At 72.6% G+C, this 56625-nt stretch carries 51 protein-coding genes (1 of these 51 only partly in view); 23 read left to right on the forward strand and 28 right to left on the reverse strand.

What is annotated here, in order from left to right; translation table 11 throughout:
* Nucleotides 1-362, reverse strand: the beginning of a protein-coding gene (locus tag AB0953_RS24940) for a peptide ligase PGM1-related protein (protein WP_366861783.1). Its footprint begins 946 nt before the window's first position; only the first 362 of its 1308 coding nucleotides appear in the window; its start codon is at nt 360-362; its stop codon lies off the left edge, out of view.
* Nucleotides 363-643: 281 nt separating this feature from the next.
* On the opposite strand from AB0953_RS24940, the gene AB0953_RS24945 reads away from it, so the two are divergent.
* The 8 genes from AB0953_RS24945 to AB0953_RS24980 all read left to right on the forward strand — a co-directional run bounded on the left by AB0953_RS24945 (nt 644) and on the right by AB0953_RS24980 (nt 10024).
* Nucleotides 644-757 (forward strand): pheganomycin family RiPP precursor, encoded by a 114-nt coding sequence (locus AB0953_RS24945; protein ID WP_360632887.1) that lies wholly within the window; start codon nt 644-646, stop codon nt 755-757.
* A gap of 107 nt (nt 758-864) precedes the next feature.
* Nucleotides 865-2838 carry a RiPP maturation radical SAM C-methyltransferase gene (locus AB0953_RS24950; protein WP_366861784.1) on the forward strand — a complete coding sequence of 658 codons (1974 nt, stop codon included), beginning with the start codon at nt 865-867 and terminating at the stop codon, nt 2836-2838.
* Nucleotides 2839-2935: 97 nt separating this feature from the next.
* Entirely contained in the window at nt 2936-4111 is a 1176-nt protein-coding gene (locus AB0953_RS24955) for a glycine amidinotransferase (RefSeq protein WP_366861786.1), read from the forward strand.
* Nucleotides 4108-5190, forward strand: a complete 1083-nt coding sequence (gene dpgA, locus AB0953_RS24960) for a 3,5-dihydroxyphenylacetyl-CoA synthase DpgA (protein ID WP_366861787.1) — start codon at nt 4108-4110, stop codon at nt 5188-5190. The genes AB0953_RS24955 and dpgA overlap by 4 nt, the downstream gene beginning before the upstream one ends.
* 53 nt (nt 5191-5243) lie before the next feature.
* The gene (dpgB, locus tag AB0953_RS24965; RefSeq protein ID WP_366861788.1) at nt 5244-6092 is read left to right on the forward strand and encodes an enoyl-CoA-hydratase DpgB; all 849 of its coding nucleotides are present in this window, start codon (nt 5244-5246) and stop codon (nt 6090-6092) included.
* A complete protein-coding gene (dpgC, locus tag AB0953_RS24970) occupies nt 6085-7440 on the forward strand; it encodes a (3,5-dihydroxyphenyl)acetyl-CoA 1,2-dioxygenase DpgC (RefSeq protein WP_366861789.1) in 1356 nt (451 codons plus the stop codon). The genes dpgB and dpgC overlap by 8 nt, the downstream gene beginning before the upstream one ends.
* The gene (locus tag AB0953_RS24975) at nt 7437-8825 is read left to right on the forward strand and encodes a PLP-dependent aminotransferase family protein (protein WP_366861790.1); all 1389 of its coding nucleotides are present in this window, start codon (nt 7437-7439) and stop codon (nt 8823-8825) included. Before dpgC ends, AB0953_RS24975 begins: the two co-directional genes overlap by 4 nt.
* Nucleotides 8822-10024: a cytochrome P450 gene (locus tag AB0953_RS24980; RefSeq protein WP_366861791.1), complete on the forward strand. Its 1203-nt coding sequence runs from the start codon at nt 8822-8824 to the stop codon at nt 10022-10024. The genes AB0953_RS24975 and AB0953_RS24980 overlap by 4 nt, the downstream gene beginning before the upstream one ends.
* 48 nt (nt 10025-10072) lie before the next feature.
* Here AB0953_RS24980 and AB0953_RS24985 read toward each other — a convergent pair whose 3' ends face one another.
* From AB0953_RS24985 to AB0953_RS25000, 4 genes are all read right to left on the reverse strand, one after another.
* A complete protein-coding gene (locus AB0953_RS24985) occupies nt 10073-11890 on the reverse strand; it encodes an ABC transporter ATP-binding protein (protein ID WP_366861792.1) in 1818 nt (605 codons plus the stop codon).
* Complete coding sequence (locus AB0953_RS24990; protein WP_366861793.1) at nt 11887-13593, reverse strand: ABC transporter ATP-binding protein; 1707 nt, start codon at nt 13591-13593, stop codon at nt 11887-11889. Before AB0953_RS24990 ends, AB0953_RS24985 begins: the two co-directional genes overlap by 4 nt.
* Nucleotides 13590-14750, reverse strand: coding sequence for a methyltransferase (locus AB0953_RS24995; RefSeq protein WP_366861794.1), 1161 nt, complete (start codon nt 14748-14750; stop codon nt 13590-13592). The genes AB0953_RS24990 and AB0953_RS24995 overlap by 4 nt, the downstream gene beginning before the upstream one ends.
* 240 nt (nt 14751-14990) lie before the next feature.
* Nucleotides 14991-15716, reverse strand: a complete 726-nt coding sequence (locus AB0953_RS25000; RefSeq protein ID WP_366861795.1) for an HD domain-containing protein — start codon at nt 15714-15716, stop codon at nt 14991-14993.
* 103 nt (nt 15717-15819) lie between these two features.
* Between AB0953_RS25000 and AB0953_RS25005 the strand changes: the two genes are divergently transcribed.
* Entirely contained in the window at nt 15820-16827 is a 1008-nt protein-coding gene (locus AB0953_RS25005; RefSeq protein WP_366861796.1) for a helix-turn-helix domain-containing protein, read from the forward strand.
* A 163-nt stretch (nt 16828-16990) separates the two neighbouring features.
* On the opposite strand, the gene AB0953_RS25010 is transcribed toward AB0953_RS25005, so the two are convergent.
* The 5 genes from AB0953_RS25010 to AB0953_RS25030 all read right to left on the reverse strand — a co-directional run bounded on the left by AB0953_RS25010 (nt 16991) and on the right by AB0953_RS25030 (nt 22415).
* A complete protein-coding gene (locus AB0953_RS25010; RefSeq protein WP_366861797.1) occupies nt 16991-17194 on the reverse strand; it encodes a cold-shock protein in 204 nt (67 codons plus the stop codon).
* A 530-nt stretch (nt 17195-17724) separates the two neighbouring features.
* On the reverse strand, nt 17725-18129 hold the full coding sequence (locus AB0953_RS25015; protein ID WP_366861798.1) for a PPOX class F420-dependent oxidoreductase: 405 nt from the start codon (nt 18127-18129) through the stop codon (nt 17725-17727).
* A gap of 397 nt (nt 18130-18526) precedes the next feature.
* On the reverse strand, nt 18527-19306 hold the full coding sequence (locus AB0953_RS25020) for a TIGR03943 family protein (RefSeq protein WP_366861799.1): 780 nt from the start codon (nt 19304-19306) through the stop codon (nt 18527-18529).
* Entirely contained in the window at nt 19303-20349 is a 1047-nt protein-coding gene (locus AB0953_RS25025; protein WP_366861800.1) for a permease, read from the reverse strand. The genes AB0953_RS25020 and AB0953_RS25025 overlap by 4 nt, the downstream gene beginning before the upstream one ends.
* 983 nt (nt 20350-21332) lie before the next feature.
* Entirely contained in the window at nt 21333-22415 is a 1083-nt protein-coding gene (locus AB0953_RS25030; RefSeq protein ID WP_366861801.1) for a saccharopine dehydrogenase NADP-binding domain-containing protein, read from the reverse strand.
* Between the two features lie 70 nt (nt 22416-22485).
* Here AB0953_RS25030 and AB0953_RS25035 point away from each other — a divergent pair, with 70 nt between their 5' ends.
* On the forward strand, nt 22486-23436 hold the full coding sequence (locus AB0953_RS25035; RefSeq protein ID WP_366861802.1) for a helix-turn-helix domain-containing protein: 951 nt from the start codon (nt 22486-22488) through the stop codon (nt 23434-23436).
* Nucleotides 23437-23683: 247 nt separating this feature from the next.
* Here the strand turns inward: AB0953_RS25035 and AB0953_RS25040 are convergent, their stop codons facing one another.
* From AB0953_RS25040 to AB0953_RS25050, 3 genes are read right to left on the reverse strand one after another with little or no spacing between them, the layout of a single operon-like run.
* Entirely contained in the window at nt 23684-24349 is a 666-nt protein-coding gene (locus tag AB0953_RS25040) for a DUF3618 domain-containing protein (RefSeq protein ID WP_366861803.1), read from the reverse strand.
* Nucleotides 24325-24759, reverse strand: coding sequence for a phage holin family protein (locus AB0953_RS25045; protein WP_366861804.1), 435 nt, complete (start codon nt 24757-24759; stop codon nt 24325-24327). Before AB0953_RS25045 ends, AB0953_RS25040 begins: the two co-directional genes overlap by 25 nt.
* A gap of 3 nt (nt 24760-24762) precedes the next feature.
* Entirely contained in the window at nt 24763-25482 is a 720-nt protein-coding gene (locus AB0953_RS25050; protein WP_366861805.1) for a hypothetical protein, read from the reverse strand.
* A gap of 1081 nt (nt 25483-26563) precedes the next feature.
* On the opposite strand from AB0953_RS25050, the gene AB0953_RS25055 reads away from it, so the two are divergent.
* The 3 genes from AB0953_RS25055 to AB0953_RS25065 all read left to right on the forward strand — a co-directional run bounded on the left by AB0953_RS25055 (nt 26564) and on the right by AB0953_RS25065 (nt 30338).
* Nucleotides 26564-27613 carry a polyprenyl synthetase family protein gene (locus tag AB0953_RS25055; RefSeq protein WP_366861806.1) on the forward strand — a complete coding sequence of 350 codons (1050 nt, stop codon included), beginning with the start codon at nt 26564-26566 and terminating at the stop codon, nt 27611-27613.
* A gap of 169 nt (nt 27614-27782) precedes the next feature.
* A complete protein-coding gene (locus AB0953_RS25060; RefSeq protein ID WP_366861807.1) occupies nt 27783-28871 on the forward strand; it encodes a hypothetical protein in 1089 nt (362 codons plus the stop codon).
* A gap of 96 nt (nt 28872-28967) precedes the next feature.
* Nucleotides 28968-30338: an FAD-dependent monooxygenase gene (locus AB0953_RS25065; protein ID WP_366861808.1), complete on the forward strand. Its 1371-nt coding sequence runs from the start codon at nt 28968-28970 to the stop codon at nt 30336-30338.
* A 130-nt stretch (nt 30339-30468) separates the two neighbouring features.
* Here the strand turns inward: AB0953_RS25065 and AB0953_RS25070 are convergent, their stop codons facing one another.
* The 5 genes from AB0953_RS25070 to AB0953_RS25090 form a co-directional block, all read right to left on the reverse strand.
* The gene (locus AB0953_RS25070; RefSeq protein WP_366861809.1) at nt 30469-31413 is read right to left on the reverse strand and encodes a DMT family transporter; all 945 of its coding nucleotides are present in this window, start codon (nt 31411-31413) and stop codon (nt 30469-30471) included.
* A gap of 92 nt (nt 31414-31505) precedes the next feature.
* Nucleotides 31506-32240, reverse strand: a complete 735-nt coding sequence (locus tag AB0953_RS25075) for a winged helix-turn-helix domain-containing protein (RefSeq protein WP_366861810.1) — start codon at nt 32238-32240, stop codon at nt 31506-31508.
* Nucleotides 32241-32257: 17 nt separating this feature from the next.
* Nucleotides 32258-32770, reverse strand: coding sequence for a hypothetical protein (locus AB0953_RS25080; protein WP_366861811.1), 513 nt, complete (start codon nt 32768-32770; stop codon nt 32258-32260).
* Nucleotides 32771-33235: 465 nt separating this feature from the next.
* A complete protein-coding gene (locus AB0953_RS25085; protein WP_366861812.1) occupies nt 33236-33883 on the reverse strand; it encodes an NAD(P)-binding domain-containing protein in 648 nt (215 codons plus the stop codon).
* A gap of 50 nt (nt 33884-33933) precedes the next feature.
* Complete coding sequence (locus tag AB0953_RS25090; protein WP_366861813.1) at nt 33934-34746, reverse strand: inositol monophosphatase; 813 nt, start codon at nt 34744-34746, stop codon at nt 33934-33936.
* 115 nt (nt 34747-34861) lie between these two features.
* Here AB0953_RS25090 and AB0953_RS25095 point away from each other — a divergent pair, with 115 nt between their 5' ends.
* The 3 genes from AB0953_RS25095 to AB0953_RS25105 all read left to right on the forward strand — a co-directional run bounded on the left by AB0953_RS25095 (nt 34862) and on the right by AB0953_RS25105 (nt 37670).
* Nucleotides 34862-35836: a LysR family transcriptional regulator gene (locus AB0953_RS25095; protein ID WP_366861814.1), complete on the forward strand. Its 975-nt coding sequence runs from the start codon at nt 34862-34864 to the stop codon at nt 35834-35836.
* A 164-nt stretch (nt 35837-36000) separates the two neighbouring features.
* Complete coding sequence (locus AB0953_RS25100; RefSeq protein ID WP_366861815.1) at nt 36001-36684, forward strand: hemerythrin domain-containing protein; 684 nt, start codon at nt 36001-36003, stop codon at nt 36682-36684.
* A gap of 74 nt (nt 36685-36758) precedes the next feature.
* Nucleotides 36759-37670: a TIGR03619 family F420-dependent LLM class oxidoreductase gene (locus tag AB0953_RS25105; protein WP_366861816.1), complete on the forward strand. Its 912-nt coding sequence runs from the start codon at nt 36759-36761 to the stop codon at nt 37668-37670.
* A gap of 10 nt (nt 37671-37680) precedes the next feature.
* Here the strand turns inward: AB0953_RS25105 and AB0953_RS25110 are convergent, their stop codons facing one another.
* From AB0953_RS25110 to AB0953_RS25120, 3 genes are all read right to left on the reverse strand, one after another.
* A complete protein-coding gene (locus tag AB0953_RS25110) occupies nt 37681-41103 on the reverse strand; it encodes a BTAD domain-containing putative transcriptional regulator (protein WP_366861817.1) in 3423 nt (1140 codons plus the stop codon).
* Nucleotides 41104-41344: 241 nt separating this feature from the next.
* The gene (locus tag AB0953_RS25115) at nt 41345-42283 is read right to left on the reverse strand and encodes a pyridoxamine 5'-phosphate oxidase family protein (protein ID WP_366861818.1); all 939 of its coding nucleotides are present in this window, start codon (nt 42281-42283) and stop codon (nt 41345-41347) included.
* A 376-nt stretch (nt 42284-42659) separates the two neighbouring features.
* Nucleotides 42660-43220 carry a TetR/AcrR family transcriptional regulator gene (locus AB0953_RS25120; RefSeq protein ID WP_366861895.1) on the reverse strand — a complete coding sequence of 187 codons (561 nt, stop codon included), beginning with the start codon at nt 43218-43220 and terminating at the stop codon, nt 42660-42662.
* 94 nt (nt 43221-43314) lie between these two features.
* Between AB0953_RS25120 and AB0953_RS25125 the strand changes: the two genes are divergently transcribed.
* Nucleotides 43315-43917, forward strand: coding sequence for a DUF2867 domain-containing protein (locus AB0953_RS25125; protein WP_366861819.1), 603 nt, complete (start codon nt 43315-43317; stop codon nt 43915-43917).
* A 146-nt stretch (nt 43918-44063) separates the two neighbouring features.
* Here AB0953_RS25125 and AB0953_RS25130 read toward each other — a convergent pair whose 3' ends face one another.
* The gene (locus AB0953_RS25130; protein ID WP_361917335.1) at nt 44064-44267 is read right to left on the reverse strand and encodes an EF-hand domain-containing protein; all 204 of its coding nucleotides are present in this window, start codon (nt 44265-44267) and stop codon (nt 44064-44066) included.
* Between the two features lie 231 nt (nt 44268-44498).
* Nucleotides 44499-44867, reverse strand: coding sequence for a VOC family protein (locus tag AB0953_RS25135; protein ID WP_366861820.1), 369 nt, complete (start codon nt 44865-44867; stop codon nt 44499-44501).
* A gap of 66 nt (nt 44868-44933) precedes the next feature.
* Between AB0953_RS25135 and AB0953_RS25140 the strand changes: the two genes are divergently transcribed.
* Nucleotides 44934-45392 carry a MarR family transcriptional regulator gene (locus AB0953_RS25140; protein WP_366861821.1) on the forward strand — a complete coding sequence of 153 codons (459 nt, stop codon included), beginning with the start codon at nt 44934-44936 and terminating at the stop codon, nt 45390-45392.
* Nucleotides 45393-46476: 1084 nt separating this feature from the next.
* Here the strand turns inward: AB0953_RS25140 and AB0953_RS25145 are convergent.
* Complete coding sequence (locus AB0953_RS25145) at nt 46477-46905, reverse strand: hypothetical protein (RefSeq protein WP_366861822.1); 429 nt, start codon at nt 46903-46905, stop codon at nt 46477-46479.
* A 422-nt stretch (nt 46906-47327) separates the two neighbouring features.
* Nucleotides 47328-47777 (reverse strand): SRPBCC family protein, encoded by a 450-nt coding sequence (locus tag AB0953_RS25150; RefSeq protein WP_366861896.1) that lies wholly within the window; start codon nt 47775-47777, stop codon nt 47328-47330.
* 652 nt (nt 47778-48429) lie between these two features.
* Here AB0953_RS25150 and AB0953_RS25155 point away from each other — a divergent pair.
* Together AB0953_RS25155 and AB0953_RS25160 are read left to right on the forward strand one after the other, a co-directional pair.
* On the forward strand, nt 48430-50412 hold the full coding sequence (locus AB0953_RS25155; protein ID WP_366861823.1) for an amino acid transporter: 1983 nt from the start codon (nt 48430-48432) through the stop codon (nt 50410-50412).
* A 144-nt stretch (nt 50413-50556) separates the two neighbouring features.
* On the forward strand, nt 50557-51486 hold the full coding sequence (locus AB0953_RS25160; RefSeq protein ID WP_366861824.1) for an ATP-grasp domain-containing protein: 930 nt from the start codon (nt 50557-50559) through the stop codon (nt 51484-51486).
* Here AB0953_RS25160 and AB0953_RS25165 read toward each other — a convergent pair whose 3' ends face one another.
* Both AB0953_RS25165 and AB0953_RS25170 read right to left on the reverse strand, forming a co-directional pair.
* Nucleotides 51487-51699: a DUF4287 domain-containing protein gene (locus tag AB0953_RS25165; RefSeq protein ID WP_366861825.1), complete on the reverse strand. Its 213-nt coding sequence runs from the start codon at nt 51697-51699 to the stop codon at nt 51487-51489. It lies immediately after the preceding gene.
* 66 nt (nt 51700-51765) lie between these two features.
* Complete coding sequence (locus tag AB0953_RS25170) at nt 51766-52434, reverse strand: DUF998 domain-containing protein (RefSeq protein WP_366861826.1); 669 nt, start codon at nt 52432-52434, stop codon at nt 51766-51768.
* Nucleotides 52435-53168: 734 nt separating this feature from the next.
* Here AB0953_RS25170 and AB0953_RS25175 point away from each other — a divergent pair.
* Nucleotides 53169-53531, forward strand: coding sequence for a PRC-barrel domain-containing protein (locus AB0953_RS25175; protein WP_366861827.1), 363 nt, complete (start codon nt 53169-53171; stop codon nt 53529-53531).
* Between the two features lie 61 nt (nt 53532-53592).
* On the opposite strand, the gene AB0953_RS25180 is transcribed toward AB0953_RS25175, so the two are convergent.
* Complete coding sequence (locus AB0953_RS25180) at nt 53593-53835, reverse strand: protealysin inhibitor emfourin (RefSeq protein WP_366861828.1); 243 nt, start codon at nt 53833-53835, stop codon at nt 53593-53595.
* Nucleotides 53836-54265: 430 nt separating this feature from the next.
* On the opposite strand from AB0953_RS25180, the gene AB0953_RS25185 reads away from it, so the two are divergent.
* Both AB0953_RS25185 and AB0953_RS25190 read left to right on the forward strand, forming a co-directional pair.
* A complete protein-coding gene (locus AB0953_RS25185) occupies nt 54266-55336 on the forward strand; it encodes a hypothetical protein (RefSeq protein WP_366861829.1) in 1071 nt (356 codons plus the stop codon).
* Between the two features lie 369 nt (nt 55337-55705).
* The gene (locus tag AB0953_RS25190; protein WP_366861830.1) at nt 55706-56110 is read left to right on the forward strand and encodes a peptidoglycan-binding domain-containing protein; all 405 of its coding nucleotides are present in this window, start codon (nt 55706-55708) and stop codon (nt 56108-56110) included.
* Nucleotides 56111-56625: the final 515 nt, after the last annotated feature.

Genomic DNA, 56625 nt, shown 5'->3' on the forward strand with positions numbered 1-56625 from the left:
CAGCCCAGGGCATCGGCGGCGGCTGCGACGGCTGCGTCGGGCCAGAGGGCGAAGACCTCCTCGACGGGCCGGCCGGCGGTCCTCCCGTGCACCTCGGCGACGAAGGCGGGGTCGGTGAGCCGGTCCGCGGTGAGCGCGCCGGTGCCGGCGCGGCCGGGGGGCGGGACGACCACCTGCAGGGAGTCGCGCCGGGTGCCCGTCAGGGAGGTGACGTAGGACAGGAAGTCCTCCTCGGGCGGGACGGGCAGCACGAGGACGTCGCCGTCGCGGGCGAACCACAGCAAGCGCTGCACGGCCCAGCCGGTTCCGACCGGCTCCTCCAGCTCCTCGCTCCAATCGTTTCCGATGAGCAGTCGCACCATCCGGCAATACTCCTGGGGTCGCAGTGAAATTCCCGGCGGCCGGCGAAGGGCTGCGAAGGGCTCCTTGCCCGGCTGGACCGGCCCATTGTGAAAAGCGGCCGGAAGGGGCGTCAAGAGCGCCTCGCCCGCCTCCCGAACGGTGCAGGAATCGGCCACGGAACCCGGCTGCGGTGTTCCGATTGGCCGGATCGCCACCCTTGTTCACCACTGGAGAGCTTCCTACGATCAATGACCGTTCACCGACGGATTCTCATGCCCGGATATGAGGAAGGAGGTGAACCATGGAGCGTGAAATCGTCTGGACCGAGATCGAGGAAGCCGATGTCGCCGAGATCGTCTCGGACAGCAACGTGAAGGACATCGGCGTCGTTTCGGCCAGCAACGTCAAGGACTGAGCCAGCGAACCGACCAGCGCGTGACCCGGGTCCTTCCCCGCCCGCCGGGGAGGGGTCCGGCCTGCCGGAGCGGACGTACGGAGGAACCTGTGCCAGGCGGCGGTGAGTTGCAACTGATCGACCAGCCCCTGTTCCCGCCGGACTGCGTCCCGGTGCGGCCGTTGCGCATCGGGCTGGTGAACATGCCGTGGGCGCGCACCGACACCCCCTCCATCCAGTGCGGGCTGCTCCAGGCCGCACTGCGCTCCTTCGGACACGACGCGCGGAGCGTCTACCCGAACCTGGAGCTGTCCGCCGAACTGGGCGCGGATCTGTACGAGATCATCACCGAGGCCCCTTCCGAACGGGTCCACCTGTTCGGCGAATGGCTATTCGGGACGGCCGCCTTCGGGGTGACCGAGGACGTGGAGGATTACCGTCGGCGTTTTCCCGAGGTGGCCGAAATGTGTGCCGAGGCCGGCGTGGACTGGGACGCCGTGGCCGATTTGCGGTGCCGCCGCCTGCCCGCGTGGATCGATGAACTCGCCGCCCGCAGTATGTGGTCGGAACTCGACGTCGTCGGATTCACGTCGACGTTCATCCAGAACGTCGCCGCCCTGGCGCTGGCCCGCCGCCTGAAGGAAGCCCACCCCGATCTGATCGTCGTATTCGGCGGCGCGAACTACGACGGGGACATGGGACCGGAGTACCTCAGGAATTTCGACTTCATCGACTACGTGGTCGTCGGGGAGGGCGACGTGACGCTCCCCCGCCTGGCGGCGGCCGTGGCGCGCGGCGCCGATCCGACCCGGATCCCGGGCGTCTGCGGCCGCGGCCCCGACGGCCGGGTGAAGGCCCCCTCCCCGGGCACCCGCACGCGGGACATGGACCAGCTGCCCGTACCGGACTACGACGACTACTTCACCGCCCTGGCGGCCCTCGGCCGCGACCGGGTGATCGGCCGGAACACCCAGCGGCTGCTGGTGGAGTTCTCCCGGGGCTGCTGGTGGGGCGCGAAGCACCACTGCACCTTCTGCGGGCTGAACGCGCTGGGCATGCAGTACCGGGCCAAGTCCCCGGCGCGGGCGCTGTCCGAGCTGGAGGAGCTGATGCGCCGGCACCGGGTCCTGGCGGTCGACGCCGTCGACAACATCCTCGACATGGCCTACCTCGACACCTTCTGCGCCGGCCTGCGCGGGGCCCGGTGGGACACCGCCCTGTTCTTCGAGGTGAAGGCCAACCTGACCCGGGACCAGGTCCGCCTGCTGGCCGAGGCCGGGGTGTGGAAGATCCAGCCGGGCCTGGAGAGCCTCAGCACCCACGTCCTCGGGCTGATGCGCAAGGGCTCCTCGCGGCTCCTGAACATCCGCCTGCTGAAGTGGGCCCACTACTATGGCGTCCGCGTCGACTGGAACCTCCTCGCCGGCTTCCCCGGCGAGACCGACGAGGACTACACCGGCCAGGCCGAGCTCGTGCCCCTGCTGACCCATCTGGAGCCGCCCGCCGGCGTGGGGCGCATCTGGCTGGAGCGGTTCAGCCCCTACTTCACGGACCCCTCGTTCGGGATGGGGGAGATCACGCCGAAGAGCGCCTACCGGTTGGCGTTCCCGGTCCCCGGGCTGGACCACAGCCGGATCGCGTACTTCTTCGACTACCGGGCACCGGACGTCGCCTCCGCGGACTCCGTCGCCGAGCTCGCCAAGGCCGTGGAGGCGTGGGGACGCGCATGGGCCTCGGCGGACCGGCCCACCCTCACCTACCGGCGCGGGCCGGACTGGCTCACGCTGTTCGACACCCGGGGCGGCCTGCGCCGCAAGACCACCCTCGCCGGGTGGCGGGCGCAGGCGTACGAGCTGTGCGGCGACGCCCCGCGCAGCGCCGCCCGCATCCACCGGGAGCTGGCCGGCCGGGGCGGGGGCGGCGGGCCGGTGGAGCGGGCGGAGGTCGAGGAGTTCCTCGGCTCCTGCGTCGCGCACGGGATCTGCCTGGAGGAGGACGGCAAGTACCTCTCCCTGGCGCTGCCGCTGCGGTCCGGGCTGCCCGGGCTGCCCGGGCGTCCGGCGGAGCGGGCGGGCGGCGAGCGGGCGGGCGGCGAGCGGTGAGCGGCCTCGGATGCCGCCGCCGGCGCCGGCGCACCCGTAGGGGCCGGTCGGAGCCGGCGGACCGGTGGGGTACTTCACACGATCGAGGGAGCTCGCGATGACGCTGAACAGCTTCGACGAATGGTCCACCCTGAAGGAGGTGGTCGTCGGCTCGGCGGCCAACTACACCTCCCACGAACGGGAGCTGTCCTTCGACCTCTTCTTCCACGACAACATCGCCGGCGACAACTCCTCGCGATCCGAGTGGTACTACCCGCGGCTCACGGTCGGCGGGGCCGGGACAGCGGACGCCGGGCGCGACGGGGACCGCCGCGGCAGGGTGCCGATCAAGCAGCGCTACGTGGACGAGCTCGTCGAGGACCTCGAGGGCATCGCGGCGGCCCTGACCGGCCTCGGCGTCACGGTGCACCGGCCGATGGACCTCGATGCCGGCACCAGCGAGGTGCGCACCCCCGCATGGTCCGCCTCCGTCGTGCCCCCGCTGAACATCCGCGACAACACGCTGATCCTCGGCGACGAGATCATCGAGACCCCGCCGATGATCCGTTCCCGCTACTTCGAGACCCAGTTCCTCACGCCGGTCTTCCAGCGGTACTTCGCGCAGGGCGCCCGCTGGACGGTGATGCCCCGCCCCCTGATGACGGACGCGTCGTTCGACCTCGACTACGCCCGCGAGAGCACGATCGGCGGCCCGACGGAGCCCATCGGCACGCCGAGCCCCTCCCCCTACGACGTCGGCATCGAGATGATGTTCGACGGCGCGCAGGTCCTGCGGCTCGGCCGCGACCTCGTGGTCAACATCTCCACCGCGCACCACGCCTTGGCCTGCGACTGGCTGGAGCGCCACGTGGGCGACCGGTTCCGGATCCACCGCGTGCACCGGCTCAGCGACAGCCACATCGACAGCATGGTCCTGGCCCTGCGGCCCGGCACCCTGCTGGTGCGCTCCGAGGCCGTTGCGGAGAAGCTGCCCGAGGCGCTGCGGAAGTGGGACCGCATCGTCGCCCCCGCCCCGGAGAGCGACAACTTCCCCCGCTACGAGGACGAGGACCTGGTGCTGACCAGCCCGTACATCGATCTGAACGTGCTGTCCGCCGGCCCCGACACCGTGCTGGTCAACGAGGCCTGCCCGGAGCTCGCGCGGACCCTGGAGAAGCACCGGTTCACGGCCGTCCCGGTCCGGCACCGGCACCGGCGGCTGTTCGGCGGGGGGTTCCACTGCTTCACCCTGGACACGGTGCGCGAGGGCGGGCCGGAGGACTACCTCGGATGACGCTGCCGGACACCGGGGCCGCCGCCCGGCTCGCGGGGGTCGGCACCGCCGTCCCCGACACCAGCTACAGCCAGCGCGAGCTGCTCGACTTGCTGGCCGTCACCGATCCCCGGGTCCGCTCGCTCTTCCTGAACAGCGCCATCGAGCGGCGGGGCCTGACCCTGCCGGCCGCCGCCCCCGACGGCTCCCCGGTGGTGGAGTCGCAGGGCGAACTCCTGCGCAAGCACACCGAACAGGGGCTGCTGCTGGGGCGGCGGGCGATCGAGAACTGCCTCGCTGACGCCGGGGCGCGGCCGTCGGACGTGCGCCACCTGTGCTGCGTGACCTCCACCGGCTTCCTGACCCCCGGGTTCTCCGCCCTGCTCATCAAGGAGATGGGCCTCGACGTCTCCTGCTCGCGGCTGGACGTCGTCGGCATGGGCTGCAACGCCGGTCTCAACGCCCTGAGCGCGGTGACCGGCTGGGCCCGGGCGCACCCGGGCGAGCTGGCCCTGCTGGTGTGCGTGGAAGTGTGCTCCGCGGCGTACGTCTTCGACGGCACCATGCGCTCCTCCGTCGTCAACAGCCTCTTCGGGGACGGGGCGGCCGCGGTCGCCGTCACCGCGCCCGGCGGCGGGCAGGACGCCGGCGGGGCGCCGTCCCCGGCCCTGCTGCGCTTCTCCAGCCGCATCATCCCCGACGCGGTCGACGCCATGCGCTACGACTGGGACGAGGGGCACGGCAAGTTCAGCTTCTGGCTGGACCCGCAGATCCCCTACGTCGTCGGTGCCCATGCGCAGGGCGCGCTGGAGCGGCTGCTGCACGGCACCGGTCTGCTGGCCTCCGACGTCGACCACTGGGTGGTGCACTCCGGGGGGAAGAAGGTCGTGGACTCCGTGCGGGTCAACCTAGGGCTGACCCGGCACGACGTACGGCACACCACCGGCGTGCTGCGCGACCACGGCAACCTGTCGAGCGGCTCCTTCCTCTTCTCCTACCAGCGGCTGGCGTCCGAAGGCTCGGTACGCCCCGGCGATCTGGGAGTGCTGATGACGATGGGGCCCGGCTCGACGATCGAGATGGCGCTGGCGCGGTGGTGACCCGTACCCCGGGCCGCACTGCGGGAGGCGGCGCGACGACGAAGGGAACTGCTATGCGGACGCACGACAGGCTGCCGCTTCCCGCGGAGGGCGAACCGGCGGACGGCACGGCGAAGACCACGCACGACGGCCCAACGAGCGACAGGCCGACGAACGACGGTCCCGGGCACGACGGCCCCGGGCACGACGGCCCCGCGCACGACGGCGCTTCGGACGGGCTGTGCGTCACCCTGTACCTGGACGCCGGGCAGCCGCTGCCCGAGCTGACCGCCGCCGTCAACGGCGCCTGCCACCGGATCGAGGAGCGGGCCGACCGCTCGGTGCTCCTGCTGCGCCTGCCGGGCACCCCTTCCGGTGCCCGCTCCTGGCCGGGGCCGGTGGACATCCAGCAGATCAACCGCTGGGAGCGGGCCGTACGGAGGCTGGAGCGGCTGCCCGCGATGAGCATCGCCGTCGCCTGCGGGGCCTGCGGCGGCCCCGCCCTCGACCTGCTGCTGGTGAGCGACTACCGGATCGGCGCCCCGGACCTGCGGCTCCTCGCGCCTGTCAACGACGGCCACTTCTGGCCCGGAATGGCCGTCCACCGGATCTCCCGGCAGCTCGGGGCGGCCCGCGCCCGGCAGATCGTGCTGTGGGGCGACGACATCGACGCCGGCCGGGCCCGCGACCTGGGCCTGATCGACCAGCTCGCGCACGACACCGAGGAGGCCGCGCACACGGCGACCGTGCTGATGGGCCGGATATCCGACCGCGAGCTCGCCATCCGCCGGCAGCTGCTGCTGGAGGCGCAGAGCCTGGAGTTCGACGAGGCGCTCGGCCCCCACCTGGCGGCGTGCGACCGCGAACTGCGCCGCCTGGCCGAAGCGGAGCCGGGCCCCGCGGCGGGAGAACCGGATGAGTGAGCGCTCGGGCGACCGGGAGAAGGACCTCGCGACGGGCGCCCCCGCCTTCGCCGGCGACCTGGCCGCCGACGCCGGGCTCCTCGCCCGGTACGCCGCCGACACCGAGCGGATGCTCGCCCTTCTGCCGCCCCGCCGCGACCGCACCGGCGCCGAGGCGGAGCGGGCGGCGGGCCTCCACGAGGACTGCCGGGCGGCCCGGCACGCCTTCCTCGCCCGCTACGCCGACGCCGTCTACGACGTGCTCACCGCCGGGCGGACGCGGCGGCCCCGGCTTCCCGACCTGGCCGCGGAGGCCGCCGTACGCTTCCCCGGGCTCGTACCGGACGCCGCCCTGCTCGCCGAGGAGCGCGGCCGCCTCCAGGCGCACAAGGAGGGCCGCGAGATCGACCAGGGCATCTTCTTCGGGGCCCTGCTGCGCTCCCCCGCCGCGGGCACGCACCTGATCGAGAGCATGCTGCGGCCCGCGCCGGGTTCGGCCGACCGCCTCGCGGAGTTCCGGCGCACGGACCGGCTGGAGCTCCCCGCCGTGCTGCTCGAACGCCGCGGCGAGGCGGCCCACGTCACCTTCCGCAACGGCGACTGCCTCAACGCCGAGGACAACCGGCTCATCGCCGACCTCGAAACCGCCGTGGACGTGGCCCTCCTCGACGACCGCGTGCGCGTCGGCGTCCTGCGCGGCGGGCCCGTCACCCACCCGCGCCACGCCGGGAAGCGGATCTTCAGTGCGGGCATCAACCTCAAGGAGCTCCGCTCGGGTGGGATCTCCTTCGTGGAGTTCCTCCTCGGCCGGGAGCTCGGCTACGTCAACAAGCTGGCCCGGGGCCTGCTCCTGGACGAGCCGGCCGCCGGCGGCACCGCCACGGCGGGCAAGCCCTGGGTGGGCGTCGTCGACTCGTTCGCCATCGGCGGCGGCATGCAGCTCCTGCTCGTCCTGGACCGCGTGATCGCCGAGGAGGGCGCCTTCCTGAGCCTGCCCGCCGCCGACGAGGGCATCGTCCCGGGCCTGGGCAACCTGCGGCTCACCCGGCTCACCGGAGCCCGCACGGCCCGGCAGATCATCCTCTCCGGCCGCCGCATCCACACCGCGGACCCGGCGGCGTCCCTGCTGGTCGACGAGGTGCTGCCCGCCGCCGCGCTCGACGGGGCCGCCGAGCGCGCCGTGCGCGAGCTGGCCGGCCCGGCCGTGGCCGCCAACCGGGCCATGCTGACGCTGGCCGAGGAGCCCCTGGAGCTGCTGCGCGGCTACCTGGCGGAGTTCGCGGTCGTGCAGGCCCGCCGCATCTACAGCCCCGACGTGCTGGCCAAGGCCGAGCGCCACGGGGCGCGTTCCGGACGGGCGCCGGCATGACCTCCCTCGCCCGCGAGGTGCTGCACGCCTCGCTCCAGGACCCGGTGCTGGAGTCGATCGGCTTCCTCAACGAGATCATGGGCCGCTACCCGGACGCCCTCTCCTTCGCCCCCGGGGCCCCGCACCCGGCCCCGTACGAAGGGCTGGACACCGCCCGCTACCTCGACCGCTTCACCGCCCACGCCGCCGCGACGGGCCTCGGGCCGGACCGGGCGGCCCGGCTGCTCTACGAGTACGGGCCCGCCCGCGGACTGATCAACGCGATCGTGGCCGACGCCCTCCGCCGCGACCAGGGCATCGACGCCGACCCGGACGCGCTGGTGATCACCGTCGGCGCACAGGAGGCGATGTTCCTGGCGCTGCGCGCCCTGATCGCCTCCCCGCAGGACCTGCTGGCCGTCTCCGACCCCTGCTTCGTGGGCATCACCAGCGCCGCCAGTCTGCTGGGCGCCGGGGTGGTCCCCGTACCCGAGGACGACGACGGCCTCGATCTCGACGCGCTGGCCGGGGCGTGTCGGGCGGCCCGCCGCTGGGGCCGCCGCATCCGGGCGTGCTACGTCGCCCCCGACTACGCCAACCCCGGCGGCACCCGCATGGCGGCCGGGCGGCGTCCGCGGCTGCTGGAGCTCGCCGAGCAGGAGGACTTCCTCGTCCTGGAGGACAACGCGTACGGGTTCACGGCTCTCCCGGGCACCGAGCTGCCCGCCCTGAAGGCCCTGGACACCGGGCGGCGGGTCGTGCACATCGGCACGTTCGCCAAGGTGTGCTTCCCCGGGGCGCGCGTCGGCTACGTCGTCGCCGACCAGTGCGTCCGTACCGCCGACGGGTCCGCGGTGGCGCTCGCGGCGGAACTGGCACGGCTGAAGACCGCCGTCACGGTCAACACCTCACCGGTGTGCCAGGCGCTGATCGCCGGCATGCTGCTGGAGCACGGCGGCTCGCTCGCCGCGCTGAGCCGGAGCAGGTCCGTGCTCTACCGGCGCAACCTCGCCCACCTGCTGCGGGCACTGGACCGGGAGGGCGCCGCCGGCCTGCCGGACGGGGTGGAGTGGAACCGGCCCGGCGGCGGGTTCTTCGTGCGGATGCGGCTGCCCGTGCCGGCGGACGCCGGGCTGCTGGAGGCGTCCGCGGCCCGGTACGGGGTGCTGTGGACGCCGATGGCCCCCTTCCATCCGGGCGGCGGGGGCAGGCGCACGCTGCGGCTGTCGTGCAGCTACCTGGACCCGGACGGGATCGACGAGGGGGTGCGGCGGCTCGGGGCCTTCCTCAGGGAGTGCGCCCGCCCGCCGCGGGCCGGATCCGCCTCGCCCGGAGACGGGGCGGGAGCGGGGACGGGGACGGGGGCGGCAGCGGGTGCGGGTGCGGGTGCGGGAGGCGGGTCATGAGCGGCCGGAGCGTTCCCGCCCACCCCACCGCCCGTGACCGGGCCCGCCCGTTCGACCCTCCGCCGGAGCTCGCGTCGATGCACGCGCACGGCCCGGTCGGCCGCCTGCGCTACCCCGACGGCCACGTCGGATGGCTCGTCACCGGCTACGAGGCGGCCCGCCGGGTGCTCGCCGATCCCCGCTTCAGCGCGCGCTCGGAGCTCAAGCGGGTGCCGGTGGCGCGGCCCGGGACGGACCCGTTCTACGGCAGCCCCGCCCTGCCGGGCTGGCTGGTCGACATGGACGCGCCCCACCACTCCCGGCTGCGCAGGCACCTCATGGGCTGGTTCACCGCCCGCCGGACGCGGGCCCTGGAGCCCCGGATCGAGCAGATCGTCGGCGAACACCTGGAGGCGATGGCCGCTCTCGGGGGCCGGGCCGACCTCGTCGAGCGGTTCGCGCTGCCCGTTCCCTCCCTGGTGATCTGCGAACTGCTGGGCGTGCCCTATGCCGAGCGCGCCGGGTTCCAGCGCAGCAGCGCCACCCTCTTCCGGATCGACGCGACCGCCGCCGAGGCCGCGGCGGCCATGGCCGAACTGGACTCCTTCCTCACCGCGTTGGCCCGGCACCGGCGCCGGGCGCCGGGCGACGACCTGCTGAGCGCCCTCGCCACCGGGGGCGACCTGTCCACCGCCGAGGTCGCCGGCGTGGGCGCCCTCCTGCTGTCGGCGGGGCACGAGACGACGGCCGGCTCCCTGGGGCTCGGCACCTTCGCGCTGCTGTCCCACCCCGGCCAGGCGGCCCGGCTGGCCGCCGACCCGTCCCTGGCCGGGAACGCCGTGGAGGAGCTGCTGCGGTACCTGACCATCTTCCACTTCGGGGTGCCCCGCTGCCCGCTGGAGGACGTCGTGCTGGAGGGGCACACGCTGCGGGCCGGGGAGTCCGTGACGGTCTCGCTGTCCGCCGCGAACCGCGACCCGGTCCGCTTCGCGGACCCCGACCGCCTCGATCTCACCCGCCCCGCCTCCGGCCACCTCGCCTTCGGCCACGGTGCGCACCAGTGCATCGGCCAGCACCTGGCCCGCACGGAGATGCGGATCGCGTTCCCGGCGCTGTTCGCCCGCTTCCCCGGCCTGCGGCTGGCCGTGCCGCCGTCGGAGGTGCCGCTCGGGGAGGACATGGGCTTCTACGGGGTACACCGGCTGCCGGTGGCCTGGTGAGGGGCGCCCCGCGACGGGCCAGCCCCTCACTCGCGCGTCACCCCCGCCTCACCCGTGCCAGGACTTCCACAGCCGGGCGTACGCCCCGCCCCGGCCCACCAGTTCGTCGTGGGTGCCGGTCTCGGTGATCCGGCCGTCCTCCAGCACCACCACCCGGTCGGCGTCGTGCGCGGTGTGCAGCCGGTGGGCGATGGAGACGACCGTGCCGCCGAGCAGCGCGGACAGGGCCCGTTCGACCGTGCGCGCGGTGTGCGGGTCGAGCAGTGCGGTGGCCTCGTCGAAGACGACGACCGGCGGGTCGAGCAGCAGCAGCCGGGCCAGCGCCAGCTGCTGGGCCCGGGCCGGGGGCAGCTCGGCCGCACCGGAGCCGACCTCGTGGTCCAGGCCCAGCGCCGACGCCCAGTCCCAGGCGGCCACGGCCCGCAGGGCGCGCTCCAGGTCCGCGGGGCTCGCGTCGGGGCGGGCGATGAGCAGGTTGTCGGCCAGGGTGCCGCGGAACACGTGGTACTCCTGCGTGACGAGGATGACCCCTCGGCGCAGCTCGTCCGGCGGCAGTTCCGTCAGGGGCACCCCGCCCAGGCGGACGCTGCCCCGGCCGGGGGTGTCGATCCCGGCGAGGAGGCGTCCGAGGGTGGACTTGCCGGCGCCCGAGGGGCCCACGACCGCCAGCCGCTCCCCGGGGCGTACGTGCAGGTCGACGCCGCGCAGGCTCTCCTGCCGGTCGCGGTAGGCGAAGTGCACCCCGTGGACGTCGATCGCGCCGTCCCGGGGGGCGGCCCGCGGCGCCGCGTCCGGGCCGGTCCCGGCGGGGGCGTCCTCTGCGGCGGCGTCGCGCACGCCGAGGATGCGGGCCATGGAGGCGCCGCCGACCTGGAGTTCGTCCATCCAGTACAGCATGGTGTCCACGGGCCCGATCACCTGCTGGACGTACAGGGTCGCGGCGGTGACGGCGGCCAGGCCGACGAGCCCCTCGATGTACATCAACCCGCCGATGACCAGGGTGGCGGCCACCGGCAGGATGTAGCCGGTGTCGGCGATCGGCAGGTAGGTGCTGCGCAGGTTGAGGGTGTGGAGTTCGGCCGCGTAGGAGGCGGCGATGTCCGCGTCGGTGCGGCGGCGGCGGCGCGCCTGGAGCCGGAAGGCCTCCACCGTGCGGGCGCCCGCCACGGTCTCGCCGAGGTGGTCGGTGAGGCCTGCGTAGGCGGAGTTGGAGCGCAGATAGCCGGCGCGGGCCCGCCTCAGGTACCAGCGGGTCGACAGCCACAGCACCGGTACGGCCACCAGGCAGGGCAGCACCAGCAGCGGGTCGGTCAGGCAGACGGCCCCGACGGTCAGGACGATGGTGGTGCCCGCCACCAGGGTGTCGGGGACGGCCCGCTGCACGGTGAAGGCGAGGACGTCGATGTCCCGGGTGGTCCGGGTGACCAGCTCGCCCGTCCCGGCCCGCTCCACCACGGGGGTGGGCAGGGACAGCACCCGGTCGACGAACTCCTCGCGCAGCTCGGCCAGTACGGTCTCGCCGAGCCGCAGGGAGGCCAGCCGCGCGAAGCGGGTGAGGACCGCCTGGAGGACCACCGCGGCGCAGATCGCGAGGGCCACCGGGGTGACGGCGAGCGTGCCGTGCGCGGCGTCCTCGACGATCCGGCCGAGCAGCTGGGGCGCGGCCAGCGCAGCGAGGCAGGCCAGCGCGTGCAGGGCCAGCGAGCCGGCCAGCGGGCCGCGGTGGCGGAGCATGGTCCGCCGGGCGTGGGCGCGGACCTCCCGGGAGGAGGCGACGGGCAGCCGTTCCGCGGGCGGGGCGGCCGGCGCCGCGTCGGGCTCGGCGTCGGGGTCCGGGGCGGTGTCGGCGGGGGCGGGGGCGGTCATGCCAGGACCTCCCGGGTGACGACGGCACGGTATTCGGGGTCCGCGAGGAGGGTCCGGTGGCGCCCCTCGGCGACGGCCTTGCCGTCCTTGACGAAGACCACGGAATCGGCGCGGTCGAGGACGAGGGGGCTGGTGGTGAAGACGACGGTGGTCCGGCCCGCGCGGTACGGGCCGAGATTCCGGGCGACTCGGCTCTCGGTGTGCGCGTCGAGGGCGTTGGTCGGGTCGACGAGGACGAGCAGCTGCGGGTCGGCGAGCAGGGCGCGGGCCAGGCGCAGCCGCTGCTGCTGCCCGCCGGAGAACTCGCGTCCGCCGGTGATCTCCTGGGCCAGCCCGCCGGGCAGGGCGTCGACGACGTCCCGGGCGGAGGCCGCGTCCAGGGCCCGCAGGACGGCGTCGTCGGGTCGGCCGTCGCGGGGATCGAGCTCCGTGCCGAGCCGCCCTGCGAAGAGGGCGGCGTCGTTGTCGGCCAGGAGCACGTGGCGGCGTACGTCGTCGGTGCGGTGGGCGGACAGGGGGGTCTCGCCGAGCAGGACCGCCGAGTCGGTGTAGCCGCAGAGCCGTTCCGCCAGGATCCGCGCGTCCCCGTCGGTCCCGCACGCCACGGCGAGCAGTCGGCCGGGCGGAACGGTCAGTCCGGAGTCGGGGTCGTGCAGCGGGAGGTCCGGTCCGTCGTCCTGCAGCGGCCGGGTGCCGGAGGGCACGTCCCGCTCCAGGCGCAGGAAGTCCAGGACCCGGCCGGCCGCGACGTTGGCGCGGGTCAGCTGGTCGAGCATGGTCGTGACCTGTCCGAGCTGGTCGGTGAGGAAGACGGCGTAGCCGTAGAAGGCGACCAGCAGGCCCGGTTCGAGGCGACCGGTGCTGACCTGGTGTGCACCGAGCCAGACGATGGCGACCAGCAGCGCCCCGGGCAGCAGGACGCGCAGGAAGGCGATGTCGGCGACGGTGGCCGCCACCCGGGTGCCCTCCGCGCGCACGGCCTGGGAGCCCTCGCGGTAGCGGCGGCCGTAGGCCCGCTCGCCGCCGAAGCCGCGCAGGACGCGCAGCCCGTCGATGATGTCGACCGACAGGTCGGTGAGGGCGCCCTGCTCCTCGCGCAGCCGCTGCTGGCGTCCGTGCAGCACGCGCAGCAGCCGGGCGACGGCGGCGGCGATCAGCGGGACGCCGATCAGCACCAGCAGGCCCAGCTGCCATGACGTGACGAGCATGAAGACGGCGGCGAAGAGGATCGAGACGACTGCGCCGCTGCCGCGTGCCGTGCCCTCCAGGGCGGTGCCGAGGTGGCCGACGTCCATGGCGCTGACGCTGACGACGGAGCCGGTGGAGGCCCGCCGGGGCAGGTCCGCACCGAGCTCGGCGGCCTGGCGGACGACCAGCTGGGTGGTCCCGTACACGGCCCCGAACCGGTTGGTGGTCGACGCCCGGTCGCGGAGCATGCCGACGAGCGCCTGGAAGACGCCGAGGCCGAGCACCGCCCCGCCCCACAGCAGCAGCGCTCCCCGGTCGCGCTGGAGCAGCCCCCGGTCGATGCCGAGGGCGACGGCCGCCGGCACCAGCGCCTGGGCGAGGGTGCACAGCACGCCGAACACCGTGGCCAGGGCGAGGCTGCCGCGGTGGCGGGTGGCCAGCCAGAGCAGGTAGCGGACGGGGGACGCGGTGGCGGGGGCCCCGGGATCGGCGGCGGGGAACCGGCCGCGGCTCACTGCTTGGTGCCGATGGTCAGGCCGTGCTCGTAGGGGTAGCCGGTGAGCGTGCGTACGTCGCCGAAGCCCGCCCGGCGCATCCAGTGCTCGTAGTCGCGGGCCGGGTAGGCCATGCCCTGGCCGCTGGCGAGCACGTTGAGGTAGAGGGAGAGGCGTGCGGAGTACCATCCGCGGGTCTCGTCGTCGGAGACGTTGTAGCCGTAGACGAAGACCCTTCCGCCGGGGGGAAGGACGCCATGCGCCTTCGCCAGCAGCTCCGTGATCTGCTCGGCGGAGAAGATCTCCAGCACGTGGCTGAAGAGGACGGCGTCCGCGCCGGCCGGGAAGGGGTCGGTGAAGAGGTCGCCGGGGTGCAGCCGGAGGCGGTCGGCGGCCTCGGCGTCGGAGCCGGAGTCGGCGGGGGCGTCGGATCCTGCGTCGGCGGTGGCGTCGGTGCGGGCCTCGGAGCGGGCCTCGGCTGCCAGCCGCGCGACCGAGGGGATGTCGAAGACGGTCGAGCGCATGCCGGGGTGGCGGGCGAGCAGCCGGGCGCTGGTGGTGCCGTCGCCGCCGCCGACGTCGAGCAGGTGCCGTACGGTCGCGAACTCCTCGCACTCGACCAGCGCGTCGAGGCTCTTGAGGGTGAAGGCGCTCATGCTGCGGTGGAAGACCGCCTCGAGCTCCGGGTCGTGGGCCAGGCGGCGGTAAAGCGTCGGTTCCTCGCCGGGGTGCGCGTCGAGCGCGGTGTTCGTGCCGGCTGCGAGGGCCTCGGTCATGCGGGAGAAGGCGGGGTAGTAGATCTCCCGCCAGCCGGTGAGGATGTGGCGCCAGCTGTCGGGGCCGTCGGGTAGGAGGAGTTCGGCGGCCGCTCGCGCGTTGTGGTAGGTACCGTCGGCGTGCCGCTCCAGCAGGCCGGTGGTGCACACGGCCTGGAGGAGGACACGGAGGGAGTGGGCGGGCACGCCGGTGGCCGCGCGCAGCTCCTCGAAGGAGGAGCCGGGGTGCGCGGAGAGATGGCCGAAGACGTCCCATTCGAGAGCGGTGACGACGGCGTTGAAGAGGGCCGGGGCGTTCACCAGGAAGTGGAAGCGCTCGGCGACGGGATCGACGGCGGGGACGGCCGCGGCGGCCGGGGCGGTCGCCGGGGCGGCGGCGGGGCGGCCCACCCGGCCGCTCACGGAGGGCAGGTCGGGCTGGCGGGACTGAGTCGTCGGGGCTGGCTGTGCCGTGTCGGCAGACGGATTCAACGTCGCACCTCTCGTCAACAGACCGGCGCGGGCCGCTCACGGGGGCACCGCGGCCGATTCCAAGATCACGATCACGCCATCGCATGCTGGCACAGGCCCCACGGGCCTGCAAGAACGATCGACGCGATCCGGCCGCCGCAGACGGGGGCCGCAAGCACGCTCCGCGTCCGCCTACCCGCGCACCGATCCGGCAGCTCGTTCGCCCAGGGGCTCGTCGGGCCGGGCGGCGGGGGGCCGGTCACCCCAGCCGGCCTCGGCGATCAGGTCGTACCAGTCGGGCAGCGTGCCGGGCGGCAGGTGGCGGCGCAGCAGCTGCCCGGGGAAGCTGAGCGGGCCGGCCTTGGCGGGGTCGGCCAGCGCCTGACGGGTAATCAGGTCCGTGATCGCGTAGGCGAGGTCGGCGCGGGGGAATGCGGCGTGCACGCGGTCGGCGAAGCCCTCGGGGAGGCCCTCCCTGCCCCGTCCCAGGACGTCCACCGTGATGCCCGCATGGGTCAGTGCGACTTCCGGCCCCTTGCGGGAGGCGATGCCCTCCGACGTGTGCAGGGCGATGGCGTCCCATACCACCGCCACGGCTTCCTCGTCGGTGCCGTGTTCGCGAAGGAAGCGCGCTGCCAGGTCCGCACCGTCCACTTCGAACCGCTGGTGTCCGTTGCCCTCCTCGGACAGTCCGACGTCGTGCAGGACGCAGCTCAGGAACACCAGTTCGTCATCGAAGTCCGCTCCCGCCTTCATGCCGCCGTGGTCCGCGAGCGCGCGGGCGAAGAGATAGCTGCGCACGCTGTGGCGGAAGATGACCGCGGGCTCCGCCTCCTCGGCGTAGCGCAGGGCACGGGCGGCCAGCTCCGTCCGGGGCAGGTCGAACGCGTCATGGGCGGCGGGCAGGGCGACAACCATCGCGGCAACTCCTCAGGTGTACAACGGGGAACCCTCTCGATCGTGCGGCCCTCCGCGCCTCCCGGACAGCGGCCGCAATGCCGTCATGCGCTAAATTCTGGCCATGACCATGGTGGTGGCCGTTCTCGCGCTCGACGGTGTCGTCCCCTTCGAACTGTCCACCCCCGGCCAGGTCTTCGGCACGGCGAACGAGGCCGCCGGCACCCCGCACTACGAACTCCGGATCTGTGCTCCCGGCCGCAGGGCAACCACCTCCCCCGAGCACGGCGCCTTCCGGATCGACACCCCGTACGGCCTCGAGGACGTTGCCGACGCCCACACCGTCGTCATCCCCGCCCACGCCGGCTTCCTGGCCCCGCCGCCCTCGGCCGTCATCGAGGCGCTGGAGCGGGCGGCGGCGCGGGAGGCACGCCTGGCGTCGGTATGCGTCGGCGCCTTCACCCTGGCCGCCACCGGCCTGCTGGACGGGCACCGCGCCACGACCCACTGGCGGTACGCCGACGAGCTGGCCCGCCGCCATCCGCGCATCGACGTCGATCCCGCCGTGCTGTTCGTCGACCACGGCCGTCTGATCACATCCGCCGGGGTGGCCGCGGGACTCGACCTGTGCCTCCACCTGGTACGCCGGGACCTCGGTGCGGAGGTGGCCGCCGCCACCGCCCGCCGCATCGTCATGCCCCTCCAGCGCGACGGCGGCCAGGCCCAGTACGTCGAACGCCCCGCGGCCCCGACCGATCCAGGCGCTCTGCAGCCCGTCATGCAGTGGATGGAAAGCCGCCTCGACCGGCCTCTCACCCTCGCCGACATCGCCGACCACGCCAAGACCAGTGTCCGAACGCTCAACCGCCAGTTCCGTGCACAGACCGGAACCACACCGCTGCAGTGGCTCCTGCGCGCCCGCATCCACCGGGTCCGGCAGCTGCTGGAGACCACCGACCTGCCGGTCACGCTCCTCGCCGACCGCACCGGATTCGGTTCACCGGCGACCCTGCGCCACCACTTCGCCCGCCACACCGGGACTTCCCCCCATGCCTACCGCTCCGCGTTCCGGCAACGGCGCCGCGACGAACAGCCAGGCAACGGGGGCGGCACCGCGGGACCGCATGCATGAGGCCAGGACCCGCTGCCGGGCGCGGGCATACCGCGGAGACCGTGCCGTGGGCGGCCTCGACGGCGCGCCCGGCGGCCTCCGCGGCCGACCGCCGCGCGCCGCGCGCGCCACCCCCGCCATCGAACGAGGGGGCGCCGTGAGCACGCGGCGGTGACCCGCAGGATCAGGTGCGGATGATGTTCTCCGCCTGCGGTCCCTTCTGTCCCTGGGTGATGTCGAAGGTGACGCTCTCGCCCTCCAGCAGCTCCCGGTAGCCGTTCCCGGCGATGTTGGAGTAGTGGGCGAAGACGTCCGGCCCGCCTCCGTCCTGGGCGATGAACCCGAAGCCCTTTTCGGAGCTGAACCACTTCACCGTGCCACGCGCCATGAAGATTCCCTTGTACAACCGAACCGGTGATCTCATGACCACCCTGGCCCCCGGATGGGAGCCCGAACCCTTCCTACCTCCTGGCAGCGCCGAACACCGCCACCACCCGCCCGCTCGGCCCGCTGATTCACGTGGACGGCGGTCTGTGCGCCTCCCCGGGGCACGACCGCCGACGCCTACCGTGAGTTCTGCCGGGGCGCCGGTCTGAAGCCATCGGACTGCGCAGCCTGGGCCCACTGGGGCGGTGCGCCGGGATCCCCGTACACGCGGTGTCAGGGCCGGGTCGACGCCGACGTCCTGCGCCCAGGACCTGGCGGGACGGCGGCGGCTTCCCCGGGCTGGCGCACGTCGAGCAGTTCCCCGGCGGAACGGAGCACCGCAGCGGGGTGTGGGTGACCTCCGTGCTGCACCGTCGCGGACGACTCCGGCGCCGGGACCCGCTCGGCGAAGAGCGCGTGGTTGAGGTCCTCGATCAAGTCTCTGGTCTGCCGCGCCGACCGCGCCGGATCCGTCTTCGGCAAGGACCGGCCTCAGATTGAGCCGACCACCTTGTGCGGGGTGATCCGGACGACGACACGCTCATCGTCGTTGACGGAGTCGGGATTGAACTCCGCATACGGCTTTCCGGTGTACTTGCGCGAGAGTTCGTCGATCAGCTCCTGGGCGCCTTCGCCCGTGAGCTCTGCGGAGCCCCGGATCTCCGCGTAGGTGTACGGCGCGTCGAATGGCTGGACCAGCACCGTCACGCGGGGGTCGCGGCGCAGATTCTTCTCCTTCTGCCGCCCCACTGTGGTGGAGATCAGCAGGTCGTTGCCGTCACGCTTGACCCAGACCGGGGAGACCTGGGGGCTTCCGTCGGGCTGAATGGTCGCGATGTTCACGAACACCGGGCCGTCGAGCAGCTGCTTGAGGTCGTCGCTGAGCCGAGTAGACATGGGCACGTCCTTCCACGGGGGTGGGCTATGGCATCATCTGTACCCCTATGACACCCCTACTCGGCGGTATAGCCGATCACTGTCGTGGCGAGAACGCCGCTTCAGGGCTGCCGGGGCGGTGGCGGCGCGAGACTCGACCGCCGGCTGTCCTACAGCGCCTGCCCTCCTGTGGGCGCTTGCCCGGGCCCCCGGCCCCTCCTCGCCCTCCACAGCATTCCCGGCAGGCGCTCCACGCGCTCGAGCTCACCGGCACCCCGCCACCCGTTCCCCCGTCACCCGCTCCAGCGGGCCAGCCCCCGGCGTGAAGCGCGGGCGCGACCGGTGTAACCCCGCGTCCCACGTGGTCACTGGGCGCTGCTCCACGAGGTGGGGGCTCCTCTGCCCACAGCACCACGGCTCAGCCGTCCGTGGGCGGCGCGTCGTGGTAGGGGTTGCGCGGTGGGCCGACGGGTTTCAGGGTATCGACCTCCATGGTCGGGACGGGGTTCTCCGCAGCGACTTCGTCGCCCCGCCAGACGCCCGTGACCTCGGCCCAGGTGTCGTTGTCGGGCGCCTTCACGCCGTGCACCTCCACGCGCAGGGTCCGCGCGTCGGCCGCGCAGCAGCTGAGCTTGAGGCGGTTGAGGTACCAGGTGTCCGGGGTCTTGCCGGCGGAGACGAAGCCGAGCAGCCGGACCGTGTGGCCGCGGAGGGTCTTCGGCGCGTGCACGGAGCGTCCGATGAACTCCTCCAGGGCCATGGGTGTGGTCGGCGCGTCCGGCAGTTCCTCGTAGGCGGCCTGCTCGATACCGGCCGCGGCCCCGTCCCGGGAGGCCGTGTACGAGCCGAGCGCCGGCGGGGCGATGAACATCAGGGTGAGGGCCGGCACGGTGAGGAGCCAGGCGACGGGCGCGGCACGCCCGTGCCCGTGGTCGACGTCCCCTTCTGCGGGACCGTCCAGAGGCTGACGCACCCGGCGCACCACCTCGGCTCCCAGCCCCGCGAGGCCCAGGGCGAGCAGCAGGAATCCGGACGCGATGAGGTACGGCCGCAGCCCTTCCTTCACGTACCGCAGGTACACGTCGCTGCGCACGGTGGTGTGCAGCAGGCCCGTGCCGATCAGGGCCAGCAGGACGGGAGCACCGAGTCCGCTCAACAGGCCGGGCTCTGCCACGCGGGTGGGGGGTCGTCCGGTCACAGGAGTACGCCTCCGACGAGTACGCAGCACAGGATCGCCACGACGAACGTGCCGGCGCAGAACCGCACCGCGAACGCCCTCCCGAAGGCCCCCGACTGCAGGGCGATCAGCTTCATGTCGACCATCGGGCCCACCACCATGAAGGCGAGGCGGGCGGTGGGCGAGAAGCCGGTGAACGAGGACGCGACGAACGCGTCGGCCTCCGAACACACGGACAGCAGGACCGCGAGCGCCGCGGCCACCAGGACGCCCAGCCATGGAGAACCGGAGAAGGCTTCCACGACGGACGGCGGTACGAGGACGTTGAAGGTCGCGGCGGCCATGGCGCCGACGACCAGGAACCCGCCCGCCTGCAGGAAGTCGTGCTGCAGCCCGCGCCGCAAGGCCTCCAGCCGGCCCGCGCCGTGTGCGTGCTCCGCGTGCCCCGTCGGCAGCCGCAGCCACTCCTCGCGCCCCCACCGGATCCACAGCCAGCCCATGACGACCGCGGTGACGAGCGAGGCACCGAGCCGCGCGGCCACCATCTCCGGCTTGCCGGGGAACGCGATCGCCGTCGAGACGAGCACCACCGGGTTGACGGCGGGCGCGGCGAGCAGGAACGTCAGGGCCGCCGCAGGAGCCACACCCCGGCGCATCAGACTCCCCGCGACCGGCACCGAGGCGCACTCGCACCCAGGCAGCACCACGCCCGCGGCACCGGCCACCGGAACGGCGAGGACGGGGTTGCGGGGCAGGACCTTGGAGAAGACCCGGGCCGGGATGAACGCGCCGATGGCCGCCGAGACGACGGTGCCGAGAAGCAGGAAGGGTACGCCCTGCACGACGACGGCCAACAGCAGCGTCCGCCACGCCTCGAACGCCGCAAGCCCGAACCGCCGCTCCAGCCACGGTCCCGCGAGCACTGCCAGCACCACGGCCCCGACCAGCACCGAACTGACCCTGCCGGCCGTCGCCCGGCGCCGTCGCCCCGAGTCGTCCTCGCCGCCATGCGGCCCGAGAGGACGGGGTGGCGCCGTCGCCGCACTCGCCGAGCCCTCAACCATGCTGCGCCCTTCGCTCTTCATTCCTCGAGGCGCCGGGGAATGCGCCCGGCCCTGGTGACCCGGCAACCGGGGCCACCGTAGCCGACGAAAATCATATTCATCTACGGCTCGGTGGTTTGAGCGGGACAGCAGGGCCGTGCGCCGATGGTTTCGACGCTCGCCCGTGGCCGACCATCCAGCATGCCTCGAGCACGGCGGTTCAGCCGCATCTGGAAGAGCAGCGGGGCCGTCAGCCGTCACCATCACCGTCACCGTCTGCATCCAAGGCCTTGGGAGCTTGCCGGTTCCCTTGGCGCGGTTCGCCTACCACCGGGGTTGTAGGCGAACACGCACTACCGCCGGCGTTTGATGCCAAAGGTCAACCCTTCACCCGATGCCGACCACGGCCCCGACCCATACCTTCAAGTGGCGGCAGGGCTCACCGGTCCGGACCGCATGACCGCAACGCGACGTGAGGAGACGAGCAATGAGGCAACGGATCGCAACGGGGATGGCGACGGCAGCCGTGCTGTGCGCGACCACCGTGGCTGCCGCGGCGCCGGCGACGGCGGCCACGCCTGAGACGGCGTCCCGGGCAGCAGCGTCCTCCTGCAGCAAGTGGTACGACAACGCCGGCCCTGGAGGAGCCAGGCGATACCACGTCAAGTGCGCGGGCACGGGCGCCTACCTGCAGGTCTGGATCACCTGTGCCGACGGCAGCAAGCACACGAGCGTCTGGCGATACGAATACCAGAAGGCCGAGTGCCCCAGCGGGGTGCGATCGGGGACCGGAGGCTGGCGCTGGAAGTACGTGTGACGACAGCGAAGCAGAGCCCTGTCGCACTGCGCACTCCGAGGACGCGAAGGCTCGGTCTGCACCCGTGGTTGCACGGTCCATGGCTCCTCGGTATTGCGTGACGTCGGTCCACGGCCTGCGAGATGGCTCCGGCTGTTTCCGGACTGCCGCCTCCGGCACGGGGGTGCCACGACCTCGGGGGGGAGGGTCACGCCTTGCGGTCCCGCGACCGGTCGGCGCAGGGCGTGACCGCTCCCCAGCGCCGGGACCACGTGATGTCGGCGATCGACGAGAGGAAGTCCTCGGCTTCGAAGACCTCACCCGGGGCGCGCATCCCGCAGGCCGCGCCGCTCGGCAGCGTCCGGCCCGCGAGGATCCGGACGGCCGCCTCGGCGACCACCGGCGCGGTCACCGCGTAGATGTCACGACCGACCGCGGACGCGGCGCGGCGCTCGGCCCCACGCGTCACCACCACGTCGATCAGCCACGACTGCGCCGAACGGCCGTCCTCGGACACGGCGGTGGGTCCCGGAGTGGCCGGGTCGCGCAGGTCGGCCAGCGGCGTCTCGTTCATGAAGGCCCGGACCTCGGGGGCCTTGAGGTGCTGCGAGATGGTGATCTGGTCCGCCGTCCCCAGCGCGCGCACCGGCTGCGTACCGGTCGGCGCGGGGAAGTCCCAGTCCGTCAGGACGTCCCGGCTGTCGTCGAACGGCACCAACCGGCCGCCGCTCACCGTCATCCGCTTGCCCGCGCTGCGCGCGCCTGCCTTGCGGGTGCCGGCCGTCGGGTGCCAGCTGTCGAGCGCGAACGCCACCGAGATGTCGTCCGCGGCCGCCCAGTCGCCCATCGCCGCGGTGGCCAGCAGGTCCGGCAGCCCCCCGAAGAAGCCCAACGCGGGCAGGAACAGCAGACCGCTGCCCGCCAGCCGGTCCCGGTAGGTCTCGAAGCTGTGGCGGGTGACCGGCTGCTCGCCGGTGATGTCGATGTAGTGGATGCCGGCGCGCAGGGCGGCCTCGATCAGCGGCCCGGTGGTGTCGCCGAACGGGCCCGCGGCGTTGACCACCAGCACGGCGCCCGCCACCAGCGCGTCCAGGGAGGCAGGATCGTCGACGGTGGCGACGTGGGTGCGGGCGTAGGGGTGGGCCTCGGCCAGAGCCGCCACGCGTTCCGGATCGCGGCCGCCGAGCGAGAGACCCAGGCCGCGCTGGTGGAACTCGTCGATGAGGAAGCGGGCCGTGTGGCCGTAGGCGCCGAAGATCGCGACGGTCTGCTGCGGTGTGTTCGTGGTCATGCATCGATCTTGGGATCCGCAAGCCGCCGGCACGAGTGTCGCAAGCGACGCCACCCGTACACTTTCGGACATGACGTTGGTGGCGATGCCCGTATACGACGGGGCGATGCTCTTCGAGGCGGCCATCGCCCTGGAGATCTTCGGCGTGGACCGCCCGCACCTGGCGAACCCGTGGTACGAGTTCGCGGTCTGCGGACCGCAGGACGCCCGGCTGGGCGGCCTGCTGCGCGTCGACACCCCGCACGGGCTCGACGTACTCGCCCGCGCCGACACCGTGATCGTGCCGTCCTGCGACGACATCGAGGCCGATCCTCCCGAGGACCTGCTGGACGCGCTCCGTGACGCCTACCGGCGCGGCGCCCGCATCGCCTCGTTGTGCACCGGCTCGTTCGTCCTCGCCGCCGCCGGACTGCTGGACGGGCGCGAGGCCGCCACACACTGGTGGCACGCGGCCCGGCTCGCGGAGCGCTACCCGCACGTGCGCGTCAACGCCGATGTCCTCTACACCCACGACGGGCAGATCCTCACCGCCGCCGGCAAGGCCGCCGCCCTCGACCTCAGCCTCCACCTGGTGCGCCTCGACCACGGCACCGCAGTCGCCAACGCGCTCGCCCGCATCCTGGTCGTTCCGCCGCACCGCGCCGGTGGCCAGGCCCAGTACATCGCCGCGCCCGTCCCGGCTCGAAGCGGTGACGGATTCGCCGACCTGCAGGACTGGGCCCTCGACCGGCTCCACGAGCCCCTGACCGTACAAGACCTGGCCGACCGGGCGGGCATGAGCACCCGGCACCTGACGCGGCTCTTCCGCCAGAGCACCGGCCTGACCCCGCTGCGCTGGCTCCACAGCCAGCGCATCAGGCGCGCCCAGGAACTCCTGGAGACCACCGACACGGCCGTCGAACGGATCGCCGTGCACACCGGCATGGGCACGGCGACCACCCTGCGACGGCACTTCAGCCGCGCGGTGGGAGTGCCCCCGGACACCTACCGGCGCACCTTCCGCGGCCAAAACAGCTCGTGACGTACCACGTCCTCGGCGTTCTCCGGCCCGGCGGCCGCGGGGCAGGCATCAGGGCCGGCCAGGCGATGCGCAACCTCGATGGCGTCGTACGCACCCGACGCCTGTCCGGCCTCGGCGGCGGTACGGGCGGGCCTGGTGCTCTGGGGAACCGCCGTGATCGCCGCCGCTGCTCGGTCACGCACCCGTACGGCAAGCCGTCACCCATTCGGACCATCCGGGGCATTCCCGGCCAAGCTGCGCAAGTGGCTCAAGGAGAACCGGAGGTGCCGGGGGTGCGGCGCACTTCTTCGGCGGCGTCCTGGCCCACCTCCCGCAGCCCCTGCGCTGTCTCCTGGCCGGCGCTGCGGGCCTGGTCCTTGGTGGTCTCCGCGGCCTCCTGGGCGGTGCTCTTCACCGCTTCCACGGCCTGCGCCGCGGGCTCCCGCATCTCCTCCTTGACCTCCTGGGCTGCTTCGCCGACCGTCTGCTTGACGGGTTCCAGCAGCTCTTCGGAGTGCTCCCTCAGTTGCCTTCCGGCACGTTGTTCGGCTTCGGAGGTCGGCAGGAGCGCGGCCGTGAGCATGCCGGCGCCGAAGGCGATCAGCCCGGCGGCCAGGGGGCTTCCCTGCGTCTGCCGCTTGGCCTGCGAAGGCGCCTGCTGGAGGGTCTCGCCCACGGTCGTGCCGACGTCCTTGGCGGTCTCCGCGATGGTGTCGGCGGCCTGACTCAGACCCTCGGAGGCTCCGTGCGCCGTGTTCTGTGCCGTGCCCATCACACGCTCCTTCACTCCGCTCACGCGGTGGCGCACCGACGTGACCTTGCGCTGCGCCATCCTGCGGGGGGTCATCCTGTCCGCGAGGGCGTCGACGTTGCGCGCCAGGTGCGCGCGCCGGTACTCCGCGTCGGTCCTCAGCTCTTCGGGTGTCGGGCCCATTGCGCATCCTCCTTCAGCGACTCCACGGTCTGTTCGGGCTTGAGGTGGACATTGCGCCAGCCCGCACGTCCGCTCACGTAGAGCGCCGCGCCGACGGTGGCCCACAGGGCGGTGACGATCAGCGCGGCCCAGGCGATATTGATCACGTTGCCCATCGCGAAGACGAACGTGAGGCTGGCAAAGAGCATCGCCATGTGGCCGGCGTAGCCGGCGCCGCCCAGCATCCCGCCCGCCTTGCCGGCCTTGGCGAACTCCTGTGTCAGCTCCGCCTTCGCCAGTTCGATCTCGGTGCGGACCAGCCCTGTCACGTCATGGCCGATGGCCTCGACCAGGTCACCGATCGACGGTTCTGCGGCCTGCCGGTGATGCGCGGCATGGTGCATCGGCCGTTCCTGGTATGCGGTGGCCACGACTCACATCCCTTCCGCTCGCTGCGACGAGCCGCCGGCCGGCGGTTGGGAGGACGGCATGGGGACCACGTGCGGGGGCTGCGACTGGCCGTAGGTGTCGGTCAGGTCGTCGTAACCGGCCGGTATGCCGGCGTCTGGGGCCGCAGGCACCCCTCCATCAGTCCGGGCTGCTGGTCGAGCCTCCGGCGCGCTGCCTTCGCCCGTACCGGTGCCGTCGGAGGCGGCCGCGATGATCCCCTTCTCTGCCCGCCCGACGAGGAACCCGGCAACGGCCGCGCCCGCGAGGAAGGCACCCGGGCGGCGGCGTGCGAAGTTCTGCAGGTCCCCGAGCAGCCCCTCGGGGCCGCGCTGCTCGATGCGGTCGGCGGCCCGGTTGCCGCCCTCGGCGATCTTCCGGGCCACACCGGCCATGGTGGAGTCGGGCTTGCCGTTGTCGCTCATCTCCTGCAGCTCCTGCGCGAGCCGGCGCACGTTCTGCGCCAGGCTCCTCGTCTGGGCCTGTGCCTGCCCCTGGAGCTGATCGCGCAGGCCGCCGGCGAGGTTGCGGGCCTGGGAGGCGGCCTCGCCGACGACGTTGGCCGCCTGCTCCTTCGCCGTCCCGCCGACCTCGGCGGCCTTGCCGCCGACGAGAGCGGCGCCCTCGCTCGTCTTGTCCTGCACCGTCTGCGCTACCGCCGCGGCGCTGCTGTCCTGCTGGCGGCTCGATTCCTGGAAGTCACTCAAGGCTCCTCCTGGGCCTATCGAAGGATCGTGATTCCCCGCCCGGAGTGCGCCTGCCCAGGATCCAGCCCTCAACCCACCCCCACGACGACGCACCCACCACCACGTCGAACCGTGCTCGAGCGGTCACGGCGCGGGCGCCGGCAGGAATCCGGAGTCGCCCGCATGCAGGCCATCACCCCCGGGCGGACTCGGCAGGGCAAGGAGATCAGCCGGTGGCTCGCCGCCCAGCGACGGGACGGCGGCCGGCCGGCTCGGGAAGGTGGCATCACCCCGGCACGGGTCGTACGGCGTCGCAGGCGCCCGCGAAGAGCGGCTCGACCCTCCCCACGTCCGGCCGGGGGCGGACGCCTTCCACAAGGTCGTCCCGGCCCTTGCACCGGAAGGCGGGGCACGCCGGGGTGATCGCACTTCGAGTACCTCCCGGGCGGGACGGCCCGCCGCACATGGATGTGGCGGCCAACCAGCGGCAGCGGCGCGACCGGCTTGCCGCCGCGCAGGACATATCGGCTCCGTGTCCCGCCGCTCTCTCCTGCACCGGGGCGCACAGCACCGGCACCACAGCCGCGCGGGTCGTCGGCACGACGGCCGTGCGCGGCTACGCCGGCGCCGGCGCCGACACCCCCGCCGCACCCACACGACCGCTGGCACCACGGCAGCGGAAACCCGCGTCCCTGCAGTTCACCCGAACAGCCCCGCCCGCCGCACACGGACCAGCAGGCCCGAGCCGCCGCCCAGCGGCAGGGGGGTCGCCGGCCGCTCCCTCTCTGCTCATCCTCCACTCCCACCAGCACCCGCGGCCGACAGCCCGCCGGACGGCCGCGTCGGCTGAGGCCGGGCTGCACAGGGCCACCCACTGGGGCCCGGCGGTACGCCCTGCGGCAGCCCCACACCCGAGGGAAGACGAAGGCACGGGCGAGTGGTGCGCTATTCGAGGGCTGGCTGCGCTCCCCCACTTGCCGCTGGTGGGTGTGCACGGGTCAATGGCAGAACGGCGCAGATCGGTGTCCCCGGTCGCCTTACGAGGCGGACAAGAGCCGGGACCTGTGGCTCATCGGTTTTCCGGCAGAGGAAGGCGACAGGAATGACGGTGGTGTCCTCGGCGGGGACGGTGCGGGACGCGAACCAGGTGCTCCGGGATGCCGAGGCGCTGACGCAGCCAGCGCTGAGGGCCGCGGTAGAGGGGCTGCCGGTGGGAATCCGGCATCCGGTAGGGGTGCATCTCGGCTGGTGGGACCAAGCGGGCGCTCTGCTCGAGGGGGGACGGGCGGGCAAGGCGGTGCGCCCGGCGCTGGTGCTTTCGGCGTGTGAGGCGGTCGGCGGGGTACGGGAGGCTGGGGTCGCGGCGGCGGTGGCGGTGGAGCTGGTGCACAACGCCTCCCTGCTGCACGACGACATCATCGACGGAGACCGGCTGCGCAGGGGGCGGCCGGCGGTGTGGGCTGCCTTGGGGGTGCCGGCGGCGATCCTGGCCGGGGACGCGTTGTTCTTCCTCGCCGTCCAGACGGTCGCCGGGGCTCCGGGGCCGCTGGGCGCGGTGGGGCCGGGCATGCTGACGGGCGCGGTGCAGGAGCTGATCGACGGCGAGTACACGGACACGTTGCTGGAGGACCGCGAGGTGGCGTCGGTGTCGGTACCGGAGGTCACGACGATGGCGCGGGGCAAGACCGGCGCGCTGATCGCCGCCTCGTGTGCGCTGGGTGCGGTGGCCGGCGGCGCGGATGGGCAGCAGGTGCGGTGTCTGCGAGCGTTCGGGGTGCATGTGGGGGCTGCGTTCCAGCTGATTGACGATGTGCTGGGGATCTGGGGTGATCCGGTACGGACCGGCAAGCCGGCCGGGGCGGACCTGGCGGCGCGCAAGAAGTCCCTGCCGATCGCCGCGGCGCTCGCTTCCGGCTGTGCGGCGGGGCGGGAGCTGGGCCGGCTGTACGCGGGGAGCGGGCCGCTGGGCGTGGCAGAGGTGGCGCGGGCGGCGAGCCTGGTCGAGGAGGCCGGCGGGCGCAGCTGGGCGCTGCGCGCGGCGGAACGGCACACGAGGCAGGCGCTGGAGGAGCTCGCGGCCGCCCGGCCTCAGCGAACCGCGGCAGCCGAACTGCGGGCCTTGGCCCATCTGGTGACCAGCCGTGACCACTGACACCACTGACCCGGCCGGTCACGCCGGTGGCGGACTGCACGGCGGGCTCCGCCGTCTTCCCGTTCACGTGCGTGGGAGGGGGTGCGGACCGAGGGCGGGCCGCAGCGCAAGGACGAGGGCTGTCCGAGAACCGGAGTGCGTCCTACCGCCCGCTATGACAGGAGGAACAATGTCCGTCTCCCCGTCGGCCGTCTCCCGAGGCGAAGACCCGGACGGTCCTCTGGTCTTCACCCTCCCGGTCCTGACCGTTCAACTGCCTGCACCGCGCCTGCACCCGGCCGCAAGGCAGGAGACGCGGCGCACCGCCGACTGGTGCCGGACTCACCTGCGCTGCATCCTCCCCGACGACGACGCCCTGGACCTCTTCATCGCCGAGCACGCGGAGTACTTCGCGCTGTGGTGCTACCCCGACACCCCGCTCGAACGGCTCGGCCTGATCACCGACCTCATGCAGTTCTTCGGAGCCGTCGACAACGTGCTGGACGACGTCCGCGCCACCGGTCGCACCGGCTCGACCACCCGATCCCTCTTGGAACCCGTTCTCGATGCCCTGAAGACCGTCTCTCCCGACGGTGCCGCCACCGGCGCAGCCCCCGACGTCCTGCGGGAGCTGCTGGAGCTGATGACCCGGTTGCGCCGGCACCTGAGCCCGCGCCAAGGCGAACGGCTCCTGCACGCCGTGTCCGAATACGCCGACGGGTGCATGCAGGAAGACTGCCTGCGCGCCGCGGGCACCGTGCCGGACTTCGACACCTATCAGCAGGTGCACGGCAGCACCAGCTTCCGCGGCCTGGTCATGGTCCTGATCGAGTACGCGCTGGGCATCGACGTCAGCCACGCGCTGGCCACCTGCCCCGCCCTCCAAGCCGCCGTCGATGTCGCGATCCGCCACGTCCTCCTGGTCAACGACCTGTTCTCCTATCGCCGCGAACACTTCCACGGCGACGCGTCGATCAACCCGATCACGATCTTCCTCCAACAGCCGGGCGAGACCCTCCAGGGAGCTGTCGACCGGCTGAGCGCACTGATCCTGGAGGCCGAACGCGATCTGTACGGCGCTCGTGCCGCCACACTGGCCTCACCCGCAGCCAGCGAACCCGCAGTCATCGCCTTCCTTGAGGGGCTGGAGGTGTTCTGCTCCGGCTACCTGCGCTCGGTCTACCTCGCCGGCCGCTACAACGGCGTCGGTCACACCTGGAACGGCCTCACCTCCGGCACGGTGGTCCTCCACCCCGACCGCACCGAGTACCTGCCCTGAACAGCCGGTTCACACGAAGGCGGCTGATGCCGCAGGCCACGAAACCGGTCCGGCCGGCAAACCCGGCACCCCTGCGAAGCGTTGGAGGCCGTCTCGATGCGTCGCGCTGGCGTCCCTGCCGTCCGTGACCACGCCGTCGTACTGGGCGCGGGCATTGCGGGGCTGTGCACCGCCGCCGTCCTCACCCGTCATTTCGCCCGGGTGACACTGGTGGAACGCGACCAGATCGAGGGGAGGGGCGCAGACGGCAGCGGGAGAAGGGGGGTCCCGCAGAGTCCGCACATCCACGCCGTCCTGACACGCGCGGCACAACAGATGGAACAGCTGCTTCCCGGATTGATCGACCAGTGTCTGACCGACGGTGCCGTGAGAGCCGAGCTCGGCTGTCAGAGCCGCATCACCTACCACGGTCACAGGTTGCCCCAGAGGTTCGCAGGAGTTGACGGGATCATGGCATCACGGCCGTTCCTGGAAGCCCGGCTCCGCGCGCGCACCCTGCAGCTGACGTCCCTGTCCCTTCGCGACGAGGTCGAGGTCACAGGGTTGGTCACCGAGGGCACCCGGGGAGAGGCCGCTGTACGTGGAGTAGGCCTGTACCCACGCGGCGGGGGAGCCGGCGGTGAGGTTGTGGAGGCAGACCTCGTGGTCGATGCCATGGGCCGCGGTGCGCGAAGCGCAGCCTGGCTGGAGGGAATGGGCTATCAAAGGGCCCCGGAGGAGCGCACCCGGGTCAACGTCACCTACGCCAGTCGGCATTTCGCGCTCCCGCCCGATGCGCTCGGCGCCGACCGGGCCATCATGATCGGCGCCACGTCGTCACAGCCCTACGGGATGGTCTTCGCGGCGCAGGAGAACGGGAGCTGGGTCATGTCCCTGCACAGTTACGGTGGCTACCGGACTCCTGTAGACGACGAGGAATTCCTGGATTTCGCCGCCACGATCGCCCCTCCCGATGTCATGAGCGAGCTGCGGCGCGCCGAACCGCTGGATCCCATCGCGGTGTACCGCTTCCCTTGCGGGGTCCGACGCCGCTACGACCGGTTGAAGCGCTTCCCCGATGGCTTGCTGACCATCGGGGATGCTCTCTGTTCGGTCAACCCCGTTTACGGCGCAGGTATTTCTCTGGCCGCCCGCGAAGCCATCCTGCTCGGCGAATGCCTTGCCGAGGAAGGCGCCAAACCATTGGCTCGGCGCTTCTTCTCCTCCGCACACGACGCAATCTATCCGGCGTGGTGGCTGTCCAAGATCGGCGACTACAGCCTCGTACAGGACGGGTTCAGCGCTCGACTTCTCGGCTCTTCTTTTCGCCGCCTCATGGCCGCCGCCGCCAATGACCCGAAAACCGCATCCGCGGTACTCAGGTCCCTGTCTTTCGTGGATTCCCCCCTCAAGCTCGTCCACCCCCGCATCCTCCGCCAGATGCTCCACCAGCCGACCGCACGAACGCCGGAGACGACGGCGAAGTGATCCACACCGCAAGCTGCGCCGTCCACCCGCACAGGTACCGAGAGAAGCAGCGGCACGCCGTCCCCGACGGCACTGCATGGTCCGCGCCCGATAACGCACGCCCGGGTTGACCGGTGCACCGCCTGTCCGGTCAGCCTGCGCGACGTGTCCCGGAGGCCGACAGCGCTCCGCGCCGGCCGAGCGCGCGGGGGCGGTAGCGGGAGACGGCCACTCCGGCCAGACACAGCAGACCGCCCAGCAGGGTCAGCCAGGCCGGTACCTCGCCGAGGAGGATCCAGCTCAGGGCGACGACGATGGCCGGTACGGCGTACGTGGTCGCGCCCAGCTTTCCGGCGGGCATCCGCGCCAGCGCGTAGGTCCAGGTGGTGAAGGCGAGGGCGGTGGGGACCACGCCCAGGTAGACCATGTTCAGGGTCGCCGGGAGCGGGGCCCTGGGGATCTCGGCCACCAGCTGCCCGGTGAAGGGCAGGCAGGCCGCGGCGCCGGTGAGGCAGCTGTACGTGGTGACCTGCAGGGGCGTCCCGGACGAGAGCGCGGGCTTCTGCGCGACGACGCCCGTGGCGTACGCGACCGCCGCGAGGAGACACAGCGCCACCCCGAGCAGTGAGGTCGAACCGTCCCCGCCGGAGGACATCGACAGGCCGACGACCACGGCGCCGACGAAGGAGACGGCCATGCCCGTGAGCAGGCGTGGCGGCAGGGCCTCGCCGAGCAGGCGCGCGGCGAGGAGCGCCATCAGGATCGGCCCGGTGTTCACGAGCAGGGAGGCGGTGCCGGCGTCGACGAGGCGCTCGCCCCAGTTGAGCGCGACCGTGTAGCCGCCGAACCAGACGAGTCCGGAGAGCAGGATGCCGCGCCACGCGGCGCGCGGGGGCAGGCCCTCGCGGCGCAGGAGGAGCAGCGTCACAAGGGTCAGCGAGGCGGCGAGCAGCCTGCCGAGGGCGAGCGCCCCGGGCGAGTAGGCGGATCCCGCGCTGCGGATGGAGACGAAGGCGGACGCCCAGGCGAACACCGTGAAGCAGACGGCGCCGCCGGTGAGGAGGCCGGGCGGCAGGGCACGCTGATGGGTTCTCATGACTCCCGACCTTACATTTAACACTTCGGTGTTCGCCGAAGTATTTTCACTGGGGCTTCCGCCCTCGCAGCATCGGGGCCTGGCGCCGCCCGCTAGCTCCACGCCGCCGGGGTGAGACCCAGCAGCTCCCCGAAGGCCGCCTCCCCCGCTCCCGTCACCAGCAGGCCGCGGCCGCCGCCCTCCGGGCGGACCACCCAGCCCTCCCCCAGGGCCCGCGCGCACAGCCGCGCCCCGACGAGGCCGCCCAGGTGGCGACGGCGCTCGGTCCAGTCCAGGCAGGAGCTCACGAGCGGACGGCGGCCCGCGCCGGCCGCGTCGACGCCCGCCCTGCGGCACCAGTCGAGTCCGGCCGCGGTCAGCTCGAAGACGCCGTCCGTGCGCAGCAGCCCCCGCTCCTCCATCGCGTCCGTGACCGCCATGCCGAACCGGCCCGCGAAGTGGTCGTAGCAGGTGCGGGCCCGGGCCAGCGGGTCGGGCGCGGCCACCACCGGCACGGTGTGCGCCGCGTCCCGGCCCGGGACCGCGTAGGAGGCCAGTTCGTCCACCAGGCGGGCCGTGGCGGCGTCGGCGATGCGCACGTAGCTGTGCCGCCCCTGCCGCTGCGTCACGCAGATCCCCGCGTCGATGAGCCGGTTCAGGTGCCCGCTGACGGTGGAGGGGGCGACCCCGGTGGTCCGGGCCAGCTCGCCCGCGGTCCAGGCGCGGCCCTCCAGCAGGGTCATGCAGATGGCGGCCCGGGTCTCGTCGGCCAGGGCGGCGGCCAGCGAGGCGAGCCGCGCGGCGGGAGCCGGGGATTCCGCCGGCCCGGGAGCAGAGGTGTGATCCATGCTTCCAGAGTGCCTCATCATTTCGGCGGATAGCGAATGATTGGGGTCGGGGTCGCGGTTCCGTCCCGGCGGGTCCTCAGGGTAACGAGCATGCGGCGCCGCCGCTGTGCCTCCGCCAGTCGCCGAGCAGGTGGTACAGGTCCCCCAGCGGGTGCGCGAGGGGCCGGGTGGCGTAGGCCGCGCCCCGCCGCGCCCCGAACTGGTCCCGGAGCGGCACGCCGGCAGCCGGGGCGGAGCCGCTCCAGCAGGGCCAGGGCCGTCCGGTCGAAGAGCCCTTCCAGTCTGCTGCGCCAGTGCGAGGGCTCGGTCCACGCCCCGTAGACCGCGGCGACCAGGTCGTCGCGGTCGGCCCGTACCGCCAGGTCCACGGCCCGCTGCCGGGTGTGGCGGGCGGCGTCGGTGGCGCCGGCCCGGACCTGGGCACCGAGCAGGCGCACCAGCAGGGCGATGCTCGCGTCGGGATCCGCGTACGGGTCGGCGGTGGCCGCCGCGTGCACGTCGAGTGCCTGCGCGAGCAGCCCGGCGGCCACGTCGTGGGCGTAACGCCGTTCGGCCCGTTCGGCCGCGCGCAGGGCGCCAGCGCCGCCAGGTCGTCGGGGCGGTGGCGGCGCAGGACCGCGGCGACTCGGTCGTGCAGCCGGGCGCTGCGCACGCCGCTCAGATCGGTGTACACCGTGTCGCGTACGAGGGCGTGCACGAAACCGACCCGGCCCGGGCCCGGCTCGGTGAGCAGGTCGGCGGCGAGCGCGGCGTCGAGTCCCGCCAGGTGACTGCAACGGCAGTCCCCACCAGCGCTGGAGCCGTACCGACCGCAACCCCGACCTGTTCAGCGGCGGACCGGCGCTGTGCCTCGACGTCACCGACTGGCGGACCACAACGGGGCGGGGCGGGCGTGCAGATCTGGGACTGCCGACCCGTCGCCGACCAGACGTGGGTGTGGAACATCAAGCTGTGACCGGCGGGGGCTCTTCGATCGCACCCGTTCGGTGCCGGGGTCAGCGGGCGAGGGAGACGGCGAAGGGCTCAAAGCCGTTGCGGCGCAGGACGTGGGGCACGACCAGGATCATGGCCTCGGTGGCGCGGGCCGTGGTGATGTCGCCGAGGTCCTCGATCCATGCGGGCTGCCAGCCCAGATCGCGGAGCAGGCCGGTGACGGTCTTCTTCGCGTGCTCGTCGTTGCCCGAGAGGTAGGCGGTCGGTGGGGTGGCCAGGGTTTCGGGAGCGGTCATGACCCTGAACAGCATGGTGTTGAGGGTCTTGACCACACGGGTGTCGGGGAGGGCGGCCTGGAGCTTCTCGGCGAGGCTGCTGCCGGGGTAGCACAGGTCGCCGGGGAGGCCGTCGGCGGCGTCGCGAGTGGCGTTGGAGACGTCGATGAGGATCTTGCCGGCGAGTTCGGTTCGCAGGCCGGCCAGGCGCTCGAGGGCGCTGTCGCCGGGCGTCGCGTTGACCACGATCTCGGCGGTGCGGGCGGTGGTGCGCTGGTCGGCCAAGGAGATGCGGGGGCCGGTGCCTTCGGTGGCCGCTGTGGTGTCTTCCGTCGGGCTCCGGCGGCCGAGGATGACGGCGTGTCCGGCCTCGGAGAGCTTGCCGGCGAGGTGGGTGCCGACGCGGCCGGCGCCCAGGATGCCGATGCTTGTCATGCGGTGATGCTCCTTGCGGTATCGGGGTGGGGAAGAGCGGACGTGCCCGGTCAGGCGATCGGCGCGAGGACCTCGAGGGCGGCGCCGTGGAGGCCGGGGGCGGCCGCCAGGAAGTCGCGGCTGCCGGTGGTCCAGGGCTCGCCCGTCAGGTCTGTGACGGCGCCTCCGGCCTCGGAGACCAGCAAGGCGCCGGCGACCAGGCCGGAGCGGACGTCGGAGAACTGCCAGAACGCGTCCGTGCGTCCGGCGGCGACGTGGATGAGCTGCATCGTGGCGGGAACGGACACGCGCACGACCAGGCCGTTGACGAGCATGGCGGTGACGGAGTCACCGATCCGCCGGAAGGTGCGCTCGTCCTCGCCGGGCTTGGCCTGGCCGGTGCCGACGAGCGCGGCGCCCAGGTCGGTCTTGGCGGACACCTTCAGGGGCCGGTCGTTGAGACGGGCGCCGCCGCCGGCGACGGCGCTGTAGGTGTCGCCGGTCAGCGGCAGGTGGACGACGGTGAGGACCGGCTGGTTGTCGCGGACCAGGGTGGCGGTGACGGCCCAGTCCTCCATGCCGTGAACATGGTTGATGTTGCCCTCGGCGGGGTCGACGACCCACCACTCCCCCGGCGGGAGTGCGCCGCCGGCCAGCTCGTCCTCGGCCCACTGCGACCCCGGTCGGGACCGCAGCAGCGGCTCCCGCAGCACGTCCAGCACCGCGTCGTCGTTGGCGTGGATCTCGCCGACGACCTCGTCCAGACTCACGCCCCGGGCGTGCGAGGTGTGGCGGTCGCGCAGGGTGGCGCCGGCGGCCTTCACCGCAGCGGTCACGTCGGACAGGAGCGTCGTGCCGGCGTCGAAGGGCATGGCTGTGCTCATGGTGGGCTCCTTGGGATCGGTCGGAGCGAAGCTGTTGCCTCGCCCCCGCACGTCGACGGTAGACCGCAGGACCATGAACAACCAGTGCATGCTTGTCACTTGTAGAGTTACTCCCATGCAACTGGATCTGAACCTGCTCACCGCTCTGGACGCCCTGCTGGAAGAGGGCAGTGTCAGCGGCGCGGCAGCACGCCTCCACGTCACCGCACCGGCGATGAGCCGCTCCCTGGGCCGGATCCGCAAAGCCACCGGCGACCAGATCCTGATCCGCACCGGCCGCAGCATGGTCCCCACCACCCGCGCGCTGGCCATGCGCGCCCAGGTCCACGCCCTCGTGCAGCAGGCCCAGCAGCTTCTCTCCGCGCAGCAGGAACTCGACCTGGCAACCCTGGACCGGGTGTTCACCGTGCGCTGGCACGACGCCCTGACCGCAGCCTGCGGCACCGCCTTGACCACGGCCGTCCACCACCAGGCCCCCGGCGTCCGGCTGCGCCTGTCCGCCGAACCCGGGAGGGACGACGCCGAGCTGCGCCGGGGTGAGGTGGACCTCGAATCAAGCTCCAGCGCTCCGACACTCCCCGACATCCGCCACCGCCTCGTCGGCAGGGACCGGCTGGTCGTCGCCGTCCGCCCGGGCCACCCGCTCACCGAAGGCCCGCTGAGCCCCAAGCGCTACGCAGCCGCCGAACACCTCACCGTCTCGCGGCGCGGAAGCCTGCGCGACCCGATCGACGACGCCCTGACCACACGCGGCCTCGAACGACGCGTCGTCGCCGCCGGGCCCACCGCCGCCTTCGCCCTGCAACTCGCCCTGGACACCGACCTGGTCGTCACCCTCCCCGACGCGGTCACCCGTACGGCCCGGGAACAACTCGGCCTGGCCACGCTGCCGCCACCACTCCCGCTGCCCGACGTCCCCCTGTACCTGCTGTGGCACCACAGCTACGACAACGACCGCGCCCACACCTGGCTGCGAGACCTGGCCACCGAAACCGTCCGGGCACTGTTCACACCACCGACCGCCTCCCAACAGCCCCCCAAAGGAAGGATGAGGCCATGCGTTGACCGGCACGGGCCGGGCGAAGCCTGATGTTGCCCGGCTCAGCCGTTCGCCCGCGGCGGCCTGCGGTGTGCAACGGCCATTTCCGACTCCTGGCAGGTGGTCTTCAGCGGCCGCCGCCGAGAGCCGGTGTGGAGCCGGCATGGCAAGTGGCCTGCAAGTGCTCGGCAACCGGGATCCGAAGACTGGGTCGCATGACCACGAGCAATGTTCCAGACCCCGCCGTCCACCCCTACACCCGCGAGATGGCGATGATCCACCAGGTGTTCCGCCGCGAGTCGCGCCTGCTGGCCGAGCTGGTCCAGGACGTCCGGCCCTCGGATACCGCACGCGCCCGGATCCTCGCCGAGCACTGGCGGCAGTACAGCGTCGGCCTGCACGCCCACCACACCGGCGAGGACGAGGTGCTCTGGCCGGTCCTCCTCCCCCACCTGGACCTCGACGCCGAGCAGGTGCTCGCGATGGAGGCACAGCACCGCGAGCTCACCGAGGGGATGGACGAGGTCCAGGTGCTCATGGACCGCTGGCAGGCGCGGGCGCTGTCGGCGGACCGGGACGAGCTGGCCGAGTCCCTGCGCAGGCACCACCGGCAGCTGTGCGCGCATCTGGACGAGGAGGAGCGGGAGGTCATGCCGCTGGTCGCGCTCCACGTCGGCGAGGAGGAGTGGCGGGCGGTCGGGGAGCGGGGTCTGGCCGAGACGCCCAGGGACCGGCTGATGATCGCTCTGGGAGCCATCCTGGAGGACTGCCCGCCCGACGGGCGCCGGGAGTTCCTGGCCCGTCTGCCCCTCCCGGCGAGGGTGCTCTGGAAGCTGCTCGGGCAGCGGCAGTACCGGCGCGAGACCCGTCGGATCCGCGGCCGGCGCACCGCCACGTGAGCTGCGGTGCCGTCCGGCTCTGTCCGGACGTCCTGTCCCGCTTCCCTCCCCCGTACCGATCGAGGCCCGCACCGATGCGCATCGGATTCTCCGTCCCCCAGTTCGGCCCGTTCGCCGATCCCGGCCGCGCCGCCGGCATGTGCACCGCGCTGGAGGCGCTGGGCTGCCACAGCCTTTGGGTGGCCGACCGGCTCCTGGCGCCGCTGACTCCGCCCGAGGGCTACCCGGGTGGGCGGATGCCGGTCCGGTACGGCACCCACCTCGATCCGCTGCTCGCGCTGGGCGTGGCGGCCGCGGCGACCGAGCGGGTGCGCCTGGGCAGCAGCACGCTCAATGCCCTGTGGCAGCCGCCCCTCGTCCTCGCCCGGGCACTGACGACCCTCGACCTGATCAGCCGCGGACGTCTGGACGTGGGCCTCGGGCTGGGCTGGATGCGTGAGGAGTACGAGGCCGCCGGGGTCCCGTGGCAGGGGCGTGGCACCCGGCTGGAGGAGACCCTGGACGTCCTGGAGGCCGTGTGGCGGTCCGGCTCGGTCGTCCACACCGGCCCGCTGTGGACGATCCCGCCCTCGACCGTCCTGCCCCAGCCCCTCCAGAGCCCGAGGCCTCCGCTCCTGCTGGGCGGGTTCACCCCGTTCGCCCTGGAGCGGGTCGGGCGGCGTGCGGACGGCTGGCTCGCCGCCTCGATGCCGCTGCCGTACCTCGACGGGCTCTGGGCCGTGGCGCGCGAGGCGGCCGAGCGGGCGGGGCGCGACCCGGCGGCGCTGCGCCGGGTGTTCCGCGTCAACGCCCACGTCACCACGGCCGAAGCGGACCCGGCGGAGACCCACCGGCGGGGAACCGTGCGGCAGATCTGCGACCACCTGCGGACGATGTGCCGGGCGGACACCGACGAGGTGCTGGTGGACCTCCAGCTGACGACGGACTCGCCCGAGGAGTTCCTCGATCTGGCGGCGGAGTTCACGGCCGAGCTGACCGGCGGCTGACCCGGCGTCCCTACCCGGACGCGGACGCCGCCGGCAGACCGGCCAGGGCGGCCCGGGCGGCGGCCTCCCAGTGGGGGGAGTCCCAGGCGGCGGCCACCTGCACGGCGTCCTGGTAGTGGCTCCGGGCCTCGTCCGGGCGCCCCAGGAACCGGGCGAGGTCGCCCAGGGTCTGGGCGACGGGCCGGAAGACGAGGCTGAGGCTGCTCGCGCCGCCCGCCAGCCCCCGCAGGGGCAGCAGGTCCCCGTACACCTCGGCGGCCGCCTCGCGGTCGCCGAAGGCGATGGCGGCCGCTCCGCGCAGCCCGGCGAGGATGGAGAAGGCGAAGTCGCGCAGGAGCGGAGCGCGCCGGCCGAAGACCTCGCGGGCTTCCTCGGGCCGGTCCGCGGCGAGCAGGGCGAGTGCCGTGAGGGCCTCGTTGTGCGGCTGGTACTGCTCCCACACCGCGAGGAGCAGGGGAAGGACCTCGGCGAGGCGGCCCTGCTGCAGCCGGATGCACCCGATGGCCAAGCCCGCCAGGCCGCTGAGGTCCACCGCCCCTCGGGCCCGCAGGTCCGCCACCGCCGATCCCAGTTCCCGTTCCGCCTCCTCGAAACGCCCCTGTGCCATGGCGAGCATGGGGCGGCGCAGACGGGCCACGGCGAACGCGCCCTGGAGCTCGTAGGTGCGGGCGATCCCGTCGGCACGCACGAGGCACCGCTCCATGTGCTCCGGGTCGTTGCGGGCGGCCGCGATGCGGGCGGCGGTGTAGGCGCTCATCCAGGAGTACTCGGGGCCGTCCTGGGAGGCCGCGACCTCGGTGAGTTCCTCGTGGAGCGGCAGGTAGGCGCCGGGGTCGAGTTCGCAGTCGATCCGGCGCAGCAGCGAGGTGAGCGTCAGGCCCCGCAGGCGTGGCTCGCCCACCGTGCGGGCGAGCTCCACGGCCTGGTACGCGACGGTGACGGCGCGCGGATCGGTGTCGTCCAGTGCGTCGGCGAGCTGGTCGAGGAGCAGGCACCGCTCACGGTCGGCCAGGTCCCGGGTCTCCAGGAGCCTTCCGAGTTCCTCGACGGCCTCGGGGTCGGAGTCCGCGTACGCGCGGACGCGCCAGGGGGTCGGTTCGGTCCAGGTGGTGTAGGCGGCGGTGAGCAGGTCGGCGCGTCCTTCCGCGCGGGCGACCCGTACGGCTTGCTGCTGTGCTTCGCGGGCGGGCACGACGGCGCCCATCCGGACCCGGCAGTCGACGAGCCGGCCGAGCAGCTGGACGCGCAGCAGGGAGGTGTCCTGGCCGGCGAAGGCGGCCGGGTGGTCGGTCAGCAGGCGCAGGGCCTCGCCGAGGAGGGTCTCGGCGTTCTGCGGTGCGTAGCGGCGTACGGCCTGCTCGCCGGCGAGGCGGGCGTGGTGCACCGCGGGCGCGGCGTCGGCCGTCACGACCGCCGACGCCCGCAGGAGGTGGTGGGCGGTGGCGGCGACGTCGTCGGAGCCGAGGGCGATCAGGCTCCTGCCCAGCCTGGAGTGCATGCGGGCCAGCCGCAGGCGGGTGAGGTCGGCTTCCAGGGCGTCCCGTACGAGGGCGTGGCTGAAGCGGACCGTGCCCGGTCGCGGTTCGGTGAGCAGTCCCGCGGTGATGCCCGCGTCCAGGGCGTCGAGGAGCTGGTCGGCGTCGTGGTCCGCGGCGTGGACCAGGAGGGCGACCGGGGCCTCGCGTCCGGCGACGGCCGCCAGGCGCAGTCCGGCCGTGACGGTCGGCGCGAGCAGGGCCAGCCGTCGCCGCAGCACGTCCTGGACGCCCTGCGGGATGCTGGCCAGTGCCTTCTCCTCGCCCTCGCCGGCCAGCAGGAGCGAACTCTCCCGCAGGTAGAAGGGGTTTCCCCCGGCCCGTTCGGCCAGGGCCGCCGCGGCCCGGTCGCTCATGCCGGTCGCCGTGCGCCGCAGCAGCGCCTTCGCCTGGGTGTCCGACAGTCCGGCGAGTGCCAGTCGTACGGGCGGGCGGGCGGCGAGGCGGGCCAGTGCGGCGGTCAGATCGCCCTCGCCGGTGCGGTACGAGCCCACCAGGAGCAGGGGCACGTCGCACAGCTGCTCGGCGCAGAGCAGGAACAGCTCGACGCTCTCCTGGTCGCCGCGGTGCAGGTCGTCGAGGAAGACCGCCAGGGGCTGCCGCAGGGCCGTCTCACGGAGCCAGCCGAGCAGCGCCCTGTGGAGCCGGAAGCGGCGGGCCGGGCTGCCGTCCGGCTGCCCGGGGCCGGTCTCGCTGCCGGGGGCCAGGAGCGGGGCGAGCTCCTCGGCGTACGGGCCCGGCGGGGCGGCCTGCGCGAGGGCCGGCAGCATGTCGAACCAGGCCCGGCCGGGCGGGGCGCCCTCGCTCTCCGGGCACTGCCCGAAGGCGGTCAGCCAGCCCTGTGGGGGGAGTTGCCGGAGGGCGGCCTCCAGGAGGCTCGACTTGCCGATGCCGGCTTCTCCGGAGACCAGGACCACCTGTGCCCGGCCTTCTCGTGCCCGGTCCGCGGCGGAGGCGAGCCGGGCGAGCTCCTCGTCGCGGCCCAGGAGCCGGTCCGCCGCCAGCGCCGTCGGGGCCGGCTCCCCTGCCGTCTCCGCGGCAAGGGCCGGCTGCGGCTGCACGGCGGGTACGGCGGACACGGCCGGTACGGCCGGTACGGCCGGTACGGCCGGTATGCTGGATTCGCCGGTCTCCCGGTGGAGCAGGTCCAGTCGCCGGTGCAGCAGTGCCTGTTCCAGCTCCAGCAGGGCGGGCCCGGGTTCGACGCCGAGTTCCTCGCCGAGGAGGCGCCGGGCCTGCCGCAGCGCGGCCAGGGCGTCGCCCTGGCGGTCGCGGGCCCACAGCGCCAGGGTCAGCAGCCGCCAGCCTTCCTCGTGAAGCGGCTGCTCCCGGGTCAGTGCCCTCGCTTCGGCGAGTGCCTGCGCGGCCTGTCCGCAGCGCAGTTGTGCCGCGGCGAGCCGTTCGCGCGCGCTACGGCGCATCTCCTCCAGGCGGGTGCGCTCTCCAGCGGTCCACGGCTCGTCCGCGAACTCGGCGTACGGCTGCCCGCCCCACGTGGCGAGCGCCCGGGTCAAGCCGTCGGCGGCGGCGTGCGCGGGGAGCCCCGCTTTCGAGCCGGCGGCCACCTGGTCCTCGAACACCCAGGCGTCCACCGCAGCCCGCTCCACGGCGAGGGCGTAGCCGTAGGGCGCGCTGACCAGGATCCGGGCCGGAGTCCGGGGCGATCGTTCCGGTTCGAGGGCCCGCCGCAGACGCGCGACGTAGGCATGGAGCGATGCCTGCGCGCTCGGCGGGACGCGCGTCGGCCACAGCCTCTCGATGATGCGCTCGGTGGGCACGACCGTTCCACGGGCGACCAGCAGTTGGACCAGGACCATCCGCGCGAGCCGGCCCCGGGTATCGACCGGACGGCCGTCGACCTCGAGCCGGAACGGGCCGAGCACTTTCAATGCGATCATGACAAGAACATCGTAGACGGGTGAGCGGACCAGGAGGCGTCTCCCGCCGGGGGGCGAGGCCGCTGTCTTGTCTTGTCAGTGGTGGGGGCTCCGCATCACCGTCAACGGCCGTGCGCGGTCGGTCGGCTCCGGGAGCGCGGGACGGGAGGAGGGGCGCCGTAGCCGGGCGAGGGCCGAGGCGAAGCGGCTCACCACGGTACGCACGCAGGCTCCTTCCGGGCAGGACTGCGGCTCGGCACGTTCAGCTCCCGTCCGTCCGCGACGCCGGCTCCGCGAGGGCGCGGAACCGGTCCCACTGCACCTTCGGGCGGCGCAGCCCGCGGCGCCGGAGGTAGCGGTCGGTGGACCGCTTCGTGCGGCTCAGGACCCGCAGGGCGTCGCTCGCGCGGCCCGAGCCCATGGGCTCGACCACGGTGGAGGGCACCAGGAGCCATCCGGCGCCGGTGCGCCGCAAGACACCGCGCACGAGCGCGTTGTACATGTGGTTGAGCAGTTCGTCGTGCCGGTGCACCAGCAGACTGGCCGGCCCCGGCTCGACGGGGCAGTCCGGCGGCACCTCGACCAGGTAGCCCGAACTCGTCGGCTGCGGGAGGGTGCGGGCCAGGACCGGCGCCCCAGAGGCGCTGCGCGCGGCCAGGACCGCCGAGGGCATGCTCCCCAGCTGTTCGGATCCGGGCAGTCGCGGCGTGCCGGTCGCGGTCGTCGGCAGGCCGTGGTTCAGCAGCTCGTCCAGGGGCGGCCGCACGACGACCTGTTCCGGTTCGACGGTGATGAGCAGGCGCAGGTAGTACCAGGACATCATCGGCCTCATGGGAAACCTGAGGTACGAGCGGCTGTGCGGCTGCCGCTCGAAGAGCATGCGCCAGTACTCCTCGGCACCTCGCGGGCCCGCCATGACCCTGTCGGGGCACTCGGCGCGACCGCCGACGAAGATCTGCGGGGCGTGTTCGAGGCCGCTGCCGGTCGGGTCGGAGAAGAGCAGGGCCACCCGGCCGTCGCGCCGTACGTTCAGCGCCTTCTGCGCGAACGCGAGGGAGGTGGTCAGCAGAAGGGTTCCGTCGTCGCGCTGTGCGACCGCCGTCGGCCAGACCAGCGGTGTTCCGTCCTTCGCCAAGGTGACGAACTCGCAGGTGCGGTAGGCGTCCAGGACACCGGGCGGCGCGGAGTCGAGTGGCGTCATCGCGTCGCTCCGGCACCGGGCACCGGCATGGCCTCGTGCGTGCCGGCGCTCCCCGGGCCGCGCCGTCCCGTGCGGTCGGTGCTCGCGGCGGCGGGGTCCGTCGTTCCGTCCGACACGCCCCTGACCGGCCGGGGCCAGGGGGCGGAAGCCGGACGGAAGACGCGGTGGACCGCGCCCGTCTCGTGGATGGGGGGACCTTGGGGGGCACTACTGGGGAACACGCTCGCTTGCTCCAGGATCGAATGCCGACGGCGGACACGACAACCGTGCCCGCTCCCCCTTGGCCTGGACTTGGCGCCGACTTGCCCCACGGCCCTGTAGGCGGCGCCGAGCCGCTCCGTTGGCACGGGTGGGCCGCGCCACTGCCCGATAGCCCTCAGCGCAGGAGCCACTTCCTGGTCAGGTCCATGACCTGCGCGCGGGTGTGGGCGCCGTGGTCGGCGGCTACGACGTAGCTGCCGAGCCGCACCGAGAAGGTGAGCATGCACCGGACCTCGACGTCGTCCTCGTCGGCGCAGAACTCGCGGAACAGCGAACGCAGGTAGTCCATGCGCCGGTTGTCGACACGACGCAGCCGCTCCCCGACGGCCTCGTCGCGTCGCGACCAGTCGCGGATCGCGAGGTCGAGCGCCACGCCGGTCGCCGGCCCGCCCTCGATTTCGGCGACGAGCGTGAACAGCCGCTCCAGCCGGGCCCGGGCGTCCCCACCGCTGCTCTCGACCTGCTCGATCACCGCCTCGGTGACCGACCGTTCCCAGGTGTCGAGCATCTCGTCGAGGAGTGCGCCGCGGTTGCGGAAGTAGCCGTAGAAACCGCCCTTGCTGACGCCGAGCGCCTGCGCCAGCGCCTCGATGCGGACGGCCTCGGGTCCGCCCGCGGCGAGCGCCCGCAAGCCCTCGTCGATCCACTTGCCGCGTGGTGTGCGGGTCACGCCCACGATGTCTCCCCTCACGCAGGACCCCTCTATACGGGAGCGTATAGAGGGCTGCTAGCCTTCTTCTATACGGCATCGTATAGACAGGAGCTTGCTCGTGAGACTCCCGAAAACCGCGCACACCTCCCGCCCCTGGCGGATCCACGAGATCGCGGGCGACTTCCATGTAGAGGACGTCTGGGAACTGCCGACACCGGGTGGAGCGGACGATCTGGTCCTGCTCGTGGACCAGTTCGCGAACGGCGAGGGCGATCCCGTTCCGTCTCCGGTGGGCCGCGCGCTCTTCGCACTCCGCTGGAAGCTCGGCGCCCTCTTCGGCTGGGACAAGCCCTCCGACGGCATCGGCGCCCGGGTGCCGACGTTGCGCGACCGGCTCCCGGCAGACCTCCGCGAGGGCCCCCGGGGCCCGGACACCACGTCGGTCCCGTTCACCTCCGTCTTCCTGACCCATGACGAGTGGGCGGCGGAGATGGCCAACCGGACCATGCACGGAGTGATGCACATCGGCTGGGTCCCGGACGGATCCGGCGGCCACCGCGGCCAGATGGCCGTCCTGGTCAAGCCCAACGGGCGCCTCGGCGCGCTCTACATGCTGGGCATCAAGCCCTTCCGCTACCTGGGCGTCTACCCGGCGCTGATCCGCAGCATCGGCCGGGAATGGGAGCGGCGCGCCGCCGAGAGGAGCGCGAGCGCCTCCTAGGCAGGATCCGGTCGCCGGCTCGGGTGGTTTCCTCCTGCCCCTCGTGGTGAGCGCCCGTAGCGGGAACCTGGGCAAGCCGCGACACGAAGGGCTTGCCCAGGCCTTTGTTGAGGCTTGCCCAGCCGCTCAGGCTGTCAGGCCTGCGCCTACTTCAGCAGGGTGCGGAACTCTTCGAAGTCCAGGACCCCGTCGTGGTTCGCGTCGGCCGTCATGGCCTTCTTGACCTCTTCGGCGAGGTGCCCCTGGGCACCCTCGGCCTTGAACCCCTCCGCCAGTTCGACGATGTTGATCCGCCCGTCCCCGTCCGTGTCGATCTCGTCGAACAGCGCCCTGAGCTCGGCCTCGTTCATGACATACCTCTCTCGCGTTCACAGGACCCCGAAGGCCCACATGCCCCACCACCCTGCCACACCGTGAACGTCACGCTAACGGCCCGGCCTTCGGACGGGACCACCTCGCCAACGAGGTGGATCTGCGCGTTGAGGCGCTGGTTAGCGACGCGGTAGGCAGTCCGGTCGGTGTTGGCGCGGTGGGCGCCACTGGGGGCAACCGTCGCTGATCGCCCGGCGGCGTTCGGTCGATCAGGCGCGGTCGTGGAGCGTGACGTGGTAGCCGTCGGGGTCGGCGAAGGTGAAGGTCCGGCCGAAGGGACCGTCGATCGGTGCGGAGACGATGGTGTGACCGTCGGCGGCGAGCGCGTCGTGGATGGCCTGGACGTCGGTGGCGTGGAGCCAGATCGCGGCGCCGATGCCGGGCTGAGCGACGGATGCGAGGTCGGTACCGGGAATGACGTCGCGGAGCGCGAACGCGATCGGCTTCGTCTCGAAGACGACGGCGTGTGCAGGTCCGGCCGGCGAGCGGACGAGGCCCAGGTACTGCTCGTAGAACGCCTGGGAAGCGTCGAGGTCGCGCACCTGGAACGAGATGAAGTCGGGGCCGGTGGCGGGCATGAGGGCGCTCCTTCTTTCTTGTGTGTCAGTTTTCTGACACGCAGCAAGCTATGTCAGAATGCTGACATGAGTCAAGAAGGTGTCGGCGTCGATCTGCAGACGTCACTGGGCTACCTGCTCAAAGAAGCGTCGAGCGCGCTGCGCGCGGCCATGGAGGAAGTGCTGCGGCCGCTCGGGATGAGCGTGACGCACTACTCCTGCCTCGAGCTGCTGGCGCAACGACCGGGCTTGTCGAACTCCGAGCTCGCGCGGGGCGCGTTCGTGACACGCCAGACGATGAACGTGCTGCTCCAGGCCCTGGAGCGAGACGGCTACGTGACCAGGCCTGCGGAGGCACCCGTTGGGAAGGCGCTTCCCACGCGGCTCACGCCTCGCGGCCGACGAAGCCTCGAGAAGGCGAGCGCAGCGGTCCGCTCCGTCGAGACCCGAATGCTGGCCGGCCTGACCGAGACGGAGCAGTCAGAGGCGTTCCGGATCCTGCAGAGCATGGTCCACTCACTGCGCGGTGGCAACGAGGGTGCATAGCCCGTCCCGCGGCGCACGTCTCGTCGCGCCGTGACGACGATCGAAGGGCCGGACCGTATCTGGGGTCCGGCCCTTCGGTGTTCCCCGCCCCCAGGGGACGCCCGACTCAGGCCGTCGTCCGGCCCGCCGTCGTCCGGTTCGTCGCCGGGCGGGGACGGTGGCGGCTGACCGCCCACGTCGCCGCTGCGAGGGTGAACCCGTAGACCGCCACTGCGCCGTGGCCGTTCTCCCCAGGGGAGGGGGCGCGAGCGCAGGGTGTCGCGACCGACCGCGCCGAGACCACGGGCGCCAGGTCGCCGACCGCCTCACCGGGTCTGCCGACGGGCGTACGACGCCGGGAGGGAAGCCCTCGCGGGCCTCCTCGACGCGGGCCTGCCCGCCGAGCACTGCGGCATCGCGGCCGACACCCTGCTCAGCCACGTCACCGGCTTCGTCCTCCAGGAACAGAACCAGCCGAGCCGCGCCTCTGGCCGTCACCCCGGAGCTGCACGTGGAACTGCACGAGCGGTTCCCCATGCTCACGGGCCCCTCGATGCCCCGTCTGAGCCAGGACGAGCAATTCACCCGGAGCCTGCGCCTGCTCTGCGCCGGGTTCGGGGCGTTCTGCAGGGCCGTCAGTCCAGGCTGAGGCGGGCCGGCTCCGTGCAGAAGCGGGTGCCCAGCCTCGGGCAGGCCCCGCGCTCATCACGCCGCCGGTCGTTCCTGAGAAGTGGCCGGTATGCGGCCGGACGGCAAGACGCGTACTGCCTCTTACCGTCGGCTCCCGGGCGGCCGGCGATCCCGGGCGAAGGTCTCACAGGCCCGCGTAGCCCCGTAGACATCGAGCGCGTCAAGCAACCGCGGCGGGCACGGCATGGGCGGACGCCTTCGCCGATGACCCGACGCGGTGCTCGGACGTCATCGCGACGGCTACGGCGGCATGGTCACCTGCCATGTAGCCCCGGTGCAGACGCCGGGGATCGCTGTGCCCTGCCGGGCGGCCGGGTACGGTGTCCTCCACACCGCTCTGCTCGCCGCACTCACGCCGGCGGTATGACCACAGGAGAGCCGCCGCCACCCCGGACCGCGGCTCGGCAGCGCCGGTTCAGCGCGGGTGCCGACGGGGAGGCGGGAAGGCGGACGCCAGCACGTCCAGGGCCTCGGCCCGGTCGGCCTCCCCGGCCGCGACGCGGGCGCGGACGGCGTCTGCCGCGTCCGGGTCGGCGGCGACATCCGGCTCGACCACCGCCCAGCCCGCCGTCCCACCGGCGGTCGGGACGCCGATGACCTCCAGATCGGTACGCCCCGTCATCAGCACCGCAAGCAGGGCCAGGTACTCGCGCTGCAGCTGCGGACCGAACGCCGTTCCGTCCGGTCCTTCCAGCAGAGCTGGATGGCCCTCGGACAGCATCGCGCACGTACCCCGCACCGCCGCCAACACGGCCTCGAACACGGCCGGCCCACACCGGCCCGCCAGATCGGCGAGATAGGTGTCGAGGACGTCACTGCCTGCGTCATCGCTGCGACCCGGCACCGGCCTGCCCACCATCCCGCGCTACCCCGCTCAGCCGTCCCCCGCCTGCCCTGGCCGCCACGTTACGCCTCCCGGCCCGCCCCGGCTGCCACTTCACCGTGATCGGGAACCGCCAGAACCGGAGGGACCGCTGCGGCCACCCGGCCCGAACACCTCCCGCGTCCCGTCCCGTGCCTCGACGGCGGCCGGGCCGGCGCCGAGCCGATCGCGGTCAACGGTCCGGCAGCCGGGTTCTCGCGAGTTGTGCGGTGCGGACCACCGGCGGACGGGACCGCACTCCCGGTACACCGGCCGCGTCGAGGGGCGTCAGCGGCGCAGGCTCCGGCTCAGAGTCAGCCGAGCGGAGGGCGGAGGTGAGCCGACCGGGCCGGGGCCGCCCCCGTGCCCGGCCCAGGCCCGGCACGGGGGTGGCGGTGTGCGGGTCAGACCTGGCCGCGCCACTGACCGGTCGGGGCGCCGCGGTCCTCGATGAAGTGCTTGAACCGCTTCAGGTCGCCCTTGACCTGCCGGTCGACGAACCCGAACTTGTCCGCGATGTTCTCCGCCATCCCGTCAGGATCGAAGTCCATCATGAAGGTCACCTCGGTATGGGCGGGGTCGATGGGCCGGAACGTCACCAGCCCGGACTGCTCCGTCTCGCCTCCGACCGTCACCCAGGCGATCTTCGTGTCCGGGATCTGCTCGGTGATCTCCGCGTCGAACTCCCGCTGGACACCCGCAATCTTCGTCACCCAGTGGGTGAGGGTGTCACTGCGCTGCTCGATCCGCTCGACGCCGTCCATGAACTGCGGGAACGACTCGAACTGCGTCCACTGGTCGTACGCCGTGCGAACCGGGACGTCGACCTCGATGGACTCCTTGACCTGCGACATGCTCATGCCTCCTGGCGTCAGTTGCGTCAGGGGCCGAAGCCGGCCGATCAGGTGACCGGCCCCGACCCGGGGACTCTTCACAGGTGCCCTACCTGACCGCGCCTGCCCCGGGACGCAGGGACGCACTCCCCGAACGAGCTGACTTTCACCACCGGCCGGCCCACCGCGCCCGCTTCACCGGCAACGGGCCCACCGCCTGTCGCGCCCCCGCCCCTGTGGCGTCGTGCGGTGGCACATCGGCACGCCGGTCCGCAGGCGCCGGCCGCTGTCCGTGGCGCGGGCGGCCGACTGCGGCCGGCCGGCTCTGCACACGGGGGTCCGGGCGATCCAGTGAAAACCGGCCGCGTCCGTCAGGCGCGGAACACACCTGGCCTCAGCTCCTGCCCAGCCGCGGGACCGCCTCCCCGCGCCGGCGTACCGAACAAGCGCCCCCTCTCTCCCCCGCCTCCGCAGCCCACACGGCGAAGCCGTTCAGGCCGGAAAGCACGCATGGGGGTGGTGAATGGACCGCCGGGCACAAGGGCAGGGCGGGTGAGGGGACTGGTCCGTTCGGTGCGGGTCCGCGTCGGCGGCGGCCCCATCCTCGATGATCGTCGTGAGGCCCCGCGCTGGTGGCCGTGTGGTGAGCAGGCTGGAAAGGTTGATGGGGGATATGAGGGACGCGGATTACACGGGCATGCCCGAGGTGGTGGACAGCCCTGCCCTTCGGCCCCAGCCGTCGGGCGGGCTGGGGCGGTGGATGCTGCGGCACCAGGTGCAGCCGGTGGGGCCGGCGGCCGATGAGGGGCATAGCGAACCGCACTCGTGGTGGAAGGTGATGTGCCTGACCGGTGTCGACTACTTTTCCAGCCTGGCCTACGTGCCCGCCATCGCCGCTCTCGCCGCAGGAGCGGTCTCACCGCTGGCGACGCTGCTGATCGTGGCGTTGACTCTGCTGGGAATGCTGCCGATGTACCGGCGGGTCGCGAAGGAGAGCCCGCACGGCGCCGGGTCGGTGGCGATGCTGGAGGACCTGCTGCCGTTCTGGTGGGGCAAGCTGTTCGTCCTGGTCCTGCTCGGCTTCGTGGCCACGTCGTGGATCATCACCATCACGCTGTCCACGGCGGACGCGTCCGTGCACGTCGTGGAGAACCCCTTCTTCCCCGCAGTCCTGCACGGCCACGAGGTCGCCCTGACAGTGGTGCTGCTGCTCGTACTCGGCGGGGTGTTCCTGCTGGGGTTCAGCGAGGCGGTCAGCGTGGCCATCCCCCTGGTCGCCGTCTTCCTCGCGCTGAACGCGGTCGTCATCGGCGTGGGACTGGTCCACGTGTTCACCACCCGGGGGGCCTGGTCGGCGTGGACCGACGCCCTCACGGCGGGCGGAGGCGGCTTCGGCGACCTCATGGGCCCGGCGCTGCTCGCCTTCCCGCTGCTGGTGCTCGGCCTCTCGGGCTTCGAGACCGGCGTGAGCATGATGCCGCTCGTCGCCGCCGAAGGCGCCGATGCCGAGCAGCGGCTGCGCTCGCGGATCCGCAACACCCGAAGGCTGCTGACCACCGCCGCGCTCATCATGAGCGTCTACCTGCTGTCCGCGAGTTTCGTCACCACCCTCCTCATCCCGCACCAGTTGTTCGAACCGGGTGGCGCCGCGAACGGCCGTGCCCTGGCGTGGCTGGCCCACGAGCAGGTCGGAGAGGCGTTCGGCACCGTCTACGACATCAGCACCATCCTGATCCTCTGGTTCGCCGGAGCATCCGCCATGGCGGGACTGGTCAACATCGTCCCCCGCTACCTGCCGGACTACGGCATGGCGCCCGAGTGGGGACGCGCCGTCCGACCGGTCGTGATCGTCTACACGCTCCTGTGCATCCTCATCACGATCGCCTTCGACGCCGACGTCGACGAGCAGGCCGGCGCCTACGCCACCGGCATCCTCGCCATGATGGTCTCCGGCGCCTTCGCCGTCACCGTCTCCGTCGCGCGCCATCGCCGACGGGCCGCGGCCGTGGGCTTCGCCCTGCTCACCGCCGTCCTGCTCTACGCCCTGATCGCCAACATCATCGACAAGCCCGACGGCATCGTCATCTCCGCGTTCTTCATCGCCGGGATCATCGTCGTGTCGCTGATCTCCCGCGTGTCGCGCACCACCGAACTGCGCGCCGACCGCATCGTCTTCGACGCCGACGCCCGCCGGTTCATCGACGACACCCTCGCCCACGACAACGCGATCAACCTCATCGCCAACCGCCGGCAGGCCGGCGACGTCGCCGAGTACCGGGACAAGGAACGCGAGCAGCGCGGCGTCAACCCGGTCCCCGGCCGCGCCGACGTCATCTTCCTCGAGATCGACGTGGTCGACCCTTCCGACTTCAGCGACACCCTCACCGTCCACGGGGCGGAGGTCGGCGGCCACCGGATCCTGCGCGCCTCCGCCCCGGCCGCACCGAACGCCATCGCCGCCATCCTGCTGGCCTTGCGTGACGCCACCGGCGTCCAGCCGCACTGCCACTTCGCCTGGGCCGAGGGCAGCCCGCTCGTGCACATGGTCCGCTACTTCCTCCTGGGACGCGGCGACACCGCCCCGGTCACCCGCGAGATCATCCGCAGTCACGAACCCGACCCCGCCCGTCGCCCCGGCATCCACGTCGGGGGCTGACCACCTCAGCCGCACACCGCCGCTCGGGGCGGGCATCCGTACGCCGCAGACCATCGGGGAAACTCTGTGCCGGCCGCCGGTCGTTGCCCAGAGGGGCGCGGAATCCCGTGGCCCGAGAGTCGGAGGTTGCGTAGCGTGGCGGTCATGCCGATTCCCGTCCTGTACTGCCGTGATGCACTCAACCCTCGACGCGTGGACGAACACTTCGCGCTGGAAGCTCGGGAGGTCCGCGCCTGTGGCGGGGCAGTGGGGCTGATCGACCACGACGCCCTGTTGCAGGGCGACGTGCAGCAGGCAGTCGCGGACGTTCCGGCCGGCCTGGGACGTGTGTGGTACCGGGGTTGGATGATTCCAAGCGGTCGGTACGCCGCGTTGGCTGGTGCCCTGAACCGGCGCGGCACCGAGCTGCTGGTGACCCCGGAGCAATACCGGACCGCTCACGAACTGCCGGGGTGGCATGCAACGTTTGCCGACGTCACGCCGGCGAGCGTCTGGCGTCCTGCAAAGCCCGGTGAGATGGTGACGGCCGACGACTTGGCGGCTCTCGCCGGGTCCCTGCCACCAGGCGCGGGCATCGTGAAGGACTACGTCAAATCGCGCAAGCACGAGTGGGAGCAGGCGTGCTTCATACCGGATCTCGCCGACGCCGCAGGTCTGACGCGGGTCGTGCGGCGCTTCGTAGAGCTACAGGAGGATTTCCTGGCCGGCGGGATCGTTCTCCGCGCCTTCGAGTCGTTCTCCCGCCTTGAGTCCGTCGCGGCTGAAGTGCGCGTCTGGTGGCTCGACGGTGAGCCCAGGTTGCTGACGCCGCATCCGGACAGTCCGTTCGGGCGCGGGCTGGTCCCGGATCTCGATCACATCGGGCCGGCGGTGCGGCGGCTGGGATGCCGGTTCGTCACAACCGACGTGGCCCTCCGCTCGGACGGGGTGTGGCGTGTCGTCGAAGTCGGTGACGGCCAGGTCAGTGATCTGCACCAGTCGAGCAGCCGAGCCGAACTGGCCGCCCTGCTGGTCGGTGAGGCCAACCGTCCCGGGACGGTGAGCTTGACCGCAAGGCTGGGCGGCGCCGCCTGATCACTTGCCGTTGTCCTCCGCGAGGGTGTGGGCGACGAGGGCGTTGGCGTGGCCGTGGCCGAGCCCGTGCTCGGACTTGAGCCAGTTGACCAGCTCCATGTGCTTGGTCAGCGAGGAGGTGCGGATGAGGTCCTTCCACTCGGCGATCGGACGGCCGTACTTCTTCTCGATGGAGGGGAAGTAGCTGGCAGGACCCTTCACGGCGTCGGTCATGGGTGCCCCGTTTCGTAGCGTGTCGATGGTGGTCTGGTTGATCATGCCCGTTCGAACGGCGGGCGGCTAGCGGTCGGCCGGCATGCCGGCCAGGCGGGCCGTCACCGCGCTCAGCCACAGCAGGCCGAGACCGGCGCCGACGGTGAACGCCATGACCGAGGAGGCCGAGGCCGTGAAACAGGCGAGGACGGCAACAGGGACGACACGGGACGCGACGGCCCAGCCCCGCAGGCCCGAGGACGCGAGCGGACGGGCCAGGACGACGAACACGGCGCACAGGGCGAGGTAGCCGATCATCCCGGCCGCCATGTGGACCGTTCCGTGTCCGCTCATCACGGTCGCCTCGGGCGCCCCGGCCGGGAATCCCGCCCCGGCGTCGGCGGGGAAGGCCGCCGCCAAGCAGAAGGAGACGCCGAGGACCCCGATCAGGGCCGGGCCCCACGTCCCGCCGGGGCCGCCGCGCAAGGCCCGCCGCAGACCGGCCGCGCCCGCGATCAGCAGCGCCCCCGTGAGCACGAAACTGGCCGTCTGGATCCAGCCCGCCTCGCCGAGGGCGAGCTGGCTGATCGCGTTCCGGGTGAAATCGAAGCCGTTTCGCGCGAAGCCCTGGGCGAGGCCGGCCGCCAGGAACAGCGGCCCCGCCACCACACCGCAGGCCACGGTCCACCGCGCGGCAGACCGCGACGCGGACGCGGCAGACAGGACAGGGCGGGGGGCGGTGAGCATGTCGGTCATGGCGAGGCCTTCCGTGCTTCGTTGTGGTCGTCTATATGACCGACGACGAGGAGAAGAGTCACCGCCGCACCGGATGTGTACTGGATCACACGTTGGCCAGTCGCCAGGACGGGCCGAACGCGTCGGCTCGCGGCGGGGCCGGCAGCCGCGGCCCTGTCCGGTCGGCCACCGGGCGCCGGTACCCCGGCGCGCGCCACGGGGGTCTTTTTGTGGGCCAGCGTTCGTCCTGGACGGGGGGCCGACGCAGCTTCGATGCGGCTGGCTCGTACGAGCCCGCATCCACGCAGTCGCGTCCGCGACGGCCGACGCAACCGCTAAGTCGTCGCCGCCGGAGCCCGCTTCCGCCGCCCGGCGGTGGCCGACCGCGGGATCGCCGGCCTGCTCGCCTACCTCGCCGTCCCGCCGACCGGTCTGCCTGCCGCCGGCATCGGCGCAGGCATGTCCACGTCCCACCGCCCCCGGACGCCGGGAACCGGCGTGCGTCGATCCGCCGATCCGGGGCAGGCGAGCCGCATGGCGACCCACTCCCCCGGGCGCAAGCCGCCCACGCTGCCCGTCCGGATCCGGCACGGTCCCGCGGCAACTGTGCCGCCTCCCGCCCGTGCTGCCCCGGCCGACCCGGCCCCGGCACCCGCATGGCCGGCCCCCGCCGCCCCACCCTGCCGACGTCGCAGCCGGCCTGCTCGGCCTGGGCGTCCGCGTACTGATCCACCACGAGAAGGGAACCCGCACCCGTGAACGACAACATCTGGGCCTACCACCTGACCGTCGCCCACTTCGAGGACAGGGACCTCACCGGCTACAAGGTGGAGGCCCTCGACGGCTCCATCGGCAAGGTCGACAAGCACTCGTACGAAACCGACGCCTCCTGGATCGTGGTCGACACCGGCCCCTGGATCTTCGGCAGGGAAGTGCTCCTGCCCGCCGGCACGATCACCCGTGTCGACACCACCGAGGAGAAGGTCTACGTCGACCGGACCAGGGAACAGATCAAGGACGCCCCGGACTTCGTCAGGGAGAAGCACCTCGGTGATGCCGCCTACCACCGGGAGGTCGGCGGCTACTGGGGCGACACGGTGCGCCGCCAGCAGCAGTGATCGTACGCAGGAGGGCCGGGCCGCCCCGTGGATGGACGGCCCGGCCCTCCGGCGCGTACGATCAGGCGCCCTCGCCGAGCACCCCGCGGATCAGTTCCCTCTGCTCCTCGGACAGATAGGGGTCCTGGACGTCGACCGCCCGGCCGTCGACGGTGATGCGGTAGTGGTACCCGTCCGCCGTGGACTCGACGGCCCGGTGCGCCAGTTCCTCCCATCGCGGGGCGTCCCTGCGGCCCGTGGTGTCGAGCACGCGCTCCTTCTCGCCCCCGGCGAAGCCCCCGGAACGGGTGACAGTGATCAGCACGGTCCTCTCTCCTTCCTGGTCGGGTCCTCGCCGCGCGACCCCGCAGGGGGATCGCCGCAGCGACGGCGGCACGGCGGCCGCCACCACCGCTCCTGCCCCGCATCCCGGCCGTCTCCCGACCCGACACCCCGGGCGCCCCGAAACGTCCGGAAACCGCCACTGCGTGGCTGGCAGACGCGGTCGGCGGCCGCACCGCCGGTTGACCGGCGGCTCGACGCCGTGACAACGAGGCTCATACCGCACCAAAGCTTCGGCGGCATCGAGGGAGTCGTGAACCGCATACCGCCTGCCCCGCCTCCTCGGCCACAGCGCGCGCCGGCGCGGAGAAGGCCGAGCAGATGCGCAACCGGACCATCGGGCCTGTCAGAGGGGGCTTCTAGTCTCGGTTCGTGATCGGCGGGTGGTCTGCCCGCGCTGAAAGGGGGCGGAGATGGGCTGGTTGCGCACGAAGCTGGAGGACAGGCAGCGTTGGGTGCTCGATCCGCTGGTGGGGGTGGGTCCGCTGCGGTTCGGGATGGACTCCGACGAGGTGAAGGCCGCCCTGGGCGGACCGCTCGCCGGCAACGGGCAGGTTGCAGCCAACGGAACGTACTGGCAGGAGTACCAGAAGACGGGTCTGACCTGTATCTACGACCAGGGGATGATCCTTGTCGCCGTGGCGGTCAACGCCCTGGAAGGTCCCCTGGTCAGGCTCGGGGAGGTCGAGCTGATCGGCCGGGTCCCCTCCGAGCTCCGCGCTGAGATCCACGGGCTCGCCCGCTCGGAAGGGGTCGTGGTACGGGCGAACTGGAGCGGTGACCCGGAGGTCGCGGCGTGGGGGGTGTCCCTGGGAACCAGGCAGGAACTGGGACTGTCTGCCGAGGGCTGGCTGGTGCAGAAGGACACGGTGATCACCTCTGCCTTGCTCGTCGGGCCGGAGCTGGCCCACGACCCCTACGCGACAGCACCGATCATGCACTGGCGTGACGTCCGCGAGCAGGTACAGAACCCGGGCGCCTGGCCGATGGTGCCCGAGCACGAGCGGCTCCTGTGGGAATGGGTCCCTCTGGAGCGGGTCGGGCCGCTCCGGTTCGGGATGAGCCCGCCCGAGGTGGCGGCCGCCCTGGACGGAGAGACGCCGGCAGGCCGGATCGGGCACTTCCCCCACTGGTGGTCCGCCGAGGCAGGCCCATGGCATCTCAGCGAGGAGCGGTTCGAGCAGGCCGGGGTGAGCGCGCACTACTGGCGGCATCCTCACGGTGTTCCGCGCCTGGGCGCGGTGACTTCCTACGGCCGCACCGGACCCCAGGTGATCCACGCCGGTATCCCGCTCGTCGGTGGGTCCCCTTCCGCCCTCGAAGCGGCCATCATCCAACATGTCGAGGACCATGACCTGGGCCTGCGCTTCTGCCCCAACGCAGCGGCCGTCTGGGACGGACTCCAGCTGGTCCTGAACGCGACGAGGGCTGGAGACGCCGCCGTCAGCGAGGCCACGTTCTGCGCTGAGGAATGGGAGATGTAGAGGCGTACGCCAGCGAGGCCCGCCAGGAACGGAACGCGCACCGTCGAGAAGCGAAGTTGTCCAGGCCAGCCTACTGTCGGGATCAGTCACACCCTCCGGGTGCATCACCGATCAACCACGAACCCTGACCTTGCGGCCCGTCCGGATCGCCCTGCCTGCTGCTCCTGAGCAGCTTTGATGCACGACGTCGCGGCGGGCGGCGCACGCTCGGGGACGAAGGAGCTGTCACATACCAACTCGGTTCTGTCATGGGGCTGTCACAGACGCATAGGTAAGGTGATCTTCATCTGGCCGGGAGGCCGACTGCGGTCCGGGGCGTCACGGGGGTATCCCGGCCCGCCTTCCCCACCCCTGTTCGAGGAGAGTCTCATGAAGCGTCGTTTTGCTGCTGCAGGTATGGCGGCTGCATCGATCGCTGGGCTGATCGGCTTCGCTCCGTCTGCGAGCGCGGCTACGCCTGCGTGTGTCAAGTCGGCGAAAGTCCTGGTGGGTGGCTACGGGGCGTGGGTGCCGGTGTCGGACGGTGGGTCGGTCAATTGCGTCATGGGTCAGGGCACGCACAACGAAGGTGTCGGTGATCTTCAGTCCGCACTCCGCAAGTGCAACGGCGCCAACGGTCTCGACGTGGACGGCAGGTACGGTCCTCTCACGGCCCAGGCCGTGAGGGACTTCCAGGCCCTGGTCAGGATCCCGGTGGATGGTGTCTACGGCCCTCAGACGCGTGCAGCGATGTACTGGGTGATCAACGATACGCAGACCTGCACGAAGTACTGATCCTGTGGCCCTAGGAGCGCAGCGGCGGCCGGGCCACATCCCGGTGATCCTCCCGTTGTGCGCGCATGAAGCCAGGGACTCTCGGCCACTCGGGATGCGAAACCGGGGCCGGGGAGACGGCCGCGATGTGCCGCCCCGCGCACGGCGCACCGCCCCGGCGTCACACGCTGTGTTACCCGCCCGGCGTGCCAGGGGCGGGCTGCGGCTGCCATCCCACCACCGGCACGTAGGGCAGGCGGCGCCGGGCCAGGGCGGGTCGTCAGTCCTCGTGGCCGGCCAGGACCCGGTCGGCCCGGTAGTGCATGCAGTCAGCCATGTGCCAGACCACCAGCAGCCCATCCCTGGTCACGGTGACGGACCGTGCCTCTCCGGTGTCCTCGTCCGCGGCACACAGCCGGCACCGTTGAAGCCTCGTGGGCAGCCACCCCATCGCAATCAGCCCCTCTCCACGCCAAGGCGTCCGGCCGGCGCCACCTGGTTGGCAGCCCATACCCATCCCTACCAAATCCGCTTGC

Source organism: Streptomyces sp. NPDC046866 (assembly GCF_040704625.1).
GTDB lineage: Bacteria > Actinomycetota > Actinomycetes > Streptomycetales > Streptomycetaceae > Streptomyces.

Excerpts from the sequence above, each read along its gene's own strand:
- AB0953_RS25065 (WP_366861808.1), top strand. The coding sequence starts at position 28,968 with ATGCGTCGCGCTGGCGTCCCTGCCGTCCGTGACCACGCCGTCGTACTG.
- AB0953_RS25085 (WP_366861812.1), bottom strand. The coding sequence starts at position 33,883 with ATGACAAGCATCGGCATCCTGGGCGCCGGCCGCGTCGGCACCCACCTC.
- AB0953_RS25035 (WP_366861802.1), top strand. The coding sequence starts at position 22,486 with ATGACGTTGGTGGCGATGCCCGTATACGACGGGGCGATGCTCTTCGAG.
- AB0953_RS25030 (WP_366861801.1), bottom strand. The coding sequence starts at position 22,415 with ATGACCACGAACACACCGCAGCAGACCGTCGCGATCTTCGGCGCCTAC.
- AB0953_RS24955 (WP_366861786.1), top strand. The coding sequence starts at position 2,936 with ATGACGCTGAACAGCTTCGACGAATGGTCCACCCTGAAGGAGGTGGTC.
- AB0953_RS25105 (WP_366861816.1), top strand. The coding sequence starts at position 36,759 with ATGCGCATCGGATTCTCCGTCCCCCAGTTCGGCCCGTTCGCCGATCCC.
- AB0953_RS25170 (WP_366861826.1), bottom strand. The coding sequence starts at position 52,434 with ATGACCGACATGCTCACCGCCCCCCGCCCTGTCCTGTCTGCCGCGTCC.
- AB0953_RS25110 (WP_366861817.1), bottom strand. The coding sequence starts at position 41,103 with ATGATCGCATTGAAAGTGCTCGGCCCGTTCCGGCTCGAGGTCGACGGC.
- AB0953_RS24975 (WP_366861790.1), top strand. The coding sequence starts at position 7,437 with ATGACCTCCCTCGCCCGCGAGGTGCTGCACGCCTCGCTCCAGGACCCG.
- AB0953_RS25040 (WP_366861803.1), bottom strand. The coding sequence starts at position 24,349 with ATGGGCCCGACACCCGAAGAGCTGAGGACCGACGCGGAGTACCGGCGC.
- AB0953_RS25055 (WP_366861806.1), top strand. The coding sequence starts at position 26,564 with ATGACGGTGGTGTCCTCGGCGGGGACGGTGCGGGACGCGAACCAGGTG.
- AB0953_RS24945 (WP_360632887.1), top strand. The coding sequence starts at position 644 with ATGGAGCGTGAAATCGTCTGGACCGAGATCGAGGAAGCCGATGTCGCC.
- AB0953_RS25005 (WP_366861796.1), top strand. The coding sequence starts at position 15,820 with ATGACCATGGTGGTGGCCGTTCTCGCGCTCGACGGTGTCGTCCCCTTC.
- AB0953_RS25095 (WP_366861814.1), top strand. The coding sequence starts at position 34,862 with ATGCAACTGGATCTGAACCTGCTCACCGCTCTGGACGCCCTGCTGGAA.
- dpgB (WP_366861788.1), top strand. The coding sequence starts at position 5,244 with ATGCGGACGCACGACAGGCTGCCGCTTCCCGCGGAGGGCGAACCGGCG.
- AB0953_RS25155 (WP_366861823.1), top strand. The coding sequence starts at position 48,430 with ATGAGGGACGCGGATTACACGGGCATGCCCGAGGTGGTGGACAGCCCT.
- AB0953_RS25190 (WP_366861830.1), top strand. The coding sequence starts at position 55,706 with ATGAAGCGTCGTTTTGCTGCTGCAGGTATGGCGGCTGCATCGATCGCT.
- AB0953_RS25140 (WP_366861821.1), top strand. The coding sequence starts at position 44,934 with ATGAGTCAAGAAGGTGTCGGCGTCGATCTGCAGACGTCACTGGGCTAC.
- AB0953_RS25135 (WP_366861820.1), bottom strand. The coding sequence starts at position 44,867 with ATGCCCGCCACCGGCCCCGACTTCATCTCGTTCCAGGTGCGCGACCTC.
- AB0953_RS25075 (WP_366861810.1), bottom strand. The coding sequence starts at position 32,240 with ATGGATCACACCTCTGCTCCCGGGCCGGCGGAATCCCCGGCTCCCGCC.
- AB0953_RS25160 (WP_366861824.1), top strand. The coding sequence starts at position 50,557 with ATGCCGATTCCCGTCCTGTACTGCCGTGATGCACTCAACCCTCGACGC.
- AB0953_RS25115 (WP_366861818.1), bottom strand. The coding sequence starts at position 42,283 with ATGACGCCACTCGACTCCGCGCCGCCCGGTGTCCTGGACGCCTACCGC.
- AB0953_RS25025 (WP_366861800.1), bottom strand. The coding sequence starts at position 20,349 with ATGGTTGAGGGCTCGGCGAGTGCGGCGACGGCGCCACCCCGTCCTCTC.
- AB0953_RS25150 (WP_366861896.1), bottom strand. The coding sequence starts at position 47,777 with ATGTCGCAGGTCAAGGAGTCCATCGAGGTCGACGTCCCGGTTCGCACG.
- AB0953_RS25070 (WP_366861809.1), bottom strand. The coding sequence starts at position 31,413 with ATGAGAACCCATCAGCGTGCCCTGCCGCCCGGCCTCCTCACCGGCGGC.
- AB0953_RS25130 (WP_361917335.1), bottom strand. The coding sequence starts at position 44,267 with ATGAACGAGGCCGAGCTCAGGGCGCTGTTCGACGAGATCGACACGGAC.
- AB0953_RS25100 (WP_366861815.1), top strand. The coding sequence starts at position 36,001 with ATGACCACGAGCAATGTTCCAGACCCCGCCGTCCACCCCTACACCCGC.
- AB0953_RS25090 (WP_366861813.1), bottom strand. The coding sequence starts at position 34,746 with ATGAGCACAGCCATGCCCTTCGACGCCGGCACGACGCTCCTGTCCGAC.
- AB0953_RS25165 (WP_366861825.1), bottom strand. The coding sequence starts at position 51,699 with ATGACCGACGCCGTGAAGGGTCCTGCCAGCTACTTCCCCTCCATCGAG.
- AB0953_RS25015 (WP_366861798.1), bottom strand. The coding sequence starts at position 18,129 with ATGTCTACTCGGCTCAGCGACGACCTCAAGCAGCTGCTCGACGGCCCG.
- AB0953_RS25060 (WP_366861807.1), top strand. The coding sequence starts at position 27,783 with ATGTCCGTCTCCCCGTCGGCCGTCTCCCGAGGCGAAGACCCGGACGGT.
- AB0953_RS25185 (WP_366861829.1), top strand. The coding sequence starts at position 54,266 with ATGGGCTGGTTGCGCACGAAGCTGGAGGACAGGCAGCGTTGGGTGCTC.
- AB0953_RS25000 (WP_366861795.1), bottom strand. The coding sequence starts at position 15,716 with ATGGTTGTCGCCCTGCCCGCCGCCCATGACGCGTTCGACCTGCCCCGG.
- dpgA (WP_366861787.1), top strand. The coding sequence starts at position 4,108 with ATGACGCTGCCGGACACCGGGGCCGCCGCCCGGCTCGCGGGGGTCGGC.
- dpgC (WP_366861789.1), top strand. The coding sequence starts at position 6,085 with ATGAGTGAGCGCTCGGGCGACCGGGAGAAGGACCTCGCGACGGGCGCC.
- AB0953_RS25010 (WP_366861797.1), bottom strand. The coding sequence starts at position 17,194 with ATGGCGCGTGGCACGGTGAAGTGGTTCAGCTCCGAAAAGGGCTTCGGG.
- AB0953_RS24985 (WP_366861792.1), bottom strand. The coding sequence starts at position 11,890 with ATGACCGCCCCCGCCCCCGCCGACACCGCCCCGGACCCCGACGCCGAG.
- AB0953_RS24980 (WP_366861791.1), top strand. The coding sequence starts at position 8,822 with ATGAGCGGCCGGAGCGTTCCCGCCCACCCCACCGCCCGTGACCGGGCC.